Origin of the sequence: Pectobacterium polaris, from assembly GCF_002307355.1 — a bacterium.
GTDB lineage: Bacteria > Pseudomonadota > Gammaproteobacteria > Enterobacterales > Enterobacteriaceae > Pectobacterium > Pectobacterium polare.
The window spans coordinates 4,437,091-4,494,761 of record NZ_CP017481.1 but is presented as its reverse complement, the minus strand read 5'-3'; the positions used below and the strand labels follow the sequence as shown (position 1 = coordinate 4,494,761).

Below are 57,671 nucleotides of genomic sequence, written 5' to 3'. Positions count from 1 at the left end.
TTGCCGAAATTTTCCTGATCGACGACGAATCCGCCTCCGATGGAGTAATACGTTTTGCTATAGACCAACTCTTGTTGGTTATAGGCGCGAATGGTCATGCCGTTTTCATGCAGCGGCAGGTTTTCCGGCTGGAAACGCAGGGAGGATTCCAACGGGAAGCTGACCTCATACTGACCGTTAAGCATCGGCAGGCGCTGAGTGTCTTTCACCTGTTGAATAAACGCCGGAATACTATCGATATTTACGCTATCCGGCAGATTACCCGCGAGCCCCATAATGATAGCGATATCGGTGTGGTGCCCTTTCCCAGTCAGGGAAAGTGAGCCGTAAATATCAACGACAATACGTGTCACCGATGAGATAAGCACGTGGTTCACCAGATCGTCGGTGAACATTTTACCTGCTTTCATTGGGCCGACAGTATGAGAACTGGACGGGCCGATACCGATTTTGAAGATATCAAATACGCTGACCATAGCGATTTCCTTGAAAAAAAACGCCGGTCGTTAAACAACGTGCCGGCGTTAAATTAGAGTGGGGGGGCTTACAGCAGATCGCGCAGGCTGTAAACGATGGCGGAAATAGCGATCAGTCCCATCAGGGTGACAAAGACGTTGCTGATGTGGCCGCTGTATTTCTTCATCGCTGGGACTTTCTGAATGGCGTACATCGGCATCAGGAACAGCAGGCACGCGATAATCGGGCCGCCCAACGTTTCGATCATGCCCAGAATGCTTGGGTTCAGCGTCGCAACAATCCAGGTGGTGATCAGCATGAACAGCGCAGTGATGCGGTTCAATTTGGTGTTGGAAATGGTTTTGCCTCTGCTGCGCAGGGATTTCACGATCATGCCGTTAAAACCTTCGCCTGCACCCAGATAGTGACCCAGGAACGATTTAGAGATCGCGATGGTGGCAATAACTGGAGCCAGATAGCCGATTACTGGGTTGTTAAAGTGGTTCGCCAGATAGGACAGAATGGAAATGTTCTGTGTTTTCGCTTCCATCAGCTCAACTGGAGAAAGGCTCAGTACGCAGCTGAAAACGAAGAACATCACGGTCAGCACCATCATGATGTGGCTGTATGACAGAATGCGTGAGCATTTTTGTTCTGCGTCATCGCCGTATTCTTTACGTTTGGCAACGGCGAAAGAGGAGATGATTGGTGAGTGGTTGAAGGAGAAAACCATCACCGGAATAGCCAGCCATAGTGTTGCTAACAGACCGTTGCCCGTGACGCTGGAACTCAAAGAAATGTTTTCAAAAACAGAGGTGTTCCAGTTCGGAATTAAATAAAGCGCCAGCAACATCAGCACGGCAACAAACGGGTAAACCAGAATGCTCATTGCCTTAACGATCATCGCTTCACCGAAGCGGACAATAAACATTAATCCGAGAATCAATATTAATGACAGCAGGGCACGTGGCGGAGAAGGCAAATGCAATTGGTGAGTAATAAAGCTATCTACCGTATTGGTGATGGCGACGCTATAAACTAATAGGATCGGATAAATAGCGAAAAAATAAAGCAAAGTGATTAATTTACCTGCACCAACACCGAAATGTTCTTCAACGACTTCGGTAATATCTTCGCCACCTTTCTTGCCGGATAATACAAAGCGGCATAATGCACGGTGAGAATAATATGTCATCGGGAAGGCAATCAGCGCCATGATAATTAACGGAATTAATCCACCAATACCGGCATTGATAGGTAAGAATAACACGCCAGCGCCGATGGCCGTGCCATAGAGGCCCAGCATCCAGACGGTGTCGCTTTTACGCCATCCTGAAGCCTGTTCTAACACCTGGCTGCTATCTTGAATGGTGCTCATATACTGATCTCTCCTCGGTGAACATATTAATACCCTGTTACAAGAGTATTGCCACATGATGTGGATTATAAAAATTACAGTATCGGCAAGTTGCCGTTACGGAGTTTAAAAAACGAACGAGACATGTTGCTAATTATGTCAGTAGGTCAATACTGTTTTGTGGCGGCATTCTATATCGTGGTGGTCAGCGAATAATATTGAGGCGATCACATAAATGAATTGACGGGAAATATTTTAATAAATTTCCGCGCAAATTAAAATATCAATCTTGATACTTTATTTTAAATGTTTTTAACGGCTCGTTATTGATACTTTATTTAATTGCTGAGTGATGAAAAATGAACAATAAATAAAATAAAGGGCAGATGAAATAATAAACGCAATTTTGCTGATGTCACGCGTAATGATGGTTTTTCTCTTTTGGGGACATCTCGATGGTGCGGTTCCTGCTGTTGCATCACATCACATTGTGTCGTAAGCCGATGCGTTGTTATCTGATGCATTGTTATCAGATAAATCGTTATCCGGCAGATTGCAACCTGCCGGATAACGGTCACCGAGCTATCAGGCAGTGAGTTTTTCTTCTGCCCACGCCAGACCGCTGTGGTATTCCTCTGGTAATAGAGGCGCCAGCGATTGCAGCGTGCGTTGCAACTGTGCGGTGTCCGACGACGGTAGATTGAGGTGCCCAACTTTGCGGCCAGGACGAACCTCTTTCTCATACCAGTGCAGATGGACCAGCGGCAGCGCCAGCCAGTCGATATTCACATCAGTGCCGATCAGGTTGACCATCACCGACGGTGTTTCGACAACCGGTACCGGCAGCGGCAGATCCAGAATAGCGCGCAGATGCAGCTCAAACTGGCTGATTGACGCGCCATTTTGCGTCCAGTGTCCGCTATTGTGTACGCGTGGAGCCAGCTCGTTAATGAGCAGGTGGTCGCCGACAATAAAGCATTCCATCGCCATCACGCCCACATAACCCAGCGCATTCATGATTGCGGACAGCATCTGTTCGGCCTGCTGCTGCAACTGCGGATCGGGTTGAGGGAAAGCCACGCTGGTGCGCAGAATGCCATCCTGATGCAGGTTATGAGTGAGCGGGTAGAACACGCACTTGCCGTGCGTATTGCGGGCACCTACCAGCGAAACTTCGCCAGAGAAGTTAATGCCTTGCTCAACGATGCATTCGCCGTAGCAGTCAGCGGGCAGCGTTTGCTGTTCGCCATCGCGCAAGCGCCACTGTCCACGACCGTCGTAACCGCCGACGCGACGTTTAATGATCGCTAATTCACCCAATGAGGCGAAGACGTGTGGCCATTCATCGGCGCTAGCCAGCAGTTGCCACGGGGCGGTTGCCAGATTCAGCGAGTCCAGCAGTTGCTTTTGCGTCAGGCGATCGGCCAGACGCGGGAAAATATCGCGGTTTGCAAACGCTGTGTGCTCGGCCAACTCGCGGGTGAGGGCGGTTTCCGGCCAGCGTTCGATCTCGGCGGTAATGACACTGTTATGAAACGGAACCGACTCCGGCTCTGCATCCAGCCCCACTGGGTAAACCGCAATACCAAGCGGTTCTCCAGCCTGACGCAGCATTCTGCCCAGTTGACCATTGCCTAATACGCAGACCGGTTTCATGCCTCCTCCCGCGGATCGGGATGAGAGAGCACATCATCGGTTTGCGCCTGACGCCAGTCTGCCAGTCGGGTAGCAATGCTATTATCATGCAGGGCGAGAATTTGTGCGGCCAGCAGAGCCGCATTCGCTGCGCCCGCTTTGCCAATGGCCAACGTGCCGACCGGAATACCGCGAGGCATTTGGACGATGGAATACAGGCTGTCTACACCGCTCAGCGTTGAGCTTTGTACCGGCACGCCAAGCACGGGAACCAGCGTTTTTGCTGCCAGCATACCCGGCAGGTGTGCTGCGCCGCCTGCGCCCGCGATAATCACATCAAAACCGTTCTGTGCCGCTTGCTCAGCAAAGCTGAACAGCTTATCCGGCGTCCGGTGTGCGGAAACGACTTCGGTGTGAAAAGGAATGTTCAGCGTGGTGAGGATTTCCGCAGCAAACTGCATGGTGGCCCAGTCACTCTTTGAACCCATGACGATGGCAATTTTAGCCGGGGCAACGTTGGATGACATGCCTGTAATGCTCCTGTAGTTGTACCTGTAATTGTACGTGTTCGTGACGCGTTCGCGTCGGCCAGACAGGGAGGGTCTGGCGTTGAGGGCGTAGAGCATATCACGCCATTATGGCGAGGAAAACGGTTGCGTATGCGGAAATGCTGGGGGAGTAAGGCGAGAGACCGTTAAGTCAATGTCAGGAAACGCATTAAAATGGGAAGGAAATCAGTTCGATATTTTGTGGCGTGACCTTAATCATCGACCCTTCTTCATGCCAGGCACCCAGAACGGCGCGACGACCCGAAGATTCGCCGAGATCGACCTGATGAATGGCTGGGCGATGCGTGTGGCCGTGGATCATCGTCTCCACCTGATAATGCCGTAAGCGTTCAAGTACGGCGTCGTGATTGACATCCATAATCTGCTGCGACTTTTTCTGGTTTTCGTGCTGGCTGGTTGCCCGCATCTTCGCCGCAATTTTCATCCGTAATGACAACGGCAATAGCAGGAAGAGTCGCTGAATGAACGGGTTGTGTACCCGACGGCGGAATTGCTGGTAATGCTGATCGTCAGTGCACAGGGTATCGCCATGCAGAATGAGGATCTTCTGACCGTAGAGGTCGAGCACCGTTTCCGTCGGCAGCAGCGTCATTCCGCTTTGTTTGGCGAAACGCTTACCGATCAGAAAATCACGGTTACCGTGCACGAAATAGCAGGGAATGCCGCGCTGATGTAAGGCATACAGTTCCGCTGCGACAGTCGCATGCAGCGGCTGGGGATCGTCGTCACCAATCCAGGCGTCGAACAGGTCGCCAAGTATATATAGCGCATCGGCATCAATCGCATCATGGCGTAAAAAACGCAGAAAACCGGCGGTAATCGCCGGTTCATGAACACTTAAATGCAGATCGGCAATGAACAGCGTTGCCATGCAGGTCGGATTATTCGCTGACCGTTACGTGGGTAATTACCACGTCTTCTTTCGGTACGTCCTGGTGCATGCCGCTGCGGCCAGTTGCCACGCCTTTGATTTTATCAACAACGTCCATGCCTTCGGTGACTTCAGCGAATACGCAGTAGCCCCAACCATCGGCACGCTCTGAACGGAAGTTCAGGAAATCGTTATCAACGAGGTTGATAAAGAACTGGGCAGTCGCAGAGTGCGGATCGTTGGTACGCGCCATCGCCAGCGTGCCACGGGTATTTTTCAGACCGTTGTTGGCTTCATTTTTGATTGTCGCATTGGTTTCTTTCTGATCCATGCCGGGAGCGAAGCCGCCGCCCTGAATCATAAAACCATTAATCACGCGGTGAAAAATCGTGTTGTCATAAAAACCGCCGCGGCAGTAGTTCAGGAAATTTTCTACGGTAACCGGCGCCTTGTCTGCAAACGTATTAATAACGATATCGCCGTGGTTGGTATGAAGCGTAATCATAATAATGAACCCTAGATAGCCTTAGTGATAAGAGCGCTGTTATAGCATAACTGGTCGATTGAGTCAGTACTTCGCGCTTACCGCACCGCTGTTGGCGGTTGGATGGATGAGAAAATCGTATAAAAAGGTTTACTACTCTGATTTTGGTAGGCGTCACATAATATGTGTGCTTAATAATAGTGCGCAATAAGGTGTTAATCAGGCAATGAGGACTTTTAAAAACAAATAAATTGATCAAAATTTCAAATAACAGTTAATTAATTTGAATGAGATTTTTGTTGCCCCAGATCAATGTTTTGCGTAATCAACGTGTTCTTTTTTTACGGCTCAGATTAATCTGAGAGTAATTCTTATTCTTCATAAATAACTCTAAAGAGATAGGTGAACTATGCTGGGTATTCTGGATAGTGTTAATCGTTTATTAGACAAACCGGATTTTGGCAAACTGTTTTTGCGCGTATCTTTCAGCGTTCTGATGCTGTTTCATGGCTGGCACAAAGTGCACGGTGGCATCGGTGGTATTGAAGGCATGCTCGCGTCGGCTGGGCTCCCTGCTTTTATTGGCTACGGTGTCTATGTTGGGGAAGTCATCATACCAATCCTGATGATCCTCGGCATTTTTACACGTCCTTCCGCGTTGATTTTCTCCTTCACGATGGTTGTCGCGACGCTGCTGGTTCACCCAGAGGGTTTCTTCACGCTGGCCAAAACCGGTGCCTGGGGTGTTGAAGGTACGGCGGTATTCTTCTTCGCGGGCATCGCAATTGCCCTGCTCGGCAGCGGAAAATATTCTGTGATGTCGAATCCGCGCTGGCGCTAATGGTTTTTTGTTAGCTGAACGTTTTTTCGTCAGTAACGTCGATTGTATGAAATGGCCCGGAAATCCGGGCCATTTCATTTTTATCCTTTCTCGCTTATTCCCTCTTCTTAACCTTGCAATACAATAGGGTTCAGGTTTCAATACCCCGTTGGGGTGTAAACCCTGAATGCATTGATGTTACTGACGCTACCTGCGACGGTGATTGGCCTATCGTGTTAACGCAATGCTTTGTGAAAACCATTTTTTTGTGAAAACCATTTTTTATAAAAACACTGGAACGCCCTGATGCTAAAGATTTTTAATACGCTGAGTCGCCAAAAAGAGGAATTTAAACCTATCCACGCCGGTCAGGTGGGAATGTATGTGTGTGGCATCACCGTTTATGACCTGTGTCATATCGGTCACGGGCGTACTTTCGTGGCGTTTGATGTGGTGGCGCGGTATTTGCGGTATCTGGGATATTCACTGAAATATGTGCGTAATGTCACCGATATTGACGATAAAATTATTAAACGTGCGATCGAGAATGGGGAAACCAGCGACCAGCTGACGACCCGTATGATCGCAGAGATGCACGCCGATTTTGATGCGTTGAATATTCTGCGCCCGGATGCCGAACCGCGTGCGACGCACCATATTGCCGACATCATCGAAATGGTGGAAGCGCTGATTGCCCGTCGCCACGCCTATGTCGCGAGTAATGGCGATGTGATGTTCTCCGTTGATACCGCGCCGGGCTACGGTGTGCTGTCTCGTCAGGATCTGGATCAGTTGCAGGCTGGCGCGCGCGTTGAAATTACCGAAGTGAAGCGTAATCCGATGGATTTCGTGCTGTGGAAAATGTCCAAGCCGGGTGAACCGCACTGGTCTTCTCCGTGGGGAGAAGGGCGCCCAGGCTGGCACATTGAATGTTCTGCTATGAACTGCAAACAGCTGGGCACGCATTTTGATATTCACGGCGGTGGTTCAGATTTGATGTTCCCGCACCACGAAAACGAGATCGCGCAGTCCAGCTGTGCACATGACGGCTCGTATGTGAATTACTGGATGCACTCCGGCATGGTGATGGTTGACCGCGAAAAGATGTCAAAGTCGCTCAACAATTTCTTCACCGTGCGCGATGTGCTGGCGTATTACGATCCAGAAACCGTGCGTTACTTCCTGATGTCAGGCCACTACCGTAGCCAGTTGAACTACAGCGAAGACAACCTGAAACAGGCGCGATCGGCGTTGGAACGTTTGTATATCGCGTTGCGTGGAATGGATCTCAGCGTTGCGGCGCACGGCGGTGACGAGTTTGAAGCCCGTTTCCGCGAAGCGATGGACGACGATTTCAACACGCCGGAAGCCTACTCGGTACTGTTTGACATGGCGCGTGAAGTTAACCGCCTGAAAACGGAAGATGTACAAGCGGCGAACCAGCTGGCATCGGCATTGCGTAAACTGTCCGGCGTGCTTGGCCTGCTGGAACAAGATCCTGAGCAGTTCCTGCAAAATGGTGCGCAGGTGGATAACGATGAAGTGAAAGAAATCGAAGCGTTAATCCAACAGCGTAAAGATGCGCGTGCGGCGAAAGACTGGGCGCTGGCGGATCAGGCTCGCGATCGGTTGAATGAAATGGGGATCGTGCTGGAAGATAGCTCTCAGGGAACGATCTGGCGCCGTAAGTAACGCTTTCTTCCTGTAACACGCTTTCAGTAAATAAAAAGCCCGCAAGAATAACATTGCGGGCTTTTTTTTCGCCGTGATCGACGCCGTAAAGGTTACTCGGCGACTTTTACCGTCTCGCCGTTGAACTGAACGGTTTGCCCAGCAACGATTTTGCAGCGCTTGCGTGTTTCCGTCTGGCCGTCAACGGTCACGTCGCCTGCGGCGATAGACAGTTTGGCTGCTGCGCCACTTTCACTCCAGCCCAGCAGTTTCAAGAGATCGCACAGTTCAACGTGCGGATGCTTTTCAAGATTAAAGGTTGCCATAAATTCCTGCTTATTCGTGTTTGACCTAATGTATCCTAAATAATTCGAGTTGCGTGAAGGCGACAACCGCACGAGTCCCCAGGAGCTTACATAAGTAAGTGACTGGGGTGAGTAAGGGCAGTCAACGCACAAGCAACTTGAAGTATGACGGGTATCGCCAATTATTCGGCGTGGTCATGATACTCTTCGCACGCCTGTAGCGTGTTTTGAATCAGTGTGGCAACGGTCATTGGGCCGACGCCGCCCGGTACGGGGCTGATGTACGACGCTCTTTCCTGCGCCGTTTCAAATTCCACATCGCCGACCACTTTACCGCTTTCCAGACGGTTGATACCCACGTCCAGCACAATCGCGCCCGGTTTAATCCATTCGCCGGGAATGAAGCCCGGTTTACCCACCGCGACAACCAGCAGATCGGCGTTTTCAACATGGTGGCGCAGATTTTTGGTGAAACGATGCGTAACGGTTGTGGTGCAGCCTGCCAGCAGCAGTTCCAGACTCATTGGGCGGCCAACGATATTAGAAGCGCCGACGACAACGGCATTCAGCCCGAAGGTGTCGATATTATAACGCTCCAACAGCGTGATGATGCCGCGTGGCGTACAGGCGCGCAGCATGGGCGCACGCTGGCACAGACGACCCACGTTGTAAGGATGGAAGCCATCCACATCTTTACTTGGCGCGATGCGTTCAATCACCTTGGTGTTATCGATGCCTTCCGGCAGCGGAAGCTGAACCAGAATACCGTCAATCGTCTGGTCGGCGTTGAGCTGGTCGATAAGTGCCAACAACTCAGATTCCGTTGTGGTGATGGGCAAATCATAAGAGCGGGAAATAAAACCGACTTCTTCACACACCTTGCGCTTGCTGGCGACATAAATCTGTGACGCCGGATTCTCGCCGACCAGCACAACAGCTAGGCCTGGTGCGCGTTTTCCTTCTGCCAAACGCTGCGTGACTCGTGCGGCAACTTCGTCTTTGACCTGCTGCGCAATCGTTTTACCATCAATAATCTTTGCTGCCATCTGAGAAGAGACCCATCAATTTGAAATAGGGGGAGATGGCCGCTATTTTGTCAGAAGCTGCGCGTGCTGTCAGGTATTGCATCAACATTAATTGTTTCTGCATTGAGACTGAAAGCGCTATTCACTCACCTCGATACGGTTTTTACCGCCATTTTTGGCGCGATACAGCGCGGCATCGGCAATATCGATAACGGATGACGCCGCTGGTGGTGGGCTATCGGCGCAGAACACATAAACACCGGCGCTAATGGTGACGATTTTTTCTGGGAATAGCGTGGTTTCATGTGGGATCTTTTCTTCACGTACTAAATCCAGCGCACGCTGAGCCAGCGCGGCAGCACTTTGTTTATCGGTCTCGGTGATGATGATAGCGAACTCCTCACCGCCATAGCGAGCGACCAAATCCTCGTTACGCCGCAGCATATTGCTCAGGAGGTTACCAATCTTGCGCAGACACTCATCGCCTGCCACATGCCCATAGTGGTCGTTATATTTCTTGAAAGCGTCGACATCGATCATGATCAACGCGATACACTGCCGCTTCTCCGCAGCCTGCAATAGGATTTGTTGCAGGAAAATATCGAACTGGCGGCGGTTGGCTAAGCCTGTCAAGCCATCGAACAGCGCCAGCGTTTGCAGCGTGTGGTTAACCGACGTGAGTTCATCACGCACGATGGTTAAATCGATCTGATTTTTCAAATTCATACGAATCTGTCTCAGCACGATCAGGCCGAGTAGGGTAATGGTGAACAGCAGAATTAAGGTAATGGCACCGTAGACCAGACTGTCTGCTCTCCATTTTTCGAGCACTAGCCCAAGATCGTAGCCGGCTGCGATGACGATAGGGTAGCGCTTTAATTTGGTGTAACCATAAATACGTTCGATGTGATCGAGCGTGGAGACAAAGGTTGCCGTACCGCTTTCGGACTGTTTCAGATGTTCTGAAAAGAGCGGACCGCTGGATACATTGCGGTTAACGTATGAATCGTCGTAAGGTCGGCCGTACAGGATTCGCCCATCGGACAGGAGAATGGCGAGCACATCCATGTTCCCCAGCGAGTAGTAACCATAATACTGTTTGAAGTAGTTCAGCGAGAGGGTAGCGAGCAACACGCCGTCAAAACTGCCGTCTGGCTTATTGATACGCATAGAAACGGGGATGATCAGATCGCCCGTCGAGCGGCTTTGAATCACGCTGCCGATGTACATGGAATGGTTGACGTTGTTTTGGTGATACTTGAAATACTCTCGGTCGGCGTTATTGGCATTGACGGGTTTTATTATGCCGGAGTTCACCAGCCATTCGCCTTTGCTGTCGTAAATAAAGAGGCCATGCAACTGCGGCAGCGCTGTTTTACGGCTTTTTAGAATATCGCTCAGGCGGTTCAATTGTGTGGGTGATTGGCCATCCTGTTCGATTCGCTCTTGTAAATCCTGTAGCAATATATCGACTTGTAAAAACGTATCTTCGGCATGGCGGGCCAGCGACAGCGACAGGTTTTTGGCGTTTCGCTCTGTGGAATCGACAAGCTGTTGGTGAGAATTGAAGACAGCCCATCCGTTCAGCGCCACTACTGTGGTGATGATGAATAACATAAAAACAATCATCAATTTTTGGAGCGGCATTTGATACTGGTTGGCTCTGTCGTGCGTGCTGGCCTTCATTGTCCTTCCCATCCTTAGCCAGAGAGATGACTGATGATAAGTGTAGACGCTCTCGCCATTTGCGCTGTTATTGATGAGATTTTCTTATGTTTTTTGTCGGTTATTATCGAATAATAAGCCGCTTCGATAATAAAGTAACGTCTCTACACACTATCTCCATATAGCGTTGATAAAAACTTGAAAATGAACCTGTATCATCGTGTTTATTCGTAAAAATCATCTAAGATAAATGACGTTGTGTTACATAACGGGATGAAAATTTGTTTTCACGCTAATGGTTTAAAAAAGTCACAAGGTGTAAGAAGATCTTTATTTGTCATTAAATACGCTATGTTTAATTGGCGTTTAACTGGAATTGCTAATGATAAGGATATTGTGCTTCTGACGTTATCGACGGATAAGGGAAGGGCATATTTGTGAATGATAGAGAGGCATCGCGGGAGAGGAACAAGAAATAAATTGACATGTTACCCCTCTATTCAGATGAAAACAGAAGAAAGATACTGCGGCGAAATAGATTTTAGCCAGTAATGAAATAAAGAGCCCTTCATGAAAATAGCGATTAGCGGAACGGGATATGTCGGTTTATCGAATGGATTATTATTAGCGCAACAGCATCAGGTTGTGGCGTTGGATATTGTGGCTGAAAAAGTGGCGCTGTTGAATCAACGAAAATCGCCGATTAATGACGCCGAGATTGATCGTTTTTTACAACATGAAACGCTGAATTTTTCTGCGACGCTGGATAAGCATGAGGCGTATACCGATGCGCAGTTCGTGATCATCGCTACGCCGACGGATTACGATCCGCAAACCAACTATTTCAACACGTCATCGGTAGAGGCGGTCATTCGCGACGTGCTGGCGATTAATCCGCAGGCCATTATGGTGATTAAATCGACGGTGCCCGTCGGCTTCACCGAGAAAATCAGCCAGCAGTTGGATACGGATAACATCATTTTTTCGCCCGAGTTTTTGCGTGAGGGAAAGGCGCTACACGACAATCTTTACCCGTCGCGGATTGTAGTGGGCGAGCGGTCAGAAAGGGCACGGTTCTTCGCTAACCTATTGATGGAGTGCGCATTAAAAAAAGATATTCGCGTGCTGTTTACCGACCCAACCGAAGCTGAAGCGATAAAATTGTTTGCGAATACCTTTCTGGCGATGCGCGTGGCCTACTTTAACGAGTTGGACAGCTATGCCGAATCGCTGGGGCTGAATACCCGGCAGATTATTGAAGGCGTATGCCTCGATCCGCGTATTGGCGATTACTACAATAATCCGTCGTTTGGCTATGGCGGCTACTGTTTACCGAAGGATACCCGGCAGCTTTTGGCGAATTATCGTACCGTGCCGAATAACCTGATCAAGGCTATCGTGGACGCTAACCATACGCGAAAAGACTTCATTGCCGATACGATTATCCGCCGTCACCCGAAAACCGTCGGCGTCCACCGCCTTATCATGAAAGCGGGATCGGATAATTTTCGCTTTTCTTCCATTCAGGGGATTATGAAAAGGATAAAAGCGAAAGGAATCAAGGTGGTAATTTATGAGCCTGGGATTGATGATGATGATTTTTTAGATTTTCCTATCATTCATCAACTCGACAGTTTTAAACAGCAGTGTGACATTATTATTACCAATCGCTATGCTGATGAATTAAAAGATGTGATGGGCAAAGTCTATACGCGAGACTTATTTGGCGAAGATTGATTTCTTGCTGTAAATCAATAAAGCGACATTTTGTTATTCGGTTATTCGCGAAAAGTTCATTTTTGCATTGTAATTAATTATGTCTTATTTCCGTTTTGTCATGTCGTGCCGTTTATCTGTGGTTTTATGATTATCGCAATAAATTAAGGTTGGCTTAAGGCTTCGTTATTTAGACTGCGGAATGATGATTTCTCGCCATTATTTATTTTGGGAATACGTTATGACGGATTTTTTGCCTTTTTCCCGCCCGAACATGGGTGAAGAAGAAATTGCTGCCGTGGCGGAAGTATTACGATCCGGCTGGATAACTACGGGGCCGAAATGTCAGCAATTAGAGCAGGCGTTTTGCCAGCGAATCGGGTGCCGACAGGCGATTGCGGTCAGCTCGGCGACGGGCGGTATGCACGTCACGCTGATGGCGCTCGGTATTGGCCCCGGCGACGAAGTGATTACACCGTCTCAGACCTGGGTTTCAACCGTCAATGTCATCACGCTATTGGGCGCGGAACCGGTGATGGTCGACGTGGATCGGCATACGCTGATGGTGCGCCCACAGGATATTGAGGCGGCCATCACACCGAAGACCAAAGCGATTATTCCCGTGCACTATGCTGGCGCTCCGGCCGATTTGGCAGCGCTTCGCGCACTTAGCGAGCGCTACGGCATCCCGCTGATTGAGGATGCCGCGCATGCCGTCGGTACGCAATATCGTGATGAATGGATCGGCGCGCGTGGAACCGCCATTTTCTCGTTTCACGCGATTAAAAATATCACCTGTGCGGAAGGTGGCATGGTGGTGACGGACGACGACGCGCTTGCTGAACGCATACGCAGCCTGAAGTTTCACGGGCTGGGCGTGGATGCATTCGACAGGCAGTTGCAGGGGCGCAAGCCGCAGGCTGAAGTGGTTACGCCGGGATTTAAGTACAATCTGGCAGATATCAATGCGGCGATTGCGCTGGTTCAGTTGGATAAACTCCCGGCGATCAACGCCCGCCGTCAGCAGCTTGCCGCGCGCTATCTCACCCAACTGCGCTCATTGCCGCTCCAGCCGCTGGCCGTTCCTGATTATCCCCATCTGCATGCCTGGCATCTGTTTATGGTGCGCGTGGATGAAACGCAGTGCGGTATATCACGCGATAACCTGATGGCGGCGTTGCAGGCGCACGGTATTGGCACCGGGCTGCATTTCAGAGCGGTGCATACGCAAAAATATTACCGCGAGCGCTATCCCCACTTGCACCTGCCAGCAACGGAGTGGAATTCGGCGTCGCTGATGACGCTGCCGCTGTTCCCCGATATGCAGGACAGCGATGTTGATCGCGTCGTCGCGGCGCTAACCTCGATTCTGGAGTCTGTTCGTGATTGATGACATCAAAAATGTTTCCGTTGTGATCCCCGTTTATAACGAAGAAGAGAGTTTGCCGGTGCTGATCGAACGCACGCTGGCGGCCTGCCAGAAGATCGGTAAACCCTGGGAAATTATTCTGGTTGATGACGGCAGCAGCGATCGCTCGGCGGACTTGCTGACCGAAGCGGCTAGCGACCCGGAAAAGCACATTATTGCCGTGCTGTTGAACCGTAACTATGGTCAGCACTCGGCCATCATGGCCGGATTCCAGCAGGCGGTGGGCGATGTGATTATCACGCTGGATGCCGATTTGCAGAACCCGCCGGAAGAAATTCCGCGGCTGGTGGAGTACGCCGCGCAAGGGTATGACGTGGTCGGCACCGTGCGGGCAAACCGGAAGGATTCGCTGTTTCGCAAACTGGCCTCGAAAACCATCAACATGATGATCCGGCGCTCAACCGGGAAATCCATGGCGGATTACGGCTGCATGCTGCGCGCGTATCGTCGCCACATTGTCAGCGCGATGCTGCGCTGCCACGAACGCAGCACCTTTATTCCTATCCTTGCTAACACGTTCGCCCGGAAAACCATTGAGATCGATGTGCTGCACGCCGAGCGTGAATTCGGCACGTCCAAATACAGCTTTCTGAAGCTGATTAACCTGATGTACGACCTGCTGACCTGCCTGACGACGACGCCGCTGCGCATACTCAGCCTGATTGGCAGCGTCGTTGCGCTGTCGGGCTTCCTGCTGGCGCTGCTGTTGATCGGCCTGCGTCTTTTCTTCGGTGCGGAATGGGCGGCAGAGGGCGTGTTCACGCTGTTTGCCGTGCTGTTCATGTTTATCGGCGCGCAGTTCGTCGGGATGGGTCTATTGGGGGAATACATCGGCCGTATCTATACCGATGTCCGTGCCCGACCACGCTATTTTGTGCAAAAAACAGTGAGTGCGGCAACGCCACTGGCTACCACTTTACGGGATGAAGAAGAATGAAAGCGATCGTATTTGCTTACCATGATATCGGCTGCGTCGGCCTTGAGGCGTTAAAGCTCGCGGGCTATGAGATTCAGGCGGTGTTCACGCACAGCGATGCGCCGGGCGAGAACCATTTCTACGCGTCGGTGGCGAAAGCGGCAGCAGAGATGGACGTGCCGGTATTTGCCCCAGAGGACGTTAACCATCCGCTCTGGGTGAATCGCATTCGTGAACTGGCACCGGATGTTATTTTTTCCTTCTACTACCGCACGTTATTAAGCGATGACATTCTCCAGCTACCATCGTTTGGCGCTTTCAATCTGCACGGTTCCCTGCTGCCGCGCTACCGGGGACGTGCGCCGGTGAATTGGGTGCTGGTGAACGGCGAAACGCAGACGGGCGTGACGCTGCACAAGATGGTGTCTCGCGCCGATGCTGGCGATATTGTCGCGCAATCCGTGGTGGCGATTGACGAGGAAGATACCGCGCTGACGCTACATGGAAAATGCCGTACCGCCGCTGCCGCTCTGCTGGCGCAGCAACTGCCGCTGATTCGCTCGCGTGAAATTACGCTGACGCCGCAGGATGAAAGCCAAGCTAGCTATTTTGGACGTCGTACGGCAGCTGATGGGCTGATCGACTGGCAAAAAAGCGCCCGTGAGATTAACAACCTGATCCGTGCGGTGACAGAACCGTATCCGGGCGCGTTTACGTTCCTCGGTGAGCGTAAAGTGATTATCTGGCGCGCTCGTGTAGTGAAGGTTAATCGCGTTAAAAACAGTGATGTGAAAGCCAATGGTGTGAAGTATGAACCGGGTTCGATTCTCTCGACGTCGCCGCTGGTGGTGTCCTGCGGAGAGGATGCGCTTGAGATCGTCAGCGGACAGAGTGAGACCGGGCTGTATATGTCGGGTAACCGATTGGCGGCGGAAATGGGCATGGTGGCACAGGCGAAACTGGGCAACCTCGCCAGCCGTGTGCAACGACGCCGCACGCGCGTTCTGATCCTCGGCGTGAACGGTTTTATCGGTAACCACCTGACCGAACGCCTGCTGCGCGACGATCGCTATGAAATCTACGGGCTGGATATCAGCTCGGATGCCATCGCCCGTTTTCTTGGCGATCCACGTTTTCATTTTGTGGAAGGTGATATCAGCATTCATAACGAATGGATCGAATACCACATCAAGAAATGCGATGTCATTCTGCCGCTGGTGGCGATTGCCACGCCTATCGAATACACCCGTAACCCGCTGCGTGTGTTTGAGCTGGATTTTGAAGAAAACCTGAAAATCGTGCGCGACTGTGTGCGCTACAACAAACGCATCGTTTTCCCGTCCACCTCGGAAGTGTACGGCATGTGTGATGACAAAGAGTTTGATGAAGATACCTCACGCCTGATTGTCGGGCCGATCAACAAGCAGCGCTGGATCTACTCTGTGTCCAAGCAACTTCTTGATCGGGTGATTTGGGCGTACGGCGCGAAAAACGGCCTGCGCTTCACGCTGTTCCGTCCGTTTAACTGGATGGGGCCGCGTCTGGATACGCTGGATGCGGCACGCATCGGCAGCTCTCGGGCGATTACCCAACTGATCCTCAATCTGGTGGAAGGATCGCCGATCAAGCTGGTGGATGGCGGGGCGCAGAAGCGCTGTTTTACCGACATTCATGACGGCATTGAAGCGCTGTTCCGCATTATTGAAAACCGCAACGGCCAGTGTGATGGGCAGATCATCAATATTGGTAATCCGCATAATGAAGCCAGTATCCGCGAACTGGGTGAAATGCTGTTAACCAGCTTTAATGCGCACCCGCTGCGTGACCGCTTCCCGCCGTTCGCCGGGTTTATTGACGTAGAAAGCAGCAGCTATTACGGCAAAGGCTATCAGGATGTCGAGCACCGCACGCCGAGCATCCGCAACGCCAAACGCCTGCTGGCATGGGAACCGACGGTGAAGATGGATCAAACCGTCGCGGAAACGCTGGACTATTTTCTGCGTACCGTTGACCCCCAGCACACTGCTGACGCCAAGGATGCGCAGGGATGACGCGTGTTGGCCTGCGGATAGATGTCGATACCTGGCGCGGTACGCGGGACGGCGTGCCCGCGCTGCTGAATGCGCTGGCAGAGTTCGATATTCAGGCGAGCTTCTTTTTTAGCGTCGGGCCGGACAACATGGGGCGTCACCTGTGGCGTCTGCTGCGTCCACGCTTCTTATGGAAGATGCTGCGCTCCAACGCGGCCTCGCTCTACGGCTGGGATATCTTGCTGGCCGGTACGGCGTGGCCGGGGCGTCATATCGGTGCGCGGTTTGGTTCGTTAATCCGCCAGACGCACGACGCAGGCCATGAAGTCGGGCTACACGCCTGGGATCATCACGGCTGGCAGGCGAATGTCGCCCGCTGGTCGGATGCGCAATTAGCCGCGCAGTTCCGTGAAGGAATGGACGCACTGACGTCGATTCTGCCATCGCCAGTGCGTTGTTCCGCCGTGGCGGGTTGGCGAGCTGATTCGCGCGTTGTGGAGATGAAGCAGCGCTGGAATCTGGACTATAACAGCGACTGCCGCGGCACCCGACCTTTTCGACCGCGCCTGGAAAATGGTGAGCTGGGCACCGTGCAGATCCCGGTCACCTTGCCGACCTACGATGAAGTCATCGGCGAGCGCGTGAGCGACGGTGAATTTAACGACTTTATTCTTGAGGCGATCCAGCAGGATCGCGGCGTGCCGGTCTACACCATCCATGCGGAGGTTGAAGGTGGCGCGAAGCTGGCGCAGTTCAGTCAGCTGCTGCTTCGTGCCCGCCAGCAGCACATCGAATTTTGTCCGCTTTCCGCATTACTGCCTGATGACCCCGCCACGCTGCCCGTCGGGCGGATTGAACGCGCGCCGTTTCCCGGGCGGGAAGGCTGGCTTGGTGTGCAAACGGAAGAATAAATAAAGCAGGAGATAGTATGGAAAAAGGCATGATAAAGCTGAAAAGCACCGTGATACTGGTGCTATTTGCTTTGCTCTATCTGTTACCGCTTAACGGCCGCTGGCTGTGGTCGCCGGACGAAACGCGCTATGCCGAAATCAGCCGCGAGATGCTTCAGCGCGGCGATTGGATCGTGCCGCATTTGCTGGGTATTCGCTATTTTGAGAAACCCGTTGCGGGCTATTGGCTGAATAACATCAGCCAGTGGCTATTGGGTCATACCAATTTTGCCGTGCGCTTTGCCTCGGTATTTTCTACTGCGCTGAGCGCGCTGCTGGTGTTTTGGCTGGCGATGCTGCTGTGGAAAAACCAGCGTACCGCGCTGCTGGCGGCGACGATCTATCTGACGTCGCTGCTGGTGTATGGCATCGGCACCTACAGCGTGCTCGATCCGATGGTGACGCTCTGGATGACGGCGGCGCTGTTCAGCCACGTGCTGATTCAGCGAGCCACGCTGACGCGCGAACGGTTCATGGCCTGGGGACTGATGGGGCTGGCTTGCGGCATGGGATTCATGACCAAAGGCTTTCTGGCGCTGGCCTTGCCGGTCATCAGCGTGCTGCCGGTGGCGCTGGCGCAAAAGCGGATTAAGGAATTGCTGCTGTTCGGGCCGCTGGCGATTGTCGTCGCGGTATTGTTGAGTGCGCCGTGGGCGCTGGCAGTGCATGCGCGAGAAGCCGATTACTGGCACTACTTCTTTTGGATTGAGCATATCCAGCGTTTTGCAGAAGACGATGCGCAGCATAAAGCGCCGTTCTGGTATTACCTGCCGGTGCTGATTGTCGGCGCATTCCCTTGGCTGGCGCTGCTGCCGGGTGCGTTGCGCAGCGGTTGGACGGAACGAAAAGCGAACCCGGAACGGTTCCTCCTGCTGTGCTGGATGGTGATGCCGCTGCTGTTTTTCAGCATCGCTAAAGGCAAGCTGCTGACCTACATTCTGCCGTGCTTTGCGCCGCTGGCGCTGCTGATGGCGGCGTGGATTTCCGGACTGGTGCCTGCGGTACGCGAACGTGTATTGCGCATTAACAGCTGGCTCAACATCGCTTTCGGCAGCGTACTGGCGCTCGCGGTTGCCGCGCTGGGGCTCGGCATCATCGTGCCGCATTTCTATCAATCGGGAGAAGGGCTGACCATCGTCTCGGGTGTCGTCTGCTTTATCGGCTGGATTGCCTTTGCCGCTGTCAGCTTGAAGAAACCGCGAACGTGGGGCTATCTGGTGGCGGGCTGTCCGCTATTTCTGGCGCTGCTCTTCGGTGGAAGTATTCCGGCGAGCGTGGTCGATTCAAAGAACCCTCAAACCTTCATTCGTAGCCATCAGCCGTTGCTGGAGGAGAGCCGCTATGTGCTGAGCGATGAGGTTGGGTTGGCGGCCGGACTGGCGTGGGAGCTGAAGCGCAGCGATATCACCTTATTCAAGGCGCGGGGCGAGCTGAACTACGGGCTGGACTACGCCGATTCCACTGATCGCTTTGTGGATGAGGGCGCTTTCCCGGCCTGGCTTGCTGAGAAACGGCGTAGCGGAAATGTCGCACTGGTGCTGAAGGTCGATAGGGATACCGATGAAGAATACCGCAGTCTGCCTGCCCCCGATCAGTTGAAAAAATCGCACCGTTACGTGCTGCTGTTTTATAAGCAGATAGCGCCATGAGTTATCTCTTGGTGGCTATCGTCTGCCTGCTCACCAGTTTGGGACAGCTGTGCCAGAAACGGGCAGCGGAGTGCTGGCGGCGTTTACCCACGGATCGTCGTCAACGCGTGACGCTGGGGTGGCTGATGCTGGCGGCTCTGCTGCTCGGCATCGGGCTGCTGCTGTGGCTTGTGGTGTTGCAGCAGATCCCGCTCGGCGTGGCATACCCGCTGCTGAGCATCAATTTTGTGTTGGTCACGCTGCTGGCGCACTACGGGTTTGGCGAACGTGTGGACAAGCATCACTGGTGGGGCATTGCGCTGATTGTCACCGGTATCTATCTGATGCAGGGGGATGATGGCGAAAAAAGGCTATGTCTGGGCGCTTGGCAGCATTGTGCTCGCCAGCACCGCGCAGGTATTAATGAAAAGCGGGATGCTGGCGCTGCCGAGCATTTCCATCGCGCACTGGCCGTCGCTCAGCTCGTTGCTGTCCGGCTGGCCTGCGGTTGCGGTACTGTTCGGGATGCTTTGCTACGGGCTGTCGATGGTGTGCTGGTTCATGGTGCTGCGCTATCTACCGCTAAGCCGTGCCTATCCGCTGATTAGCCTGAGCTACGCGGTGGTTTATCTGGCGGCAGTTTTCCTGCCGTGGCTGAACGAACCGATGAGCCTGCGGAAAAACCTCGGCGTCCTGATTATTCTGCTGGGCGTCTGGCTGGTGAGCCGCAACGCGCAGACGGCGCGATAAGCCGCCTGCGCGTGCTACTCACGATGATCATTATTGACTGAAAACGTGTGCCGCACCGTTCACACTCAGGCTGACCTGTTGGCCGACGGCAAAAGCGGCGTGGCTGACGGTTTTCAGTTCAATGATATCGGCTGCGGCGTGATGGACGTGTAGCGTCAGCGTCGAGACGAAGCCGGAAAAATCAACTTTACGAATGGTCGCGCGAACTGTCGCCGCGCTATTCCCCTCAGCGCTATCAACCTCAACGCCCTGAATCGCGATCTGTTCTGGTCTGAGCATGATTCTTGCCTTCCCGCTTGCGGTTGGGCGATCCACCGCGATGCGTCCAAGCAGACAGTCAGCCTGACCGCCGTCGATCTGCGCATCAAGAATTAGTGTTTCGCCGAGGAAGGTTGCGATGTCTTCGCTGGCGGGCTGATGGTAAAGCGCCCACGGCGAGCCGGATTGCGACAGTTGGCCGTCGCGCATGACGACAACGTGGTCAGCAAAGGACAGCGCTTCCCCCTGATCGTGAGTCACCAGAATCGACGCCACGTTAGCCTGCTGCAATACGTCCATCACCGCTTTACGGGTGGCGGCACGCAGGCCGGTGTCCAGCGCGGAAAAAGGTTCATCCAGCAGCATCAACTTAGGGCGCTGTGCCAGCGCGCGAGCCAGTGCGACACGCTGCTGCTGACCGCCGGAAATCTCATGCGGCGAGTGCTTCCGCAAATGCGCTGGAAGAGAAACCAGCGCCATCAGCTCATCCACGCGCTTTTGTTTTTCTGCCTTCGATCCTTTGAGCCCAAATGCGATGTTGTCCGCGATACAAAGATGCGGGAACAGCGCGCCGTCCTGCGGCACATAGCCGATTCCGCGCTGATGGGCAGGAACGGAAAGCCCGTTATCACAGAGCGTCTGCCCGTTCAGCGTGATGATGCCGCTATCCGGTTTTTCAAACCCGGCAATCAGGCGCAGCAGCGTGGTTTTTCCTGAACCGGACGGGCCGACAATCGCCGTGCGGCGGCTGTTTTCTAACGTCAGATGAATGTCAGACAGCACGGTGCGCCCGTTAAAACTTTTACTGACGTGATGAAGTTCCAACATGATTACAGCCCCGCCATTTTTTGTGATTGCGTGTAGAGAAACCAGGTCCACGGCAGCGACAGTAGAACCAGAATAAGCGCGTAGGGTGCTGCCGCCGGATAGTCGATCTCACTGGTGAGCGCCCAAAAGCCAGTTGCCAGCGTGCGGGTGCCGTTGGGAGCGAGCAGCAGCGTGGCGGTCAGCTCGTTAATGATCGCCAGAAAGACGAGCGTTGCCCCAGTGGCGACGCCGGGCGCGGCCAGCCGAACGGTCACTGTCATTAATGTCTGCAACGGCGAACGCCCGAGACTCGCAGATACCTGTTCCAGCTCCACCGGAGCCTGTGCGATACCGGCGCGTAGATTAACCAGCGCCCGTGGCATAAACATCAGCAGGTAAGCCAGCAGCACGGTGAATTCGGTCTGGTAGAGCGGTCTGATAATGTGAATCGTGGTGGTCACCAGCGCCAGCGCGACGACGATACCCGGCAGAGAGCTGGTGATGTAATTGCACCCTTCCAGAAACCGATACAGGCGGCTGGGGTGGCGAATCGTCAGCCAGGCCATCGGGATCGCCGCCAGCGTCGTCAGTGCGGCACCGCTCAGCGCCAGCGTCATGGTCTGGCGAAAGGCATCAAGCAGTTCGCGGCGCTGCCACACCTCCCAGCCGCCAAACCACAGCCAGCGAGACAGCGTAATAAAAGGCACGCCGAGCGTCAGCAGCACCAGTGTCGCCAGTAACAGCAGAGCCAGTAACAGCGGAAGCCGCGACAGACGTACCTGCGTGACAACCTGCGGCGCGCCGGAACCGACATGGGCATAGCGCGTGACGCCGCGCACGCGGGCATCCACACACAGCAGAAACAGGCACAGCAGCGCCAACACACCGGCCAGCATGTTGGCCGCCGGACCGTTAAACGTTGACTGAAACTGATCGAAAATTGCAGTGGTAAAGGTATCGAAGCGGATCATAGCGAACAGGCCATACTCCGCCAGCAGATGCAGCGCAATCAACAGCAGCCCGCCGCCGATAGCCAGCTTTAGCTGCGGCAGCACCACGCGGAAAAATACGGTAATAGGAGGCACGCCCAGCGTAGCCGCGACATCTTCCAGCGCGGGATTAAGCCGTCGCAGCGTCGCGGCACACGGCAAATACAGAAACGGCAAATAGGCGACGACGGATAAAAACACGCCAGCCGGCAGGCCGTGCAGGCCGGGCGCGGTACTGATCCAGGCATAGCTTTGTACAAAGGCGGGTATTGCCAGCGGCGCGGTGAGCAGCAGTGACCACAGGCGTCGGGCGGGCAGGGTGGTACGTTCCGTCAGCCAGGCCAGCAGCACGCCGAGCACCGTGCAAATCGGCAGCGTCAGGGCAACCAGCAGCACCGTGTTGGTCAGCAGTTCGCCGACGCGCGGGCGCAAGAGCAGCGCGCGCGCCGTTTCCCAACCGGTATCAATGCTCACGCCGATCACAAAGCCCAGCGGAATAAACCCCAACAGGGATAACGTCAGGGCGACGATCGTCAGCAACGCGGCTGGCTTGCGTAATGGCGGAGAGGGGGCGGTGAACGGGGTGGTTTCGCTGTAGCTAACGTTTGTCATACGGCCTGTGGCTGCCTCGTTAGGTCGATATTTTGAGACGGTGAAGCCGCGCTGAGCGGACATTCGGGTGAGGATTCGTCAGGGCGCGGACGCCCTGACGAAAGGAGCTGTCGTTGTAATCTACGTATTGCAATCTATGCGTGACAACTCACGTATTACAACAGACCTGCCTGCGTCATCAGATCCACGACTTTTTTGCTGTTGAGCTTGGCGGCATCGACTTTCGGCGCATCCAGATCTTTCAGCGGAACCAGTTTGTCATTTGAGGCCGCGTTGACGCCAACGGCATATTCAAACGCATCGTTGGTGCGCAAGAGCTCCTGACCGGATTTGCCCGTAATCCACTTAATGAAGGCCTGTGCGTCTTTCGCATGTTTGCTGGATGCCAGTACGCCGCCGCCGGAAATGCTGACGAACGCACCCGGATCTTTATGCTTGAAGTAGTACAGCTTCGTGTTGTTACTGTTTTCGCCGGTTTTAGCCTGATCGACAAAACGGTAATAGTGATAGATCACGCCGCTATCAATCTGTCCTGCGTTCACGGCTTTCATCACCGTGCTGTTGCCTTTGTAAGCGGTGAAGTTCTCTTTCATGCCTTTCAGCCACGCTTGTGTGGCTTGCTCGCCCTTCAGCTCCAGATAGGCGCTGACGATGGCCTGAAAATCTGCCCCGGACGGGGAGGCGGCCCAGCGGCCTTTCCATTCTGGCTTCGCCAGATCGGCTAAGGATTTCGGCAGTTGAGCATCGGTAAATTTGGTCGGATTGTAGACAAAGACGGTGGAGCGTGCGGCAATCCCGATCCAGCGGCCGTGGGATGGACGATAGTCAGACGGCACCTGAGCAAGGGTCGCATTATCCAGCGGAGCAAAGAGATTGGCGTTATCGACCAGCACCATCGACGGTGAATTCTCAGTCAGGAACACATCGGCAGGGGAGGATTTCCCTTCCTGCACCAGCTGGTTACCCAATTCGGTGTCGCTGCCATTGCGCAACGTCACCTTGATGCCGGTTTCTTTGGTAAAACCGTCAACCCAGGATTTCACGAGGTTTTCATGTTGGGCATTGTAAATCACAATCCCTTCATCGTTTTCTGCTGCGGTTGCCGACGCGCTGAGAGCCAAACCGGAAGCGAATAAAACGGCAGAACTCAGCAATTCAAAACTAAGCTTCATATTATTTACCCTTATCAATACCTGTCGTGTTTGCGTATGGCTGGCTTACATGGGAAGCCCTGCGTCACTCACGATAGCTACGCTATTTTAGCGACACAGGCCGATAGGTAGCGGCAGTCGACGATGGATTCTACATATTGATAATAATAATGATAGTTATTATTATTTCGCTTTCTTAAGGTTAAATTAAGGTTCCGGTGAGTGTGATCTTTCGGTCATCACTTTATTTCAAGGCGTGTCGCGGTATGAATTTGTATAAATCTATCGTCTAAAAAACAGGCTGACGTATCTGTGAAATTAATTTCATCGGAAATGAGACATAACGTCATGATTTACAGAAACAAATCCTGACTTATCATCTATATTTACTTTGCAGGCTGTGAGTAGCGATACAAAAAATGCACCGTACTTGCTTCGGTGTCACGTGCGCTTGTCTGCAATTTGGGGTTAATTGACCGACAAAAAAGTGACACAGCAACTGATATTCGGGGGATGGAAGAATGGATGTAGAAACGCGGATGATTGAGCTTATCGTTAAATCTGGCGAAACACGTTCCTGCGCAATGGAAGCACTGAGATCCGCTCGCCGAGGGGAGTGGGATCACGTCGATGAATTATTAAAAATGGCGGCGGTGGCGCTGAACCGGGCGCAGTTGATCCAGACTGGATTTATTGGCAACCAGAGTAAGGAAAAAGCCAATATCGAACTTATCGTGGTGCACGCGCAGGATCACCTAATGAATGCGATGCTGTGTCGTGAGCTGGCTGAAGAGATTATTGAACTCAGAAAAGAGGTCTCTGGCGTCAATCTCCACATGCGCTAGCCGCATCGCGGAGCAAAGGAAAAAGCCATTCAGTTTCACGCTGAGTGGCTTTGCTGTTTCTACCCGTCGCTACTTTTTCTTATCGCGACGCTTTCCTTAGGTTATTTCCCGTTTCCGTACTGCTCGTCGCTGACTTTCTCCAGCCATTCGACCGGGCTGCCGTTAAGCGATTCGGCAATGGCAATGTGCGTCATCGCAGTTTGTGCCGTCGCGCCGTGCCAGTGTTTTACGCCTTCGGGTATCCAGACAATATCACCTTGATTGATTTCCTGAATCTCGCCACCCCATTCCTGAAGCCAGCCCCGACCCTGCGTGACGATTAGCGTTTGACCGAGCGGATGGGTATGCCATGCCGTGCGGGCACCGGGTTCAAAGGTGACCGTCGCGCCGCCAACCCGAGCCGGGGCGGTGCCCTGAAAGGGCGCATCAATACGTACATTGCCGGAAAAATAGCTTTCCGGGCCAGGTTGGGACGGGTGTGAACCACTGCGGGTAATTTTCAATTTTTCCTCCGTTCCGGCAATCGCAGCCGGGGCTAACATGGATAACATCACGGCAGAGGCGGCAAGTCATCTCATGGAAAGCGTAGCTGTTATTGAAAAATTTGTAGTTGTTGAAAGATTCGCTGTGATTGAACTATTCAGGGTTGGTGAAAGATGAAAGACAGCGGCTGTGAAAAACGTTACTGCGATTTATGGAGAAGCACCAGAGGACAAAACCCGCAAGCGGCTATGAATTATATTCATTAATTACGCCGCGTAATGCAGGACACTCTGATGTTAAAAGAAAATTTTAATGACCTCATTTCGTTCCTTGTGGTGGCAAGAGAACGTAGTTTTACCAAAGCGGCGGCGAAGCTCGGGCTTTCCCAGTCGGCACTAAGCCATTCGATTCGCGGCCTTGAAGAGCGACTTGGCGTGCGTTTGCTGACCCGAACCACGCGCAGCGTCGCGCCGACGGAAGCGGGAGAGAAGCTGGCGCATAGCCTCGGCCCGCACTTCGCGGATATTGAAAGCGAGCTGGTGGCGCTGGGCGACATGCGCGAACGGCCTGCGGGGAATATTCGTATCACGGCAGGGGAGCATGCGGTTGATTCAATATTATGGCCGGTGTTAAAGCCATTTTTGGCGAATTATCCCGATATTAACGTCGAAATTACGGTGGATAACGCCTTAGCCGATATTGTTCTCGGCCGCTTTGATGCGGGTATTCGCCTGGGTGAACAGGTGGAAAAAGACATGATTGCCGTGCGTGTCGCACCGGAAATGAGCATGGCGGTGGTCGGCTCCCCGAACTATTTTGCCCGCAATCCTGCCCCTGCGACGCCACAGGATTTGCAGCATCACCGCTGTATTAACATGCGCCTGCCGACGATGGGCGGCATTTACGCGTGGGAATTTGAAAAAAACGGTCGGGAAATCAAGGTCCGCGTTGAAGGACAGCTGACCATGAATAGCCTGCGTCAACGGATCGACGCGGCACTCATCGGGCTCGGTCTGGCCTATGTACCAGAAGACTCGGTACGAGATGACATCGCCAGTGGGCGCCTGAATCGGGTGCTAACGGAATGGTGCCCACCGTTCCCCGGCTACTACCTGTATTATCCCAGCCGCAAACAGCATACCACCGCCTTCTCACTGTTTGTGGAAGCGCTGCGCTACCCGCGTTAGCGGTTGGGCTGTGAGTCAGGTGATTAAAAAGCGTTTGAGATAATCGGTTCCACCGACAAATGTTGAATATTCAAGGAAATGAAATGTGTTCTGATAATAATAACGCGCTTTTAGCGGTTTTCTCCGGTGAGTTTAGCGTTAGCGACGATGCCTGGACGTTGGATGCCGTGCGGTGGGGTTTTGTTGAGAAGAAAAAGATTATCGCCAGCTTGAAAGGGAAAATGGGGAGCGGCCCGTTTAATGCAGAGATCGAGCTATTATGGCGAGAAGAATTCGGTGACTATTTCGGCAGAGGTGAAATTACCTATGATAATTATCGCTCAGAATATAAAACCAATAGTTTCGCAATAAAAATCATGGCGTCAGATATTTATATAGAAGATGGTATTTGCGTTATTGACGATGCTGAATGGCTGGAAAATGGCTATCCCTATTCATTTTATGGCGATTTAGAACGAGTGGCGAACTGAAGTAAATAGCGGTTGTTTTCAAAAAATGACCGCTATTTTCTCATCCTGCCAGTCTACATTTTTCTGAATCAAATAGACTGTACAAGAAGCAGGCAAACACTGAGCTAGACGGTACTGATCTTTATTCACATAACGCCTAAAGCGCTTGAGCCCACCATCCCTGCAATCGCCAGCAAACTGAGCCTCACAGCGTTGCTGCTACCGAACTTTACCACCTCATATTCTGGTCGCGTAAGCAAGGACGGATGCAGGAGAACCCTTCTCCTGTCTCGATCTTGTGGGGCTAGTCAGCCTTATTCTGTGACGGACATAAACACTGTACATACCGTTACACAGCAACGCTCATCATCCAGGATAAGCCTGGTATATAATCCAAAAATACAGGGATCGATTTACTGTGAAGATAAAAATTCACAAATTTCAAACAATAAATATTATGTAGTCTTACTTTATAATGAAAATCAAAAATACTCTCTGCCTACATATCCTGATGGCAACCCTTGCCGTCCTGTTTCTTAGCGTTCCCCCGCTGGTGAAGAGCATTGATCCGGCGCTAACGTTCCAGCCACTGATTAACACAATGGAAGGCACGACAAAGGAACAAAAGGAAAAGATAGCCACCATTTCCCATGCGTTACAGGGGAATGCGATTTTCTTTCTCGGAGCTTCTGAGGTCTCGACCTCTGAGGACGAACATTACGCGGTATATAATTACTTTAATAACCAGTTACATCGTCCGGTCGTGGCCTATGGCGATAGCTATGTTGATAGCGTCACACATTTCTTACTGCTCTCACGTTTTAAAAACGAGCTTAATGCGAACAGTAAGGTCGTTTTGCTGCTGGCACCCGATAGCTTTTATTCAGACGGGATTCCCCCGGCTATTTTCGCCAACAATTTCCCAGCGTCTATTTTTGATCTTTTGATGAAAGATGACCAGACGCGTCCCTTTCTGGTCAATTACTTACAACATATCGATAAAGAAGATATAAGCCATTTAACGTTCGGCCAAATGAAAGTCTATGGCTGGCACCCGCAAATTATCTGGCAGGAAGTGAGTTATCAATTTGCTAATTTCTGCGAGCTGATAAAAAACGACTGGCTGGCGATGTTAGGTATTGTCCCTCAGCCTGCGCAACCGTGGCCTCAGCAACCAACAGCCAACATAACTCCCGATTGGAATCACGAGTTGGCGCAGGCTCATGTGTTGAATCAGTCTCGTCAGCAAAGTGCAGACACATTGTGGATGGATAAGTCGGTGTTTGCCGATGATAAAACGCCGGAAGAGTGGGACGACGCACCGATTGTTCCGGCGCAGATGGAGGCGTTACGGGCAACGATCAAACTGCTGAAAGCGCGCAACGTCCAGTTTGTGGTGATTGTCGATCCGATTAATCCGTGGGCAATTAATAACTCCCAGAAATTCCAGCCCGTCGACAGCCAAATCCGATCGATGCTGGAGGAAAATCAGGTGCGTTATTTTGATATGTATGCGCAGCCTTATCAGAACGGTTGGAATTGGGACCGCCTGCATCCAACCGAACCCGCATGGGTCGCCATGGATCAATTTATTGCTGAGAGTTTTAAATGATGAAATCCGCCATTCGCCTTTTTTTCCTTTATCTCTTTCTGGCAGTCACCATCGTCGCGTGGACCTCTGTTGATGAAAGCATGAGTTTAAAAGTGCATTTTGAATATCAAAAATTCTGAAGGATGAATGATGTACAGCTCCGGAATGTTTTTTTTCCTTCTGTTTTCATCAGCATTATTGTTTGCGCTGGTTAATCGCGTATTCAGTTATCGGCTGACGTATTTATCTGCCTTCTCCGTATTGGCGGTATTCGGCTGGGGATATATTTTCCAGGGGGATTACGTTATTCCCGTGGCGGTGTTCCTGAGCTTTTATATTCTCGTCACCTTAAAAGAGAAGGGGTGGTTAAAAACCTGGCAGGCGGTCAGCCTGACGTTGCTCCCGCTGTTTTTGGTGAAATTACACCTTAACAACCACTGGGGCATGATCGGCCTGTCCTTTATGACCTTCCGCGCCATTGATGTCCTGCTTTATCGCAGCAAAAAAGATGGTCGGAATTTCCTGCACTATTTCTGCTACCTCTTTATGCCTTTTATTATTCTGGCCGGCCCGATGTATCGCTGGCGGACATGGCTTAATGACATTAATAAACCCGTCTTCACGATGACCCGTGAACAGTTTTTAGTGGCGATGGAGCAGATTTTTACCGGCATTATTCAGAAATTTTTATTCGCTATGCTGATCAATAATCTGGTGATTGAGTCGTGGAGCCATCGCCCGTTTACGTTAAGCGTGGGTGTCGTAATGTCGCTGGCTTACAGCGCCTACCTTTACTTTGATTTTGCTGGCTACAGCAATATGGCTATCGGGGCTGGGCGTTTATTTGGTCTGAATATCCCGGCGAACTTCAATCTGCCTATTCTGGCGAAAAACCCGCAGGACTTCTGGCGTCGCTTCCACATCAGCCTGTCTGAATGGCTGAGGGACGTGGTCTTTATGCCGATTTATATGAATCTGATGAAGCTCGACTTTTTCCGACAGAACAAAACGTTGGCACAGAATATTGGCATCTTCTGCACCCTGTTTTGTATGGGGGCATGGAACGGGCTTGAACGACACTATGTTATCAGCGGCGCGCTGTTTGGCGCCATTTCCGTTGCTCACAACATGCTGCAATGGTCAGCCAAACGCAGTCCGGCACTGAGCAATTGTCTACACCATCCGGTTATTGTGTTCATCGGTCGAATTCTGACGCTGGCAAGCGCCGCGGCCTCCCTCTACATATTTAGCGGAATGTCCCCACTATGAAACTTCACTCAGAGCTTCAGGAACTACAAGATTTCCTCCGGGCGGCATTACTCGACCCCGCGAACCCACAGCAGTTGGCGATTAGTGGCAGCGATGACGCGATGACCTGGCAACAGCTATCCGCCGCCGTGACAGACTGGTCGCGTCGTTATCAGCACTGCCAGCAGCTCGATGGCGCACCGGTCGTGTTATACGGCCATCAGCAGGCGGAATTCGCCGTGGCTATCTATAGCTGTCTGCTGCATAACATCCCGTATATTCCGGTGGATTGCATCTATCCTCAGGAGCGGCTTAACGAGATTTGCCACCTGGCGAATGCCCCTTATTATTACGATGTGGCTACCAGACAGTTCATTGCTACCGGTGAGGCAGGGCAGGCGTTAGTCGAGCAAGATCTTGCCTATATCATGTTCACCTCCGGCAGCACTGGAAAGCCTAAAGGCGTGCAGATCGGGCGTGAAAGCCTGTGGCACTTCATGAAGTGGGTGCGCCAGGACTTTTCGCTGCCAGACGTGCCGGTGCTGATGAACCATGCAGTGTTCAGCTTCGATCTCTCTCTAATTCCGCTGCTGGCGAATCTGGCTACTGGGGGGCACATCGTTCTGAATGCAAAAGAGGATATCGCGGCAGAAAACTGGCTCGATCGCCTGAAAGACAACGGTGTTTCGGTCTGGGTTTCAACGCCTTCTTTCGCCTACCAGAGGCTGCTCTCACCCCAGTTCAACAGTGAGTATTTACCTGAACTCAACGTCTTCGTGTTCATTGGCGAAGTGCTCAACAAAGCGCTGGTAAAACAGTTACGCCGTCGCTTCCCACACGCCAAAATTCTCAACTCCTATGGCCCAACGGAAGCGACTATCGCGACCACCGTCATCGAAATCACCGATGAAATCCTGCACAGTGAAAACGATCTGCTGCCGGTCGGCGCGATGATGCCGGACTCCAGAATGGAAATTACGTCTGAGGGTGAGCTGATCATTTGGGGCAAAAACGTCATGCGTGGCTACCTCGGGCTGGCGAAAGAGAATGCGGAGAAATTGCTGAATCGGGAGAGCGAAGCGTTCCGGGGCTACAGAACTGGCGACCTGGGCTACGAGGACGGGCTGCTGTACTGTCAGGGCCGCAATGACAGCCAGATCAAACTGAATGGTTACCGCATTGAAATCAACGAGATTGAAAATCGCCTGCTGGCGATCTCCGACATCAGCGAAGCGGTTGTTCTGCCGCTGATGAAATCGGGCGGTGGCGTTTTACGTATTGCAGCGTTCTGCGTGACGAACTTAGCGCCAGAAGCGATCAAAACATCGCTCTCGAAGGTGATTCCGCCTTACATGGTACCTTCCCAAATTATTATCAAAGATGCGTTGCCGCTTAATCCTAACGGCAAAATCGACCGTAAGCTGCTGGATACCCATGCCCGCACGATCTAATGACTCAGGAAAAATGATGGAACAAGAAATACTCGCGCTGTTTGAAAAGATCTTATCCCGTAAAGTGGGCTTTAACGATGAGCTAATTGAGTCCGATATTCTCGACTCTATTCTGGCGGTCGACTTGGTGCTGGAAGTGCAGGACGTTTACGGCTGCGTGATCCCACCAACCGAAGTCGCCACCGTTCTGAAGACCCCTGCGGACTTGGCTCGCTACATCGAAGAGAACCGCGGCTAAGCCTGAAACGGCGACGGTTTTTGCGGCTGTTTAAAGACCTCGGATAGGTTTATCTGGGGTTTTTTTATGGGTTTTTATTAAGGTCGATTACATCATCAGATATTGGTGAAGAATAGGAGGGCAGTGATTCTATATTCAAATCACCCTAATTATTATAATTGTATCCGTGGTGTTGAATATTTGTTGCCGATATTATCTGAAAAGATCTTTCAACAATGGATAATACACGGAGACGTAAAATGGACGCATTCACTTTAGAAGATCGATTTGATTATCAGCCTCTAACCAATTCTCAAGGTGAAACCTGTCATTTTGGTGTACGTATTGAGCCTAAACAGTTAGGCGTACACATTGGCGAGTTATCACCTACCTGGCTGCGTACATTGGTAGAAAACCAACAGTTAGTGATACTACGGGGCTTTGATAGCTTTACGAGTGCAGAAAATTTAACAACATACTGCGAAGCCATTGGCGACATTATGCAATGGCCGTTTGGCGCCGTGTTGGAGTTGGTTGAACAACCCGATGCTACCGACCATATCTTTGCTAACAACTATGTCCCCTTGCATTGGGACGGCATGTACCTTAAAACGGTGCCGGAATTACAAGTCTTTCAATGCGTATCAGCTATTGGCGAAGGTCAGGGAGGGCGAACCACGTTTTCGAGTACCACCACGGCGTTACGTCTGGCGTCACCCGAAACCAAAGCACTGTGGCAGCGTGCAACAGGTCAGTATCAGCGTGCAGTCGAGTTATACAGCAGTACCGCGCAGGCTCCTATTATCGAACAACACCCTTACCGTACTCATCCCGTCATTCGTTTTTGTGAACCGCCTATTGCTGGCGATAAAGAATTTTTGAACCCATCGACTTATCATTTCTCAGGTATTGAACCTGAAGAACAAGAGCAATTACTCAGTAGTTTGCAACATGCCTTATATGACCCACGGGTTCAGTATGCTCATCAGTGGCAAAGCGGCGATATTGCGATTGCAGATAACTACTCGTTACTACATGGCCGTGAATCTTATGCTAGCCAGAGTGGCCGTCATCTACGCCGCGTGCATATCCATGCTAAACAGCCACTGAATAATCCACATTTGGTGCAACCGTCATGAAACCACAAGATGTTGATCTCATGATTATCGGTGCGGGGCCTGTCGGCTTGGCCTGTGCCTATCTTGCTCAGCTGTCGGGTTTAAGCACCGTCATTATCGATAAATCACAAGGGCCACTGACGGTAGGCCGTGCTGATGCGTTAAACGCTCGTAGCTTGCAGTTGTTTGAAATTATCGGTTTATTCGACGAGCTTTATCCCTTGGGCAAAGCCTGTAATACCAGCTCAGTCTGGTCAAAAGGTAAATTTATTTCACGCCAATCTACCTGGTGGGATGCTTTAGAAGGCTGTTTTCACAAGCATTTTTTAATGATTGGTCAGGCTTATGTGGAACAAGCGCTCGATAATAAGCTCACCGAACTAAAGAGCGCCGTGCGCCGCAATACCTCTGTGGAAGATATTGTGCTGGAGGAAGACGGATGCCTCACCACGCTCACCAGCGGTGAGACCGTCCGTTCCCGGTATTTGATTGGTGCAGATGGTTCACGATCGTTTGTGCGCCAACACTTTGCTATCCCGTTTGAGATCACTCGGCCGCAAATTACCTGGGCAGTGATTGATGGCGAAATAGAAACTGATTTCCCCAAAGTACCGGAAATTATTGTTTTTCAGGCAGAAACAGCCGATGTCGCCTGGATACCACGTGAAGGTAAGATTGATCGTTTCTATATCCAGATGGACAGTGAAGACTTCACGCAACAGCAGGCGATAGATAAAATTAATCATGCTCTGCAACCACACCGTCTGCGTTTCAAGTCGATTGAGTGGTACTCGCAATTCTCGGTTAAAGAGTCTGTAGCAGAACGCTATAGCCTTGAAGATAAACTATTTATCGCTGGTGATGCTAGCCATATTCACTCAGTGAATGGTGGGCAAGGGTTAAATACGGGGTTGGCCGATGCATTTAACCTCATCTGGAAAATAGCGATGATTACCCATCATCATGCGCCCCAAACGCTGCTACAGACTTACGAAACAGAGCGAAAAGCGATCGCGTTGGAAGTCGTAAAAACCTCAGCGGAACTCGTGCGTTCAACCAAAACCTCAGAGACAGGCACCCACGCCGATGATTACGTCAAGATTGTCGAAAAACGTGCGGGTTACATCACGGGTATGGGCGTTCGCTACGGAACAGACGGGCGTGTTGGCGAAAGGCTGCATGATTTTATGTGGCGTGATTCTCACTCTAGTCAGCCAGACAGAATTTACTCACATTTAAATTATCGTAATTACAGTCTGCTCATCGTTGGTACGGCGACGGTGCCTGCATCACTGCCTAATATCGTCACTGTCCTGCATGTTGAAACGGGAAGTAGCCCCTATTCTGATCAATACCTGCTAGTTCGGCCAGATGGCTATATAGCCGCCACCGCTCCTCTCGACCAACCTTCCGCGATCGGTCATTACTTTAGCGACTGGCGAGTTCAATAGCATAAACGTTGCCGGCTCAGTGAGATTGCACTGAGCCGATTTTCTTCTGTCGGGCAGAGTGAAAAATGCAGACATTGAATAGATATTTAATCTGTCATGAACAGTTGCGTTTGGTACATTGCTGTTGGAGTGTTTTTTAGTGCTGTTCTGTGCCAGAAGCTGATATTTGAAACGTCACTGCGACCAGTTTCATTAAAGAAAAACTCTGATCTGCCGTTGTTTTATTAGGTATTTTTAAAAAAAACACCAACTCAAACTGTTACAAGATACAGATGGAGGCTTCTGCGTATAGGGCAAATTATTTTAACAAACGCCCTGAAATGCTCCCCGAACATATCACCGGACTTGATGTTCAGTGAATATGGGTTTGCTCATCATCATTACATATAGAATATGTTGTGCTTTGAAAGGATGCTTTATGTTAGTTGACGTTGAAACGCCACATTCGCTTTATCAAAGGGTATCTCAGGAGGTTGGGAGAATTATCAGCAATCTCACTCAGGATACTACCGATGAGACGCTGAAAAAAACGAATGAAGATGCCCGTAAGAAACTGGAGGCCTTTTGTAAGGCCTTAAATGATAATATTGATAGTCTTCGACGAAATGCTGAGTGGGACAGATTCACCATCGCCTTTTATGGTGAAACTAATGCAGGGAAATCGACGGTCATTGAAACGCTGCGTATTTTGTTGAAAGAAGAGAGTAAACAACAGCGCCAGAAAGCCTTCCGTGAATTTCAGCAACGGTATCATCTTACTGACAGCGATATCGAAAAATTACAGTGGTCGTTGGACGACAATCAAAAAATAGCCAACGAACTGTCCCAGACGATAGAAGTCATCAACTCACAGTACATTGACCGAGAAACGGCGCTACATCAGCAAATCAATGCTATCAGTGCGCTTATTCTCGCGCAGCAACAGCTTGGCTCTTTATGGCAGAAGTTACTCAATTTATGGCGAAAAACACCGGAACAAAAAGAGCATGCTCACTTACTTGTGAAGCAACGCGCACTAAATATTGAAAAAGCCGCTGAGCTCAAAGATCTAGAAAGGCAGCAGATTGATTGCGATGCGAAAACCGCAGAGCTACGGCAGTTGCAAAGTATACAACTGGCAAAATTTGCCGAACTGGCACATCTGGCAGATGGTGAAATCATTGGTACGGGGGTGTCCGATTTCACCATGGACACTACACTCTATCCCTTTGAAGCTAATCAACAGCGTTTTGCCTTGTTGGATGTACCCGGCATCGAAGGTAAAGAGAGTACAGTGCTGGCGCAAATCCAGCAGGCGGTAGAAAAAGCACATGCTGTGTTCTACGTCACCAGCAAAGCAGCAGCGCCGCAAAAAGGTGATGAAAATAATCCAGGTACGCTGGAAAAGATCAAAGCACACCTTAATGCTCAGACAGAAGTCTGGACGTTGTTTAACAAGCGGATTACCAATCCGATGCAGCTAAATCGTCCAGTGTTGCTAAGTCCTGACGAAGAGCAAAGCTTGGTCGATCTGAATACAAAAATGCATGAGCAGCTTGGTGATAATTACCGCGATAGTTGCACACTCAGTGCAATGCCTGCATTTCTGAGTGTGGCAGAACACTTTGTTCCAGGGTCGGAAAATCTTAAAAAACGTAGCAAATTGCTAGAAAACTTTGAAAAAGATGAGGTGCTCGATAAGACAGGACTGAGCAGTTTTTTGAACTTGCTGACACAGAAACTAGTGACTAACAGCAAAGAAAAAATCACTCGTTCTAACGTCAGTAAAGCGCGTAAAACCGTGGAAGAAGCCACCAAGGAAATTACCTATCTGCAAAAAGAAACTTACGGAAAACTGTCAAAGCAACTGGACGAGGAAATGCAGAATGCCCACCAGTTGCTGGATATGTCGCTTGCATCGCTGAAATCGCGTCTGGCAGACCAAGGCGAAGAAGCGGTAGAAAAATTCAAAAACCGCGCCCGTCAGCGCGTCTATGCCGAGATTAATAACGACATCAGCAACGATCGTTTCAAAACTGAACTAGAAGATTGCCTCACACTGCAGCATGCTGAGCTGGAAAAAGAACTGCCGGGTATTCTTAAGTGTGAATTGGATATTTTTAAAGATGAAACCGAAGAGGTCATTCGTCGCTTTCAGCAATATGCCAAAGAGATACTTGCAACCTATTCCAAGCTGCAACAGCATAAATTTGAGGGGCAGTTTGATGTGAGAATCGACATTGATAGCGGCATCAAACTCACCAGTTTACTGGCAACGCTTGCCGGAGGCGCACTACTGTTCTGGAATCCCGCAGGATGGATCGTACTGGCTCCTGCGCTAGCCGGGCTAGTATTCGCATTTTATAAAGCGGTGCGCAGCTTCTTCAGCTCCAGCTACAAAATGTCTCAGCAACGTCAGTCCGCAGATGAAAACCTGAGTAACGTTGCACGCAAAATTAAAGCTTCCATCAGTGATGGGTTGGAAAGCGCCTTCCCCGAGCTTGATGAGAAGGTCGAACAGTTAAAAGCCATGCTGCAGGAGCCCGTGCGCCAAGCTTCCCATACCAACAATATTTTAAAAGACGCCAGCCAAAAACTACGCCAACTGTCCGTCAGCATTGAAACATCAGGAGCAAAATAATGAAAAAGACACTTGATGTGTTTAAAACTCAACAAACACAGAATATTGCATTGCTAAACAGTCTTAGTGATTTCCTGCAACAGGGGGAATCCGTTGGCGTGCAGATGGACCCCAAATTATTTCATAAGCTGCAGGCAGCTAAAGAGAGTGCAGCCAATGGCAAGCTGCACATTGCATTAATTGGCGGCTTTTCCGAAGGAAAAACCTCTATTGCAGCCGCTTGGATGGAGAAGCTAGATAAAGCCAGCATGAAAATCAGCCATCAGGAATCCTCCAACGAAGTCAAAATTTACGATGTGGGTTCCGATTTTGTGCTGATTGATACTCCAGGGCTATTTGGCTTTAAAGAACAGTTCAATGAAGATGTCCAGTCCGTTGAAAAATATAAAGATATGACTAAGAAGTACGTTAGTGAAGCACATCTGGTGCTGTATGTGATGAACTCCACTAACCCGATCAAAGAGAGCCATAAACAGGATCTGGAGTGGTTGTTCCGTACGCTGAATTTACTAGATCGCACTGTCTTTGTGCTCAGCCGCTTTGACGAAGTCGCCGACGTTGAAGATGAGGCTGATTATCACTCAAACGCGAATGTTAAGCGCGAGAACGTGGCTTCTCGTTTACAGGATTTGATTGCTTTGACCCCGCAGGAGCGTGATGCGTTAAGCATTGTTGCTGTGGCAGCGAACCCGTTTGATATGGGAACCGAATACTGGCTGGGTAATCCCGATAAGTTTCGCGCCTTATCACACATTAGTACGTTGCAGCAGGCCACCAGCGAAAAAATTGAGCGTAGCGGCGGTGTACTTGCGCTGGGGAAGAGACAAAAAGAAGCGTAATTCGCGACATGCTGACTCGCCAACTACCAGTGGCGATTGAGAATGACGAGCGCATTACACAGGAAGTCTCCGACCTTAACACGATCCATCAACGCATGAGTAAAGAGATGGGGACAATGCAGGTTAACATTTCAGAAACCCGAATTAAACTGAGAGAGTTCGTCGTCAATTACTTCAGCGATCTGATCCTGCAGGCCAAAGGATTGAGCCTGGAAACTTACACCGAATTTTTTGAACGTGAGGTGGGCGACAAAGGTGTTGTTATCTCTACCCGTTTAGATAATGAGTTTGAACGCCGATTGCGCACTGTTGCTCAGGCGCTGCAACGCATGGAAATAGGTTATCAGGCTGATATCAGCCACTACAACGGCAACCTGACTGCTATGGGTAAGCAGGGGCTGGATTACGTTGTCAAAAGCAAGGTCATCAATAACACTACGGTTATCGCCGCACGCGATGGTGTTGTCTCACTGGCAAAAATGGTGGGGGTTGATCTGGGAAAAATTCTGAAATTTAACCCGTGGGGGGCGGTAAATCTGGCTAAAGGGTTGAATGGTGCATTGTCCGTACTTGGGCTGGCAATGGAAGCCTGGGACACATGGGAACAACATAAGCGTGAAAAAATGTTTGCTGAAGCAGTGATTAAAATGGTGAATAATTTTACTGACCAACGAGAGAAAACTCTTGAAACTCTGGATGCAGATGACTTTATTCCGACATTTTTTGCTGGCTATATCAAGCTGCATGATGAACTGAACCTACTTGAAAAGTCGCTTGATGAGAGCAAAAAGCGCCAGAAACGTTTTGCCGAATGGCGGTTGCAAGCTGAAGCCATTGATGCTGAATTCACCCGTATTACAACCATAGGAAATGTGCCTTATCAGACGGTATAGCCTGCTCATGCTGATGAATGCAATCTGGATTTAGTCCTACTTTCATAGTGGCCGAATTTTTAACCCACTATGGGCTATGAGTCCACTTTCGCATGGCAGCCTTACTTCTCTTTTATGGGCTGGCCAGTGCTGTGAGTTCAGCCGACAGATTTAGCCTCACTTTTTCGTAGATCAGTGTCCTGCTGAGTAGCGGCTAATTCATCTGATATCTCAGCGTTATCTTCTGATATGAGCTTGGATATTCCTACTCAACGGGATCTCTCTAGAGCGATCCCGTTGAAATCATTGAACTACATGCCATTGTGTAAAAGCCGGAACAACTCCGGCTAATTATCTTCCTGCCTACTTTCGTTTCCCCATCACCACAACCTTCTCTTCACATCCTCATGCTCCAGCCCATCAACATAATCCCCATACCACTGCAACATGCCGCGCCGCTGCTCCAAATACTGCGCATGGTTATACGTTCCACGAATCGTGTTCTTATCCACATGGGCAAGCTGTAATTCAATCCAGGCGGTGTTATAGCCTTGTTCGTGCAGTATGGTGCTCATGGTGTGGCGAAAGCCGTGGCCTGTCGCTTTGCCGTGATAACCAATCCGTTTCAGTACCTGATTAATACTGGCTTCACTCATCGGTTTGGTGATGTCGTTACGTCCAGGGAAAACCAGATTATAGCGTCCAGTAACGGCATAGAGCTGTTGTAGAGCATCGATCACTTGATCGGAAAGGGGCACGAGGTGAGGGCGACGCATTTTCATGCGTTCTTTCGGTACTTCCCAGAGCCCTTTTTCAAAATCAAACTCCTTCCATTCTGCTTGCCGTAATTCGATAGTGCGAACGCCGGTAAGCATCAGGATACGTGTAGCAAGTTGTGTGACCTTACTACCCGAGTAAGTTGATAATGCGCGTAGAAAATCCGGCAGTTCATCTGGCAGCAGGTGAGGGTAGTGCGTGGCTTTTGGTGGGGGAAGGGCGCTTGCCAGTTCTGATGCTGGGTTGTTTTCCGCCCGGCCAGTGACAATCGCATAGCTGAACACCTGATTACAGGCTTGGCGAATCTTACGCAACTTGTCGAGTACGCCACGTTTTTCAAGTTTGCGCAGTGAGGTTAGCATTTCCAGCGGCTTAATCTCAGCAATAGGGCGTTTGCCGATATCAGGGAAGATGTCATTCTCAAACGCTTCCATCAGGTCTTCAGCGTAACCCTTCGACCAGTTAGGGCGCTTATATTCATGCCATTCCAATGCGATAGCTTTAAAGGTGTTATCAACGAGCGTTTGGCGTAGTTGTTTATCCACCTTCTTATGTTCGCTGGGATCAGTCCCGGTAGCAATCTGGCGTTTGGCTTCATCACGGCGTTGCCGGGCTTCAGACAGGGTAATTTCAGGGTATACCCCAAGCGCCAGCGTTTTCTGTTTGCCGTCGAAGCGGTATTGCAGACGCCAGTACTTTGAGCCATTAGGATGGACCATCAGATGCATCCCTTCACCATCGGTAAGTTTATAAGCCTTGTCTTCTGGTTGGCTCTTCTGACTTTTGCATCGATGAGTGGGATAGCTGATATCCATATTGAGGTGTCGGCATACGCTGGCTGTCGGTATAAGAATTCATTGAACGGGCTTGTACCATCACTTATACCAACAAATCCTACTTGATGTACGGAGATGTCGGTAGAGTCTGGTTGACTGAAATCAGCGAATTTATAGCTAATTCACTGAATTTGAGGCATAAAAAAACCCTACAGGAGTGAAACGTAAGATTTAATGACTTGATTTATATTGTTTTATTTTTGTTGTGTTTTTATATATACCCCCAATGATACCCCCATATTGTTTTGCGTGCGGTGTTTTTGGGCAATTTCATCTGAAAGGGTAGGGGATTGGATGACCATAATTTTCCTCACACTACTGATCGGCTCGATAATCCACCCCTCTGAAAACGCATATATAAGCAAAAGTATGTTAGTTCAGTCGGTTCAGTTGGTTCAATGTGTAAAGATGATTGTTTTCATTAATTATTTTCTCAAAAACTGAACCAACACCATGCCATTTTGAACCAACACGAACCCCTACTTGAACCAACATCATGCTAATTTCTTTCTTCTCTTTGGGGAAGGGAGATCCAAACCAGCAAAGTTAGGCTCTATGTTTGGCTCTGGTTCTGGCTGCTTGTTACGGGTGCTAAAGGGATGGTTGAAATTGTACCAGGTGGTGCGCAGTCGTCCATCCCTGCGCCTGACGAAAGGTATCCCATTTTCCCTTAGTATCTGGCATTGCACGCTTGGGTAGTGAGCCCCGGTAATTTCTATCATGTCCTCATCGGTAATTAACGTCATGCTTGGATCGCGTTCTTCCACTTCATCCTCCTGTGCTGATACTTCTTGGTTAATACCCAAAGCGGGATAATGCTGGGACATATCTATTGACCATTTTCTTATGTCGCTTGGGTATTGAAACAGTCAAAGGCAATTGAAATCTGATTAAGCCAAATCAATTGACTGGGAGATACACAATGGATCGCTTAAAAGCTGAAGTTGAAAATTGGGCGGTGAAAGATGGGCAGGAACAGGTAGCGATCGAGATAACGAAGCAATTCTTCTTGTTAGGCGGTAATGATTCTATTCGCCTGAGACGGATAGAAAACAACGGTGTTGCTGATTGTAAGGCTATCTACAACAATCGGCAGCAGATCTTTCGCTGGCTTCGCTCTGACTCCCGTGCGTCACAAGCTAAATCAGAAGCTCTGAGGCCTGCTATCATCGCAGCCTTACCAATTGAAAGAAGGGTGCGTATAGAAGGTGATGAAGAGAGCTATCTGATATCAATATTATTGCGTGAAATATCGGCGGCACTTATTGCTATTGTTCTGAAGGATCGGGAAGTGGCACTACGCGTCAGGGCTGCGCAGAAATCGTTTGATGTGATACTGCGCTATATAGAAAAAACATAGATCATCTAGCCTTTAATATACGGGAAAAAGGCTTCTCCGATCGTCAGTAACGCTCACAACGTTACTATTTGTTCCTGTCATCAAAGATAGGTACGCCTGCAATTCGGCTTAAACGTCTATATTTGTCGCTATGGTGATAGGTCAATACCTTACTATTTCTTACTATTTTTCTGCATATAACCTGTATCAGCCTGTAGGAAAAGGGTGTGGTGATGATCGATTTTTTGTTTTACACCTCATGAGCAAAAATTGCCGTTAAAGCCAGCGGTGGCGCGGGCATGGCTTAAAATCCATGCTCAATTATGTAAAAGTAAATAAAACTATTTCGGCTTTTTGGGGACGGGTATTTGTAGCGGTTGGCCTACATCGCTTGCCAGATAAGGCATTACCCGCTTTTCGTTATCTCAATCCGTCTAACCCTGTCTAATTTATTGGTGAAATAGCCCGGACAGGGCGGAGAAAAATTTAAGACGGGATTTTTGAGCAATCACGCTGTAAGCCTATCTGTATAAGGCCTTGCTGTGAATTGGTGTAGGCAATCCGTATTAAACAGTATTAAATTTACGCCAACTTCAATAAGCGCGTTCCGCACGCTCTGTCGACGTTAACGTGAGTTTCTCCATGTTCCCGGCGTCATGATAGCGTCGTTTATGGCTTCGCCCTGTACTGATTTGAGAAACGCCTGAACACCAACATTTGTAAACATTCTGGAGGCTGCGGCACGCAGAGCGTATCCGCCGTGCTTTAACGCATGCTGATTGCCGGGCTGGAATGGATTAACGGGTGGTGCGGTACGCGATCCGCGAATCGGTTTCGTTTCTGGAGGATTTTCGGCCTTCGGTGATTCGTGCTTCTCTTTTGCAGCCTTCTTCGCCTTGACGGGTGGCGCTCCTGACTTCTGCGAATTCGCACCGTAATTCGTAACTTTGATATGGAGCTTGGCGCTGGCGTAATTCAGTCCTTTCGCCACACACCAGTCTTTGGCTGAGATACCGGTCTTGGCGTGCTCGGCGAGGAACTTGTCTTGCAGCGCCCCCCAGTCCGGTCTTGCCATTTTGATTCCCCTGATAAAACTATTACGCTATTCACTCGCTCAGGAATGAATGGTGTGATGGCAATAAAAAACCGCCCGGAGGCGGCTATAACTATTTTTTATGAGTTATCACCGTATAGGTGGTTACACCAGGAGCATCATGAGACATTAAAAGTTTGCCCTCAACACCAATTTCTTCACCTGCCTCAATACTATCAGCCAGGGCGCGAAGAATTTTTACATAATGTGGAGCGAAGTTAATTTCAAAATCATCATGCTCTCTCATCATTCTACTCAAATCATCAAAGTTCATCTTTAGCTCCTTTATTAATGAGATAAAGATTATCGGCAACAGAAAGAAAAATTTTAATGGTCATCATGCCTACTCGCAAATGCGCCTTGTGATGGTCACCGCCTCACTTCCCACAATTGCCGAGCAACTGCCACGCGCGGGGATGTTTTTAATCAGAACGAAACCAACTGCGCGGAGTGACGCCCCTGCTTCATCAGCCTGTGTATACGTCAGTCGGCAGCCGGTGGCCGCGGCAACATCATCAGACACGCACTCACAACTAATTGGGGCTTATCTGGATGTGTCCAGAAGATATAAACCCGTATCCGTTTCGTTTTTGAGAATTGTGTAAACCTTCAGGTTTCGTTTTTGGCCGAACGTAAGGATTAGTTATGTTCGCGCTTTACACCTTCACCAGAAAAGCCGATACATTCCGATACATCGAGCGGATAACCTTAGCAAATCTTAGCATCAGGCTGCGCGTACTTTACAGGCCAATGATCTGGAGTCTGACGCTCATCAATGATGTGGAGAGCACCCGATAACAGGCTGATTAAGTTAGATTCATCCTGCTGATAACCTATATAAATCTATATATTGAGCGCTTTACACATTGAGGGGGAACTTGACGCTATCACGGCAAATCTGACACTTTTGTGCATCCCGGCTTTACACCCAGATAAAAAGCGTCAAGCCCTGTCAAGATTGCTGCCCTTCTCCTGGCTGGTGGTTTATATTTTCTTGCCTTGCCGTAAGCACAACGCTGATAATCCCTGAGGACTCCAATCAGCCTCATCATCAACACGGAATGCGACATAGAAAAGTTCTGCCCGCAAAAAAGTGATCGCCGCATCCACGCATCCTTCATCGTAGAATTCGTGTCGTACACTGCCGTCCATGTATAGAGCAATTACGGATTCCTGTTCGTCGTATTCGCTGCCATCAACGCCATAGCCCAACTCATCCGCAGCAGCCGCCAGACGAGTTAATCGATCGTCATGATTATCCTCATCAGGCTTTTCTCCATCGTGTTGGCTCACCCATTCAGCGGCCTGTTTCCACGTCATTTCCATTGTGCGATGTGGCCACGGCGAATCACTGGCATGATTTCCACCAGCACGTTTCTGTTCGGTCGCTGTGACATCGATCTTCACGCCAGAAAGAATGACCTCACCCTTTTTCACCCAGTCGTACACTGTCTGACGGCTTACACCGCAATGCCGTGCATATTCGGCCTTTTGTTCACCTCGATTAACGGTGCTGGAATCCTTTGGGTATTTAACCTTTCTCGGCGGCAATGCCTGGTACTGCGTTTCTACAAGAATCGTTTCCTTGAATCGCAACACGATAGGGATCATGTCGGCGTTCGTAGGGTCTTCTTCGTGCGGCATGGCCGACATTGCCATGCTGGGATAAACACCGGATCGGGTGTTTATTGAAAATAGCTCAGTGCTGGTGAACGCCTGCCGGATTTCGGTATAGAGGCTGTTAGATTGCGCCACAGGGATCAGCGCCGCTATCTCAATCTCAATAGGCAGAATAATGCGATGGTCGGTTATGGTGCTGCCGTCCTCCAGTGGGTGCTCCATCATTTTGGCGTCGCGGGTAATCGACGCTTTCAGTACCGTGATACCGTCAAATCGATGATTAAAGCCAGCGTCATAAACGCCGTACAGTTCAGTATTTTCTTTCATTGCCATAAATCCACGTCATAGTGAGAAATCACCGTCATGACATTCAGGCCATTAATATCACCAGCGAATCAATGGCTTCAGCCATGTGCTACTTCGCTTTCCTTTAACGCCTTATCCATCAGGCTACGCGCAATCACATGGATGGTTGGCGCAACGCCCAGCGGTGACTTGCTGCGTTCCTGCTCCTGAATACGACGAATTGCGCCTACCTGTTCTTTGCTGAGTAATATCGGTACCACTTTCCCGCGTGCGGTCATATAACACCCATACATGATATTTATACAGTGGTTATTGTTGCATAAATTAAAATTATATCAACAAGTGTTGCAAATATAGGGATGTTAATGGGTGTGATTTTTATCCAGTGGCATGTCACTTAACGTTCGATGGCGCTATTATCGATTTATCTTTAATTTGTTGGATGCGGAGTGGTTAAATAAAGTGAAAATTCAATCATTTATGAATTACTATGGCAGCATTGGTATAGCTCTGCCTATGATTAAGATTGCGAACAGCGAGGATGATTTGGGCGTTGTTTTACGGATTCATTTGCTTTGCGAGAAGTTTCTGGAGGCATGGATTTGTGGCATAACAGGACATGACAACCTCTTTAGTGAAGCCCCTCAGTCTGGTGATTTTCAAATGGAATTTTTCCAGAAACTTAAAATGTGTCAGCTCACAGGGTTGCCAGAAAGTGCTTATAAGTCGATTAAAAAAATCAATGATATAAGAAATTCATTTGCACATAGACTCTCAGTGACAGCCATTAAAGATAGTGAAATTGATACTGTTCATCATCATGTTAGAGGCCTAGCTGAAACTTATTTGTCCTTTCCGCTGAGTGAATTTCAAATAGAGACTTATGATGAAGACGGAAAGACTAAATACAGATATGCACTTGAATCAAGGGATACGCCAAACAGGGCAAAGCTGATTTGCCTATATAGCGCATTAATCATGTGTTTATTTTCTTATCTTGAAATCCCCCCTAACTCGACTCAGCCCAAATAATTCTGTGCTACCGAGGCAATCAATTCCTGTTTTTTAAGGCGGATAATCTCCGCCTTCTGCTCTGCTGTCAGGCGCATTTTGCATCCTCTGTGCGCAGGGCGGTTTTCTGCTTGCGCTGCGCTCTGGCACGCTCCTGCTGTTCGGTGGTGACTTCCCCCAGAGGCTTGCCGTTCAGGTCGTAGCGTTGCCCACCAGCGGCCAGCGCTTTGATGTAGGCAGAGCGGTGGACATACAACCCCAGCGAAAAACGCAGCGAGCCCGCCCCGGATAATTGGCGACGTTCAATATCTGCCGCCAGCGCCTTATCGATCCCGATAGCCAACGGGCGGGGATTTTCCAGATTGAACGCATCCGGCCAGAGTAAAACCAGCCGTTCGAGTTTTTTCCGGTTCTTGCGGTGCTGCTTATTACCTGTTTTGTCTGTTGCCTGTGAAGATTTGGCTGTGACATGTCCCGGCGTTGTTACCTTGTTCACGGTGGCACGCTTAAGACGCAATACGATACGTGTGTTCTCTGTCATCATGGTATTCCTCAAAATGGCGCGTCATCGCTGAAATCAGGTGTAAGGTGGCTATTACCCTGTACGCTTTGTTCGTGTGCGCGGCGTAGCGCGTCAGTGGGTTGGCCTGCGGCACCTTTACGGCCTCCGGGTCGCACCGTTCGGGCGCTTACCACGCTGTCGGCAATCACCTGGTAGCCGGTTTGTGCGTTACCGTGGCCGTCTGTCCACTGGGTGATCTGCATGTTGCCCGATACGCTCATCATGTCGCCTTTCTGGTGTTTCGCCAGCGCATCCGCCTGTTTGCCAAAGACTGTCACCGCCAGCCAGAAAGTGGCCTCGCCGTTCTCTGCCTTCTGACAGGGCAGCGGTACCGCCATGCGGGTGAAACTCATCGTGTTACCGTTGCTGGTGGTGCGGCTCTGCACGTCCACCACCAGGCGACCATAAGCGGAAATTTGTGCTGTCATGGTTGTTTTCCTCCCCTCAGCCATTTATCGCTGTTGGTTCAAAATGCCCCTTTGTTGGTTCAGTGTTGGTTCAACATGGAAAATATTTTCCTTACATAACAACCGTCTTTACACATTGAACCAACTGAACTAACTGAACCAACATACTTTCTACGTGTGTGAAGCAATCCTATTCTGGCTGGTCGTCTTCCGGGCGATACTGAAGGACGTAGACGTTTATCTGTCGCCCATCAATGCGCGGAGACTTACGCTGATAGCCGCGCCCGCTGGTGGGCGGGGTCAACATGCCCGCACCGCGCAGTATTTCGGCAAACTGCTTGGCGTTAAACCCTTTGGCTATCTCTCCCTCAAACGCGGCGGGGAAGGTGTAGAACACCATCGGTGAATCGTCGTGCTTGCCCCGTTCACGGTATCCGGCCAAATCCCGTATAGGCAGGCTGGTACGGTCGTAAGGCAGCGGCGCGAACCGGCTTAACCCACACGCATTCAGGAACGCTTCGCACTGTTCGATAATCTGCTGGTGCTCTTTGTTGCCGGTACCGAATTCACGCACCCAGGCATTGAAGCTGTGCTGTATCGCGTCGCGGCTCGTCTGCTCATCCCAGCCAGTAATCACCTTGCCCAGCGATAGCGCCGCTTCCATCACGGCAAAGCGAGCGGCCACGCGGTGAACCTGTTCGCCATAATCAGATGGAATTAACCCGCGCCAGCGCATTTCGGCGGCTCTCACGGCCTCGATAGCCTGTTGCGGGTGGTCGGCAAGGTACTTAATCCATTCGCGCCCGGCTGCGCCGTAGTGCCGCTGGTAGGCATCTTTCAGCGCATCGGCGTGCTGTTTGCCGTTGTTGTGCTCATGAAAGCGCATCGCTTTGCTTAACGGGATATTCAGCAGGCGTACCAGTTGGCCGGCTTTGGTCTTTCTGCCTACGCTGGCGATGAAGGTTTCCAAATCCATTTCGCCAGTGCTGATCGCCACCGTGCGCCAGCGCTTTAAATCCCGGTTGCCGCCTTCTTTGGCACCCTGTAGTTTGCCCACGCCGTTAAACAGGGCATAGGCGGCTTGCGCCACGCTCACCGGGTCAGCGCCTTGCCCGACTTCATCCAGTGGCATCAGGCCGTCATTGTGGGCGGCGGCTTCGTTCGCCAGCCCCAGCGCGGTGCCGTACCATGTCAGGCGCAGTAAATCGGGGTTGCCGTACAGACTGGCAGAGACATTCGCCGCCGTGGTTTTACCGGCACTGGATTGCTCATAGAAATGGATACCGAATCCGTCCGAACCAGATAGCCCAATAAGCGGAGCGGATAACGCCGCCGCTATGCCGGTCATCATGGAATAGTTGCCGTCCACCAGCCGTGCAATGTTGGTGCGCCAGCTTTCGGCGGTGCCTTTGACGGTGTAGCCCGCCGCCGCAGAGCTGCGACCGTTGAACAGTACCGGCCTGTCGGGTTGTCCGATAATTTCACCGTCCGGCATGATGTAGGCACCACACTGCCAGCCTGTGGCGTGGGCGATATGCCAAATCTCATGCACGGCGCTGCGCTGGAGCCAGTCGGCCAGTATCGCCCTCAGGCTGTTTTTGGTGGTGACGTTCACGCCGCCGTTTTTCAGCGTTCGCCAGCCTTCGCGTTCACCGATATCAGCCAACGGGATAGCATGCGTGGTATCCGCGTTTGCGCCGATTGCCCGCCAGCGCAGTATCAGGTATTGGTCTTTTTCATCCCGACCAATGCCCACCACGTTCAGCGCGGAGCATAGCCAGCTTTCGTTGTTGATCACCTCGCCACTGTCTTTATCCACTTTGGGGGTAAGCCAGAAAACTCCATCGCTACGGCTCTCGACACGCGGCCTTAACGGGTCGTCACGCGCCGGTTTATCACCGCTAGACACTGGATAGAGCGAATCGGCAAACGCCTGTGCCGCGGCGGTCAGTCCGTATTGCTGGCGGTAATCATCCCAGTCGGCTTTTTCGCTGGTGGGCGGTAGGGATACCCAGCCGTTCACCTCGCGGGCGGCTTTCTCTGCCCAGTCCTTCCCCGCGTTTGGCTTACCTGCCACGATGTCGTTATCCGCGGCAAGGATGATTTGCGCATTGGGATACAGAGCACGCATCGTCTTTGCGACCGGCACCATGTTGCCTGCATCGATAGCGGCGATGGTCAGCGCATCAGGGCGCATCAGGTGAACGCTTAACGCGGTCGCCAGTCCCTCACCAATAATCACCGTATCGGGCTGTTCTGAGGCATTAACAACGTGATACGCCCCGCGCTTAGCGGAATCGGTCACCAGTCGCTTGCTGCCATCGGGTTTTATCGTCTGTGCGGCGGTGGTGGTACCGTTCGCGTCCTGTAACGTCAGCAATAGGGTGCCATCAGACAGCAGCGGATACGAAAAGCCGGTTAACCCCTTTCCGGCCAGATATGCAGACTCTCCCGGATGTGCCTGCGTGGTCAGCTTCTCCAGACGCGGGGCAAAGCGCTGGGCTTTTTCTTCAACGGCAGGGGAACGCCCGTTATTTTCCATTGGCAGGTGTCGGGTGTCGCTCTGGCGGGTGGCCTGTTCCAGTGTCCGGGTATCAATACCCAATACCTCTGCCACCCTCTGCGCGGCATCCATCGCGGCACATTGGCGAACGTTCATCACCAGCGCCAGCCCGTCACCGGCTTCCGGTTCACAGTGGCGGCAATGCCATGTCCCGCGTCCTTCCAGATTATCGAACTGAAAGCGATCGGTACCGCCGCAGGCTGGGCAAGGGGTGAGCGTTGTCGGGTGACGGGGAACCTCAATCCCCAATTGAGAAAGCACATCAGGCCAGCGACCCGCAGCAGCAGCGGATACCTTGCGGATAAAATCGATATTACGCACTATCGCGCCTCTCCTGTTTTGTTGCTGCCCATAGCTTCCGCCTTATTCAGACAGGAAATGGCTTCGATAACCTGATCCATCACGATAGCGACGCGGATAGATTCACCCTCGCGGGCTTCATCGTTTGGGATGAGGTTCAGCCACATATCAAGGATCTCTTTCGATTTTTTGACGTGGTGTAACGCTTCCTCAACCTGGCAACAAATCTCATAAACCTGCTTGCTCATGCTGCCGCTCCTGTGTCCGGTGAAATCACCTGATAGCCTGCACGGGTTGCCAGCTCCAGAAAGGTATCGAGTCCGGCCACCAGCTCATCATCGAATAGTCGGCGGTCGCTGGTGGCTCTGCCGTTCTTCACGTACACCAGCACGCGCCCTGTGAAATCAGGGGTAACTTGCAGCGTGGCGGTAATGGTTGGCGTCTGGTTAGGCATGGGGCACCTCCGTTTTTTCAGGGGCATCACCTTCACGGCATCGGCTTTGCTTTTGTTGCTCATCCAGCAGCCATAAAGCAGGGTTGGCCGATAGATCACGGGCAAGCCCTAACGCCGTAGCCATATCGACTTCACTTAATTGTTCGTGAGTCTGTTCAAGTAACAGCAGCAGAACGCACAACTGATCGGCCTGCTGTGCTGCCTGAGACAGCGTAGAGTCACGCAACATGGGACACCTCCGCTTGTGCTGGTTCTGCCTGACTGGTGCGGTAAAGGTGATCGATACGTTCTTGCAGGACAAACAGCAGGATTTCACGTGCTTGTGGCGCATCGGTATTAACAGCGGCGTAGGCCAGTGCGCGGCATTGGTCGATAATTTCTTCCAGCTCTAACGGGGTGTTATCGAACATAGCGCACCTCCTGAACGGGCAGGCGACCAGCGAAAACAATGACACAGCCAGACGGGGATTTTTCCCGTGCTTCGTGCTCGGTAGTAGCGACAATGCGAATAATGCGGCGAGACGACATGCCCAGCGCCAGAAAGCGCCATATAAATTTGGGGTGAGTTTGGGTAGACTGTGAATCAGCCATAGCGTTACTCCTAATAACGGTGTGGTGAGAAGCCCAGTAAGTGTTCCCGCACTGCTGGGCTTCGTTAGTTGTGTAACACCTGTGGATAAGGTGTTGAACACCAGCCTATTGCAAGGTGTTGAACACGTCAAGCGTTTACAATCACTTTTTCCATGCCATACTGTTGAACACCTAAAACGGAGAAACGCTGATATGGCAACGAAAGCAGTCAATGGCCGGTCGCAAACTATTGCCGCCCGTGTCCCACATGAAGTGGTTAAAGAGGTTGAGGCACTAAAAGAAGAAGGTGAAACAACTGGGCAATTCGTTGTTTCTGCTTTACAGCGTGAAGTGAAATACCGGCAACGCAAGAAATCAAAAGAGTAGCCAGCAAGCAAACGCACAATTGCGTTGGCTAAACGGTGCGGGCGCATTTCGTATACAGTATGCGCAGTGCTGGTGAGATACAGGCGATTAATCATGATCGCTATCTCCCGCCAGTGGTAAGGCTGGTTGATACTCACGCCATAGCTGTTCTTCCTCCGTATTTAAGCGTTGCTTCTGCTGTTTGCAGGCTTGCAGATCGCGGCCTTTCTTACTGGCCTGCTTGAGGTAGGATTGTTTACGTTGCGTGAAGTCATGCAGGAATGCCCACGGCACACCGTAAGAGCCTGTTTTACGAATGGATGGGATAACCTCACCAAATACCCATTCACTAAAGCGATAGGCTGCAGTTCCTTCAACGGAAGCCTTACGGCTTCGAGCAATGAGTTTGTAGAAGCCTGGTTCTGAAACAATTGCCATCTTCTGGATACCGCCAAGGGTGGGTACTGAGTACCCCACCTTTTCATGCTCACCAAGCCGACGCAGTGGCACTTTGTGATCGGTTATCTCCAATGCTTGGCAAACATCTTTAGCCACAAACCACGGCTCACTAGAAATATTCACTACCCGCACTTTTGTGCCTTCAAATTTGATAACAGAAATATCCTGTTCACCTTTTCTGAAAATATCGCTCCGGCTGTTTTCAGGGGGAGCGAATCCCTGACCGTTAAGGTCATTATTTTTTGATTTCATAAAATCAGGCTCCGTTAGCTGGCGGCGTAATCCGGGTACAGGATCAGAATGTGGTTAATTTCTTGCTGGGTAAGCGGCTGGTGGCCGTTAATATCGGCATTGTTGTTTACCAGCCTAATGACGCGGGAAATATCATCGCGCTTTGCAAACCGATAACGATAGTGACTGCCGATCCCGTCTGTGTTCGGTTCGTTAATACGCTCTAATTGAATATCAAGCCGGCGTTCTAATTCGGTGGCGTAATTCCGGCCAGAAGAAAGGCGGCAATGGCGAAGAATGTCATTCTCAGTAAACCCACCAGCACCGGAACGTAGCATGAAAACCCGTGCGCGATGCTTCTTAGGGACTGGCCTTATCCGCTCTGGCTGGCTATTATGTCCACCAGTAATATTAGTTTGCGCAGCAGGTTTTATTTGTTCAAGTTGACGCTCGGTAGCACGGGCGTTTTTTATTTGCATTATGCAACCTCCCCGCGAGACTCTGCTATGCGTTGATCAATCCATTCATCAACTTCACTTTCAACGAAAGCAATCGAACGAGAACCAATCTTAATAGCTGCGGGGAAGCGCTGTTCTTTCATAAGGCGATATAACCATGCCTTACTGTAACCGGTACGGCGTTGGACTTCAGGGAGACGAATCAAATTATTGGACATGTTTACCTCGTAACGTCTATTGCGGTTTACGAGATATTTTCACTTGCTGAGAATTAAAAATAGATGGGAGGTAATAATTATCGCACCCATCCATAATGCTTATCTATGGGTACCTATTTTCAACAAAGAACTGTTAAATACACCCTGATTTACTAAATGATGGTAACTTCCCGTGCCATCAATACCCACCCATTAGCAATAAGGGTGGGTATGCATTAAATTTATGATTTATTTGATTTTCTTCTGCCGATTTTTCTAACTGCGAACGGCCTAAGAACTAAGTCTACAGCTTCGGCAAGATTAGTTGATGCCCCTTTCCCTTTAAGATATTCAATTATTTCTGGTTTTGTTGGGGCGGTAGTCGGATCATCCGCATCATATGTTGACCAGAATTGTTTTATGGCTTCTTCAACAAAATCTAGCCCTTCACATTTGTGTTCATAGCTTGGCAGCAATAATGTTTTTTCATTATTATCTGTTTCCATATCAATGACGATATGTGATGATTTTGCGTTCCAATGAGGAATAGAATCACGAGGTCTTACTGGTATAGATTTACGGACAAAATCCACTCGCTCATTTTCAACCCACACAAATAATGAGTCGCGAGTGATTATTGTTTTATCTTTGGATATATCATGCTTACGATCAGTGGGTCTAATCTCATAATGCTCCTCGTGATTATTCCACTCATCCCCAACCCATCGAGTAGCAAGGCATTGAACCGGAGTTAACACCCCACGGCGAATAGCACTTATTATACCCTCAGATATTCCCCAAGCCATTTTCCAGCGTTCATGATGGGTGTTTTTTACACCATCAAGGCCATTTACATAATCATAAGGATCTATTCCCGATAGTAATAACGCGGCCTGAGTAATACTGAATTCCTGTACTGTTTTCCAATGGGTTAGATCAGGAAGGTTTTCTACAATAGGCATACGCCACCTCACGCCCTCTGATTTTGGCGGCTATGCCAGCCCGCAGAGGTGTGCGGGTTTTCGGGGATCAACCTAGATATAGCCTATTCTTTGTACGTCCACAGCAGTCTATCGCGGTATACTACAACTGTCTATCTATCCAGTTACGCACGTTTCCCAAACGAGCCATGAACCACATTTCCGCCGTTCTCCAATGTTTCCATGTAATCTGCATACCACTGAAGCATTTCCCTGCGTCCGTCCAGATATTGCGCGTGGTTATAGGTGCCGCGAATAGAATTCTTATCAACGTGCGCAAGCTGGGTTTCAATCCATGCAGTGTTGTAACCCTGTTCGTGCAGAATGGTGCTCATGGTGTGCCTGAAGCCGTGGCCTGTAGCTCTGCCGTGATAACCAATTCGCTTTATTACTTGATTGATACTGGCTTCACTCATTGGTTTAGTGCTGTCATTTCTGCCTGGAAATACGAGCTTAAAGCGACCGGTCATTTCCTGTAATTGACGAAGCAGTATCAAAACTTGTTCGGAAAGTGGAACGAGATGAGGGCGGCGCATTTTCATTCTTTCTTTAGGGACTTCCCATAACCCATTATCTAAATCAAATTCTATCCATTCGGCGGCGCGTAACTCAATGGTACGCACACCTGTTAGCATGAGTAATCGCGTTGCTATTTGGGTTATTCGGCTGCCTGAGTATTGACTGAGGCATTGCAGAAATTCAGGGAATTCGGAAGCAACTAAATGTGGGTAGTGCTTATGCTTCTGTATAGCGAGCGCACCAGCTAACTCACTGGCGGGGTTATTCTCTGCCCGACCGGTCACAATGGCATAACGGAAAGTCTGGCTACAGGCCTGACGGATTTTGCGCATTTTGTCCAATACGCCTCGCTTTTCCAGTTTGCGCAGGGCTTCCAGAATGTCGAGTGGCTTAATATCGGTAATCGGTCGCTTGCCAATGTAGGGGAAAATATCTTTCTCGAAAGATTCCATCAGGTCTTCAGAATATCCCTTTGACCAGTTCGGATGTTTGTATGCGTGCCATTCTCTGGCCAGAGCCTCGAAAGTATTATCTACACTTAGCTTCTTGGCTTGTTTCTCAGATTTCTTATCGTCACTTGGATCTCTGCCACCAGCTAAAAGACGCCTTGCTTCATCACGCTTCGCCCTGGCATCGGCAAGTGAAACGTCTGGATATACCCCCACAGCCAATAATTTTTCTTTACCGGCGGTGCGATATTTTAAACGCCAGTATTTTGCACCGTTCGGATTTACTAACAGGTATAACCCGCCACCATCAGCCAGCTTGTAGGGTTTCTCTTTAGCTTTGGCAGTACCGACCTGACGGGCATTTAGCTTCACTTGGGGGTATCTCATTTCATTGAACCTGCGAATACCCCCAAATATACCCCCACATGATTGTAGATTTCAATAGACGGCTGTAGACGTAGGAATACTGAGATATGGCTATGTTGTTTGATTTATTTGGGTTTTGTAGACTTGAGTGGACGTTTCGAGAACTTGAAATGGTACGCCCTACAGGGCTCGAACCTGTGACCTACGGCTTAGAAGGCCGTTGCTCTATCCAACTGAGCTAAGGGCGCATTTCAAAAAAGAAATGGCTGTTGCTTGTTACAACAGTGGGCTGGATTATACCCACACGTCCCAGTGAGTCAACGGGTTGGCGCTGGATTTACGCTATACGGTGAATCCCTGTACAACTTTGGGTGAATGTCGCTTTCTCTGGTGTGATTTTTTTGCACAATTGCGAGCCTCGTCCATATGAACTACACATAGCAATGAAAATTTCAGTTTTATCTGCTAGATGCGTTCAGTAATTCTTTTCAAGTTATGAACGGACGTATTCTGCACCCTGTGCTGTTGGTACACTATGCCTGCATTCGTGGGTTTTGGATGAGTGTGGGCTGCTTTCACGTGCCAGGCTTGTCGCTTGGTCATTTGTGGAACCGCTATTTTGTCGAACTTTGGAACCTTTTGATTTATGAACATTCTTTCATCCGCATTCTTGCGTGTTTGTCTGCTGGCAATGTTGATGCTGCCTGTTGGCTATGCATCGGCGGCGAGTGCGGATTCTGATCCTGACCCACAGCCCGCGCAGACCGATGCGCCAGTAAAAATTAATGTTGATGCCGAGTTGATCAAGCTGCAAAAACAGTTAGATAACATCAAGCAGCAGGTTTCAGGCACAAATAGCGACAGTAAATTTGGTGCGTTGAATGACACAACGCAGGAGCTGGTGAATAGCGCCAATGAGCTTGCTAATGCAGTAACACCGCAACGCGCTCAAATTCAGGCTCAGTTGGATGTCTTAGGGCCAGCGCCAGAGTCTGGCTCCAGTATTAATGAAACCAGTGAAGTGACGCGTAAGCGAAACAGTCTGAATGCGCAAAAAGCAAAAATGGATGCGCAGGTCGAGCAGATTCAGGCTTTACGCACCGGAGCGGCCAATCTGTCCGCGCAAATAGTGACTCTGCGCCGTAATGCGCTGAAAACGCAGCTGGCCTTGAATTCCGGTAGCATTCTGGGCGGACGCTTCTGGGCACCGATTGTGGCTCCGCAGGCTGAGGATGTACGCCGCCTGAGCACCTTTCAGGATCAATTAAGTGACGCCTTTACAGTGGCCTGGGATCCAGACTGGCGTTACGGTTCCGCACTTCTGATTTTGATCGCCATGGCCATGAGTTCGGTGGGACGTCGGTATATGGAGAAATGTCTGGCCTGGGCGGGAATTAACTGGCTGCCGGAAGGGCGTCTGCGGCGGAGTTTTTTAGCCACGGCGTCGGTTATTTCAACGGTGGTCACGATCGGTATTGCGGTAAATCTGATCGACTTTACGTTTACGCGCCACGGTGAGGCTTCAGAACGTGTCGTGTCGTTCCTTGATGCGTTGGTGAGACAGGCAATTTTCTGTTCGATGATCGCTGGATTGGGGCGTGCGTTCCTTTCGAATCAGCGCCCTTCATGGCGTTTACCTGCGATTGCTAACCCCGTCGCAAAAGCCATGAAGCCGTTTCCTGTGGTTGCCGCAGGCATTATTCTGATCTTCGGTTTTATTGAACAAGTGACGGCGACGGTGGGAACATCGGTCGCGGCAACCATTATGGTGAACGGCTTATCTGCTCTGTTCCTGGCCTTTACTGCGGGGACGATCACGCTGAAAAGTGATCAGATTCGTCGGCAGATGGTACATTCAGGGGAACAGCCGGAAGCGCGTTCGACATTATCCGGCATTATTCATCTTGCTGTATTGGCGACATCGTTCGCTATTCTGGTGTCGCTGGTCATCGGTTATATCTCACTGGCTCGTTTCCTTGCGTTCGAGCTGGTGTGGATTGGTATGGTGTTCTCCTGCCTGTATTTGTTCTCAACGTTTATTACCGATATCTGCGAAAGCCTCTTTTCTCCCAATAACGCCAGCGGCAAGCGAATGAAAAATTCGCTCAATCTGGACGATCGGCATTTGGCTCAGGCCACCTTGCTTCTGTCGGCTGGCGGTAAAGTCTTCTTAATTTTGATGGCAGCCGTCGCCTTACTGAACGGGACGTTTGGCACCACTACGCCGCTGGAGTTGGTGCAAAAAGCCGTTGAAATCTGGGGCGGGAAAGGGCTGGAAACCTTGAGCATCGTGCCTGCTCATCTGGTCAATGCCGTGCTCTTTCTGGTGGTGGGGGTTTATGTTTTACGCTCCTCAAAACGCTGGCTGGAAGATGAATTCCTGCCTAAAACGACGTTAGAACGCGGAATCCGGGCGTCGCTGGTGACGCTGTTCAGCAACATCGGCTACATCCTGATTATCCTGCTGACGTTGGCGACATTAGGGATTGAATGGAACAAGCTGGCATGGATTGTCAGTGCGCTGTCGGTGGGGATTGGTTTTGGTTTACAGGAGATCGTGAAGAACTTTATCTCTGGCCTGATTTTGTTGACGGAGCGCCCGGTGAAAGTCGGTGACTCGGTCAGTATCAGCGGGGTTGAAGGGGATATCCGGCGGATTAATGTGCGTGCAACGGAAATTCAGCTGGGCGATCGTTCGACGGTGATCGTGCCGAACTCCCAATTTATTTCGCAGAATGTGCGCAATATTACGATGGGAAACCCGTTTGGGGTTGCCACGTTGGCGCTGACGTTCCCGCTGGATATCGACCCTGAAGAAGTCCGGACACTGTTACTGGACGCTTACATCGGCCATGATGCGATTCTGGAAACACCCGCACCGTCAGTGAAGTTCAGTCAGTTGAACCCAACGGGCATGGTGCTGAGCGTCACGGGCTATGTCAGTAGCCCGAGAATGGTATCGGAAGCGAAGAGCGATCTGCTGTTTGAGATTATCAAGCGGCTACGGGCATCAAACATTCCGCTGGCCGTACCGCAGAAGATGGTGTTGGAAAACTCAGGGCTTGCGCTGCCTGATAGTATTTCGGGTGAGGATAAATAATGTACTCAGCCATCCGTTATCCGGCAGTGAACGGGTAACGGATGAACATCGAAGCCGTGCTTACAGAGCGTGAGGTGCGGCTATTCTCCCTGCTGTTTAATCATATCGAGATAAATTTCACGCAACCGCTGAGTCACTTTTCCAGGCTTGCCGTCGCCGATTGTTTTTCCATCCAGCATCACGACGGGGAGAACCAGCATGGTGGCTGAACTGACAAAAATCTCTTTGGCGTGATACGCCTCT

54 protein-coding genes, 1 tRNA gene and 4 pseudogenes (2 of these 59 only partly in view) are annotated in these 57,671 nt (G+C 50.6%); 25 read left to right on the top strand and 34 right to left on the bottom strand.

The genetic code is table 11. The annotated features are described in order from the left end of the window. From BJJ97_RS20305 to ppiB, 6 genes are all read right to left on the bottom strand, one after another. A protein-coding gene (locus BJJ97_RS20305; protein WP_095995127.1) for an L-serine ammonia-lyase crosses the window boundary here: on the bottom strand, positions 1–476 show its 5' portion. Its footprint begins 892 nt before the window's first position; only the first 476 of its 1,368 coding nucleotides appear in the window; it begins with the start codon at positions 474–476; the stop codon falls past the left edge of the window. Positions 477–544: 68 nt separating this feature from the next. Further along, positions 545–1,834, bottom strand: a complete 1,290-nt coding sequence (locus BJJ97_RS20300; RefSeq protein ID WP_095700166.1) for an HAAAP family serine/threonine permease — start codon at positions 1,832–1,834, stop codon at positions 545–547. 564 nt (positions 1,835–2,398) lie between these two features. Then, positions 2,399–3,469, bottom strand: coding sequence for a 5-(carboxyamino)imidazole ribonucleotide synthase (gene purK / locus BJJ97_RS20295; RefSeq protein WP_095995126.1), 1,071 nt, complete (start codon positions 3,467–3,469; stop codon positions 2,399–2,401). Next, on the bottom strand, positions 3,466–3,975 hold the full coding sequence (purE, locus tag BJJ97_RS20290) for a 5-(carboxyamino)imidazole ribonucleotide mutase (protein WP_039273565.1): 510 nt from the start codon (positions 3,973–3,975) through the stop codon (positions 3,466–3,468). The genes purK and purE overlap by 4 nt, the downstream gene beginning before the upstream one ends. Positions 3,976–4,165: 190 nt before the next feature. Beyond that, a complete protein-coding gene (gene lpxH / locus BJJ97_RS20285; protein WP_095995125.1) occupies positions 4,166–4,888 on the bottom strand; it encodes a UDP-2,3-diacylglucosamine diphosphatase in 723 nt (240 codons plus the stop codon). A gap of 10 nt (positions 4,889–4,898) precedes the next feature. After that, entirely contained in the window at positions 4,899–5,393 is a 495-nt protein-coding gene (gene ppiB / locus BJJ97_RS20280; protein WP_095700163.1) for a peptidylprolyl isomerase B, read from the bottom strand. Between the two features lie 388 nt (positions 5,394–5,781). Between ppiB and BJJ97_RS20275 the strand changes: the two genes are divergently transcribed. After that, complete coding sequence (locus BJJ97_RS20275) at positions 5,782–6,213, top strand: DoxX family protein (protein ID WP_095995124.1); 432 nt, start codon at positions 5,782–5,784, stop codon at positions 6,211–6,213. A 285-nt stretch (positions 6,214–6,498) separates the two neighbouring features. Beyond that, a complete protein-coding gene (gene cysS, locus BJJ97_RS20270) occupies positions 6,499–7,884 on the top strand; it encodes a cysteine--tRNA ligase (RefSeq protein ID WP_095700161.1) in 1,386 nt (461 codons plus the stop codon). A gap of 92 nt (positions 7,885–7,976) precedes the next feature. On the opposite strand, the gene ybcJ is transcribed toward cysS, so the two are convergent. From ybcJ to BJJ97_RS20255, 3 genes are all read right to left on the bottom strand, one after another. Then, positions 7,977–8,189, bottom strand: coding sequence for a ribosome-associated protein YbcJ (ybcJ, locus tag BJJ97_RS20265; RefSeq protein ID WP_039486392.1), 213 nt, complete (start codon positions 8,187–8,189; stop codon positions 7,977–7,979). A 161-nt stretch (positions 8,190–8,350) separates the two neighbouring features. After that, the gene (gene folD, locus BJJ97_RS20260; RefSeq protein WP_039316385.1) at positions 8,351–9,214 is read right to left on the bottom strand and encodes a bifunctional methylenetetrahydrofolate dehydrogenase/methenyltetrahydrofolate cyclohydrolase FolD; all 864 of its coding nucleotides are present in this window, start codon (positions 9,212–9,214) and stop codon (positions 8,351–8,353) included. 117 nt (positions 9,215–9,331) lie between these two features. Then, entirely contained in the window at positions 9,332–10,879 is a 1,548-nt protein-coding gene (locus tag BJJ97_RS20255; protein WP_095995123.1) for a sensor domain-containing diguanylate cyclase, read from the bottom strand. A 549-nt stretch (positions 10,880–11,428) separates the two neighbouring features. Between BJJ97_RS20255 and BJJ97_RS20250 the strand changes: the two genes are divergently transcribed. The 8 genes and pseudogenes from BJJ97_RS20250 (at position 11,429) to arnF (ending at position 20,277) form a co-directional block, all read left to right on the top strand. Next, entirely contained in the window at positions 11,429–12,595 is a 1,167-nt protein-coding gene (locus BJJ97_RS20250; protein ID WP_095995122.1) for a nucleotide sugar dehydrogenase, read from the top strand. A 220-nt stretch (positions 12,596–12,815) separates the two neighbouring features. Further along, positions 12,816–13,964: a UDP-4-amino-4-deoxy-L-arabinose aminotransferase gene (gene arnB / locus BJJ97_RS20245; protein ID WP_095995121.1), complete on the top strand. Its 1,149-nt coding sequence runs from the start codon at positions 12,816–12,818 to the stop codon at positions 13,962–13,964. Then, complete coding sequence (gene arnC, locus BJJ97_RS20240) at positions 13,957–14,940, top strand: undecaprenyl-phosphate 4-deoxy-4-formamido-L-arabinose transferase (RefSeq protein WP_039503106.1); 984 nt, start codon at positions 13,957–13,959, stop codon at positions 14,938–14,940. The genes arnB and arnC overlap by 8 nt, the downstream gene beginning before the upstream one ends. Further along, positions 14,937–16,970 (top strand): bifunctional UDP-4-amino-4-deoxy-L-arabinose formyltransferase/UDP-glucuronic acid oxidase ArnA, encoded by a 2,034-nt coding sequence (arnA, locus tag BJJ97_RS20235; protein WP_095995119.1) that lies wholly within the window; start codon positions 14,937–14,939, stop codon positions 16,968–16,970. Before arnC ends, arnA begins: the two co-directional genes overlap by 4 nt. Next, positions 16,967–17,860, top strand: coding sequence for a 4-deoxy-4-formamido-L-arabinose-phosphoundecaprenol deformylase (arnD, locus tag BJJ97_RS20230; RefSeq protein ID WP_095995118.1), 894 nt, complete (start codon positions 16,967–16,969; stop codon positions 17,858–17,860). The genes arnA and arnD overlap by 4 nt, the downstream gene beginning before the upstream one ends. Before the next feature lie 17 nt (positions 17,861–17,877). Beyond that, positions 17,878–19,548 (top strand): lipid IV(A) 4-amino-4-deoxy-L-arabinosyltransferase, encoded by a 1,671-nt coding sequence (arnT, locus tag BJJ97_RS20225; RefSeq protein WP_095995117.1) that lies wholly within the window; start codon positions 17,878–17,880, stop codon positions 19,546–19,548. After that, positions 19,545–19,874: pseudogene (gene arnE, locus BJJ97_RS20220) on the top strand (4-amino-4-deoxy-L-arabinose-phosphoundecaprenol flippase subunit ArnE); the annotation flags it as partial. The gene arnT and the pseudogene arnE, both read left to right, overlap by 4 nt. 10 nt (positions 19,875–19,884) lie before the next feature. Continuing rightward, complete coding sequence (gene arnF / locus BJJ97_RS20215; RefSeq protein ID WP_095995116.1) at positions 19,885–20,277, top strand: 4-amino-4-deoxy-L-arabinose-phosphoundecaprenol flippase subunit ArnF; 393 nt, start codon at positions 19,885–19,887, stop codon at positions 20,275–20,277. A gap of 30 nt (positions 20,278–20,307) precedes the next feature. On the opposite strand, the gene BJJ97_RS20210 is transcribed toward arnF, so the two are convergent. From BJJ97_RS20210 to BJJ97_RS20200, 3 genes are all read right to left on the bottom strand, one after another. Then, the gene (locus BJJ97_RS20210; RefSeq protein ID WP_095995115.1) at positions 20,308–21,363 is read right to left on the bottom strand and encodes an ABC transporter ATP-binding protein; all 1,056 of its coding nucleotides are present in this window, start codon (positions 21,361–21,363) and stop codon (positions 20,308–20,310) included. Positions 21,364–21,365: 2 nt separating this feature from the next. Continuing rightward, positions 21,366–22,943: an ABC transporter permease gene (locus BJJ97_RS20205; RefSeq protein WP_095995417.1), complete on the bottom strand. Its 1,578-nt coding sequence runs from the start codon at positions 22,941–22,943 to the stop codon at positions 21,366–21,368. A 155-nt stretch (positions 22,944–23,098) separates the two neighbouring features. Further along, positions 23,099–24,115, bottom strand: coding sequence for an iron ABC transporter substrate-binding protein (locus BJJ97_RS20200; RefSeq protein WP_095995114.1), 1,017 nt, complete (start codon positions 24,113–24,115; stop codon positions 23,099–23,101). 500 nt (positions 24,116–24,615) lie between these two features. On the opposite strand from BJJ97_RS20200, the gene BJJ97_RS20195 reads away from it, so the two are divergent. Next, positions 24,616–24,939, top strand: coding sequence for a PTS lactose/cellobiose transporter subunit IIA (locus BJJ97_RS20195; RefSeq protein ID WP_010280285.1), 324 nt, complete (start codon positions 24,616–24,618; stop codon positions 24,937–24,939). A 101-nt stretch (positions 24,940–25,040) separates the two neighbouring features. Here the strand turns inward: BJJ97_RS20195 and BJJ97_RS20190 are convergent, their stop codons facing one another. Next, positions 25,041–25,481, bottom strand: a complete 441-nt coding sequence (locus BJJ97_RS20190) for a (R)-mandelonitrile lyase (protein WP_072036241.1) — start codon at positions 25,479–25,481, stop codon at positions 25,041–25,043. A gap of 234 nt (positions 25,482–25,715) precedes the next feature. Between BJJ97_RS20190 and BJJ97_RS20185 the strand changes: the two genes are divergently transcribed. From BJJ97_RS20185 to BJJ97_RS22490, 10 genes and pseudogenes are all read left to right on the top strand, one after another. After that, positions 25,716–26,609, top strand: a complete 894-nt coding sequence (locus tag BJJ97_RS20185) for a LysR family transcriptional regulator (RefSeq protein ID WP_095995113.1) — start codon at positions 25,716–25,718, stop codon at positions 26,607–26,609. A gap of 59 nt (positions 26,610–26,668) precedes the next feature. Beyond that, positions 26,669–27,079 (top strand): hypothetical protein, encoded by a 411-nt coding sequence (locus BJJ97_RS20180; protein ID WP_227003549.1) that lies wholly within the window; start codon positions 26,669–26,671, stop codon positions 27,077–27,079. Between the two features lie 454 nt (positions 27,080–27,533). Next, the gene (locus tag BJJ97_RS20175) at positions 27,534–28,670 is read left to right on the top strand and encodes a D-alanyl-lipoteichoic acid biosynthesis protein DltD (protein WP_095995111.1); all 1,137 of its coding nucleotides are present in this window, start codon (positions 27,534–27,536) and stop codon (positions 28,668–28,670) included. Positions 28,671–28,799: 129 nt separating this feature from the next. Then, complete coding sequence (locus BJJ97_RS20170; protein ID WP_095995110.1) at positions 28,800–29,918, top strand: membrane-bound O-acyltransferase family protein; 1,119 nt, start codon at positions 28,800–28,802, stop codon at positions 29,916–29,918. Then, the gene (locus BJJ97_RS20165) at positions 29,915–31,348 is read left to right on the top strand and encodes an AMP-binding protein (RefSeq protein WP_095995109.1); all 1,434 of its coding nucleotides are present in this window, start codon (positions 29,915–29,917) and stop codon (positions 31,346–31,348) included. The genes BJJ97_RS20170 and BJJ97_RS20165 overlap by 4 nt, the downstream gene beginning before the upstream one ends. Positions 31,349–31,364: 16 nt before the next feature. Then, on the top strand, positions 31,365–31,586 hold the full coding sequence (locus BJJ97_RS20160) for an acyl carrier protein (protein WP_010300175.1): 222 nt from the start codon (positions 31,365–31,367) through the stop codon (positions 31,584–31,586). Between the two features lie 239 nt (positions 31,587–31,825). Then, positions 31,826–32,704 (top strand): TauD/TfdA family dioxygenase, encoded by an 879-nt coding sequence (locus tag BJJ97_RS20155; RefSeq protein WP_095995108.1) that lies wholly within the window; start codon positions 31,826–31,828, stop codon positions 32,702–32,704. Continuing rightward, entirely contained in the window at positions 32,701–34,134 is a 1,434-nt protein-coding gene (locus BJJ97_RS20150) for an FAD-binding protein (RefSeq protein WP_095995107.1), read from the top strand. Before BJJ97_RS20155 ends, BJJ97_RS20150 begins: the two co-directional genes overlap by 4 nt. A 418-nt stretch (positions 34,135–34,552) precedes the next feature. Then, positions 34,553–36,754: an AAA family ATPase gene (locus tag BJJ97_RS20145; protein ID WP_095995106.1), complete on the top strand. Its 2,202-nt coding sequence runs from the start codon at positions 34,553–34,555 to the stop codon at positions 36,752–36,754. Then, positions 36,754–38,486 (top strand): annotated as a pseudogene (locus BJJ97_RS22490) (LeoA/HP0731 family dynamin-like GTPase). The gene BJJ97_RS20145 and the pseudogene BJJ97_RS22490 overlap by 1 nt, the downstream one beginning before the upstream one ends. A gap of 342 nt (positions 38,487–38,828) precedes the next feature. Here the strand turns inward: BJJ97_RS22490 and BJJ97_RS20135 are convergent. Beyond that, positions 38,829–40,044, bottom strand: a pseudogene (locus tag BJJ97_RS20135) (tyrosine-type recombinase/integrase). 528 nt (positions 40,045–40,572) lie between these two features. Then, positions 40,573–40,905, bottom strand: a complete 333-nt coding sequence (locus tag BJJ97_RS20130; protein WP_227003548.1) for a DUF4224 domain-containing protein — start codon at positions 40,903–40,905, stop codon at positions 40,573–40,575. Between the two features lie 95 nt (positions 40,906–41,000). On the opposite strand from BJJ97_RS20130, the gene BJJ97_RS20125 reads away from it, so the two are divergent. Further along, complete coding sequence (locus tag BJJ97_RS20125) at positions 41,001–41,438, top strand: toxin YdaT family protein (RefSeq protein ID WP_095995104.1); 438 nt, start codon at positions 41,001–41,003, stop codon at positions 41,436–41,438. 721 nt (positions 41,439–42,159) lie between these two features. Here BJJ97_RS20125 and BJJ97_RS20120 read toward each other — a convergent pair. From BJJ97_RS20120 to BJJ97_RS20100, 4 genes and pseudogenes are all read right to left on the bottom strand, one after another. Beyond that, positions 42,160–42,492: pseudogene (locus BJJ97_RS20120) on the bottom strand (hypothetical protein); the annotation flags it as partial. Between the two features lie 91 nt (positions 42,493–42,583). Then, positions 42,584–42,784 (bottom strand): hypothetical protein, encoded by a 201-nt coding sequence (locus tag BJJ97_RS20115; RefSeq protein ID WP_095995103.1) that lies wholly within the window; start codon positions 42,782–42,784, stop codon positions 42,584–42,586. 710 nt (positions 42,785–43,494) lie between these two features. Beyond that, positions 43,495–44,457 (bottom strand): phage baseplate protein, encoded by a 963-nt coding sequence (locus BJJ97_RS22350; protein WP_227003547.1) that lies wholly within the window; start codon positions 44,455–44,457, stop codon positions 43,495–43,497. Between the two features lie 77 nt (positions 44,458–44,534). Further along, the gene (locus tag BJJ97_RS20100) at positions 44,535–44,714 is read right to left on the bottom strand and encodes a hypothetical protein (RefSeq protein ID WP_095995101.1); all 180 of its coding nucleotides are present in this window, start codon (positions 44,712–44,714) and stop codon (positions 44,535–44,537) included. Positions 44,715–44,898: 184 nt separating this feature from the next. Here BJJ97_RS20100 and BJJ97_RS20095 point away from each other — a divergent pair, with 184 nt between their 5' ends. Then, positions 44,899–45,468, top strand: coding sequence for a hypothetical protein (locus BJJ97_RS20095; protein WP_125460912.1), 570 nt, complete (start codon positions 44,899–44,901; stop codon positions 45,466–45,468). A gap of 67 nt (positions 45,469–45,535) precedes the next feature. Here the strand turns inward: BJJ97_RS20095 and BJJ97_RS20090 are convergent, their stop codons facing one another. The 8 genes from BJJ97_RS20090 to BJJ97_RS20055 form a co-directional block, all read right to left on the bottom strand. Then, a complete protein-coding gene (locus BJJ97_RS20090) occupies positions 45,536–45,991 on the bottom strand; it encodes a ProQ/FINO family protein (RefSeq protein ID WP_227003546.1) in 456 nt (151 codons plus the stop codon). 8 nt (positions 45,992–45,999) lie between these two features. Beyond that, positions 46,000–46,437: a single-stranded DNA-binding protein gene (locus BJJ97_RS20085; protein ID WP_095995098.1), complete on the bottom strand. Its 438-nt coding sequence runs from the start codon at positions 46,435–46,437 to the stop codon at positions 46,000–46,002. Between the two features lie 169 nt (positions 46,438–46,606). Then, positions 46,607–49,300 carry a TOPRIM and DUF927 domain-containing protein gene (locus tag BJJ97_RS20080; protein ID WP_095995097.1) on the bottom strand — a complete coding sequence of 898 codons (2,694 nt, stop codon included), beginning with the start codon at positions 49,298–49,300 and terminating at the stop codon, positions 46,607–46,609. Next, positions 49,300–49,527, bottom strand: coding sequence for a hypothetical protein (locus BJJ97_RS20075; protein WP_094432821.1), 228 nt, complete (start codon positions 49,525–49,527; stop codon positions 49,300–49,302). Before BJJ97_RS20075 ends, BJJ97_RS20080 begins: the two co-directional genes overlap by 1 nt. Further along, entirely contained in the window at positions 49,524–49,733 is a 210-nt protein-coding gene (locus BJJ97_RS20070; protein WP_052201314.1) for a hypothetical protein, read from the bottom strand. The genes BJJ97_RS20075 and BJJ97_RS20070 overlap by 4 nt, the downstream gene beginning before the upstream one ends. Further along, complete coding sequence (locus BJJ97_RS20065; protein WP_095995096.1) at positions 49,726–49,962, bottom strand: hypothetical protein; 237 nt, start codon at positions 49,960–49,962, stop codon at positions 49,726–49,728. The genes BJJ97_RS20070 and BJJ97_RS20065 overlap by 8 nt, the downstream gene beginning before the upstream one ends. Beyond that, entirely contained in the window at positions 49,952–50,143 is a 192-nt protein-coding gene (locus BJJ97_RS20060; protein WP_095995095.1) for a hypothetical protein, read from the bottom strand. Before BJJ97_RS20060 ends, BJJ97_RS20065 begins: the two co-directional genes overlap by 11 nt. Continuing rightward, positions 50,133–50,324 (bottom strand): host cell division inhibitor Icd-like protein, encoded by a 192-nt coding sequence (locus BJJ97_RS20055; RefSeq protein WP_095995094.1) that lies wholly within the window; start codon positions 50,322–50,324, stop codon positions 50,133–50,135. Before BJJ97_RS20055 ends, BJJ97_RS20060 begins: the two co-directional genes overlap by 11 nt. Before the next feature lie 192 nt (positions 50,325–50,516). On the opposite strand from BJJ97_RS20055, the gene BJJ97_RS22180 reads away from it, so the two are divergent. Next, a complete protein-coding gene (locus BJJ97_RS22180) occupies positions 50,517–50,690 on the top strand; it encodes a YlcI/YnfO family protein (RefSeq protein ID WP_005971433.1) in 174 nt (57 codons plus the stop codon). 87 nt (positions 50,691–50,777) lie between these two features. Here the strand turns inward: BJJ97_RS22180 and BJJ97_RS20045 are convergent, their stop codons facing one another. The 6 genes from BJJ97_RS20045 to BJJ97_RS20020 all read right to left on the bottom strand — a co-directional run bounded on the left by BJJ97_RS20045 (position 50,778) and on the right by BJJ97_RS20020 (position 54,576). After that, positions 50,778–51,380 carry a BRO-N domain-containing protein gene (locus tag BJJ97_RS20045; RefSeq protein WP_095995093.1) on the bottom strand — a complete coding sequence of 201 codons (603 nt, stop codon included), beginning with the start codon at positions 51,378–51,380 and terminating at the stop codon, positions 50,778–50,780. A gap of 14 nt (positions 51,381–51,394) precedes the next feature. Then, positions 51,395–51,841, bottom strand: a complete 447-nt coding sequence (locus BJJ97_RS20040) for a hypothetical protein (protein ID WP_095995092.1) — start codon at positions 51,839–51,841, stop codon at positions 51,395–51,397. Next, positions 51,838–52,035 (bottom strand): helix-turn-helix transcriptional regulator, encoded by a 198-nt coding sequence (locus BJJ97_RS20035; RefSeq protein ID WP_094432810.1) that lies wholly within the window; start codon positions 52,033–52,035, stop codon positions 51,838–51,840. The genes BJJ97_RS20040 and BJJ97_RS20035 overlap by 4 nt, the downstream gene beginning before the upstream one ends. A 221-nt stretch (positions 52,036–52,256) precedes the next feature. Next, complete coding sequence (locus BJJ97_RS20030; RefSeq protein WP_095995091.1) at positions 52,257–52,976, bottom strand: hypothetical protein; 720 nt, start codon at positions 52,974–52,976, stop codon at positions 52,257–52,259. A gap of 143 nt (positions 52,977–53,119) precedes the next feature. Then, positions 53,120–54,334, bottom strand: coding sequence for a tyrosine-type recombinase/integrase (locus tag BJJ97_RS20025; RefSeq protein ID WP_095995414.1), 1,215 nt, complete (start codon positions 54,332–54,334; stop codon positions 53,120–53,122). A 165-nt stretch (positions 54,335–54,499) separates the two neighbouring features. Further along, positions 54,500–54,576: transfer RNA gene (locus BJJ97_RS20020), tRNA-Arg, on the bottom strand. A gap of 398 nt (positions 54,577–54,974) precedes the next feature. Between BJJ97_RS20020 and BJJ97_RS20015 the strand changes: the two genes are divergently transcribed. Next, the gene (locus BJJ97_RS20015; RefSeq protein ID WP_095995090.1) at positions 54,975–57,428 is read left to right on the top strand and encodes a DUF3772 domain-containing protein; all 2,454 of its coding nucleotides are present in this window, start codon (positions 54,975–54,977) and stop codon (positions 57,426–57,428) included. Positions 57,429–57,508: 80 nt separating this feature from the next. On the opposite strand, the gene BJJ97_RS20010 is transcribed toward BJJ97_RS20015, so the two are convergent. Beyond that, on the bottom strand, positions 57,509–57,671 hold the 3' portion of the coding sequence (locus BJJ97_RS20010; RefSeq protein ID WP_095995089.1) for a D-amino-acid transaminase. 698 nt of this gene lie beyond the right edge of the window; 163 of the gene's 861 nt are visible here — the last part of the coding sequence; its start codon lies beyond the right edge, outside the window; the stop codon is at positions 57,509–57,511.

Coding starts and splice junctions, on each gene's coding strand:
- BJJ97_RS20300 (WP_095700166.1), bottom strand. CDS start 1,834: ATGAGCACCATTCAAGATAGCAGCCAGGTGTTAGAACAGGCTTCAGGA.
- purK (WP_095995126.1), bottom strand. CDS start 3,469: ATGAAACCGGTCTGCGTATTAGGCAATGGTCAACTGGGCAGAATGCTG.
- purE (WP_039273565.1), bottom strand. CDS start 3,975: ATGTCATCCAACGTTGCCCCGGCTAAAATTGCCATCGTCATGGGTTCA.
- lpxH (WP_095995125.1), bottom strand. CDS start 4,888: ATGGCAACGCTGTTCATTGCCGATCTGCATTTAAGTGTTCATGAACCG.
- ppiB (WP_095700163.1), bottom strand. CDS start 5,393: ATGATTACGCTTCATACCAACCACGGCGATATCGTTATTAATACGTTT.
- BJJ97_RS20275 (WP_095995124.1), top strand. CDS start 5,782: ATGCTGGGTATTCTGGATAGTGTTAATCGTTTATTAGACAAACCGGAT.
- cysS (WP_095700161.1), top strand. CDS start 6,499: ATGCTAAAGATTTTTAATACGCTGAGTCGCCAAAAAGAGGAATTTAAA.
- ybcJ (WP_039486392.1), bottom strand. CDS start 8,189: ATGGCAACCTTTAATCTTGAAAAGCATCCGCACGTTGAACTGTGCGAT.
- folD (WP_039316385.1), bottom strand. CDS start 9,214: ATGGCAGCAAAGATTATTGATGGTAAAACGATTGCGCAGCAGGTCAAA.
- BJJ97_RS20255 (WP_095995123.1), bottom strand. CDS start 10,879: ATGAAGGCCAGCACGCACGACAGAGCCAACCAGTATCAAATGCCGCTC.
- BJJ97_RS20250 (WP_095995122.1), top strand. CDS start 11,429: ATGAAAATAGCGATTAGCGGAACGGGATATGTCGGTTTATCGAATGGA.
- arnB (WP_095995121.1), top strand. CDS start 12,816: ATGACGGATTTTTTGCCTTTTTCCCGCCCGAACATGGGTGAAGAAGAA.
- arnA (WP_095995119.1), top strand. CDS start 14,937: ATGAAAGCGATCGTATTTGCTTACCATGATATCGGCTGCGTCGGCCTT.
- arnD (WP_095995118.1), top strand. CDS start 16,967: ATGACGCGTGTTGGCCTGCGGATAGATGTCGATACCTGGCGCGGTACG.
- arnT (WP_095995117.1), top strand. CDS start 17,878: ATGGAAAAAGGCATGATAAAGCTGAAAAGCACCGTGATACTGGTGCTA.
- arnF (WP_095995116.1), top strand. CDS start 19,885: ATGGCGAAAAAAGGCTATGTCTGGGCGCTTGGCAGCATTGTGCTCGCC.
- BJJ97_RS20210 (WP_095995115.1), bottom strand. CDS start 21,363: ATGTTGGAACTTCATCACGTCAGTAAAAGTTTTAACGGGCGCACCGTG.
- BJJ97_RS20205 (WP_095995417.1), bottom strand. CDS start 22,943: ATGACAAACGTTAGCTACAGCGAAACCACCCCGTTCACCGCCCCCTCT.
- BJJ97_RS20200 (WP_095995114.1), bottom strand. CDS start 24,115: ATGAAGCTTAGTTTTGAATTGCTGAGTTCTGCCGTTTTATTCGCTTCC.
- BJJ97_RS20195 (WP_010280285.1), top strand. CDS start 24,616: ATGGATGTAGAAACGCGGATGATTGAGCTTATCGTTAAATCTGGCGAA.
- BJJ97_RS20190 (WP_072036241.1), bottom strand. CDS start 25,481: ATGTTAGCCCCGGCTGCGATTGCCGGAACGGAGGAAAAATTGAAAATT.
- BJJ97_RS20185 (WP_095995113.1), top strand. CDS start 25,716: ATGTTAAAAGAAAATTTTAATGACCTCATTTCGTTCCTTGTGGTGGCA.
- BJJ97_RS20180 (WP_227003549.1), top strand. CDS start 26,669: ATGTTGAATATTCAAGGAAATGAAATGTGTTCTGATAATAATAACGCG.
- BJJ97_RS20175 (WP_095995111.1), top strand. CDS start 27,534: ATGAAAATCAAAAATACTCTCTGCCTACATATCCTGATGGCAACCCTT.
- BJJ97_RS20170 (WP_095995110.1), top strand. CDS start 28,800: ATGTACAGCTCCGGAATGTTTTTTTTCCTTCTGTTTTCATCAGCATTA.
- BJJ97_RS20165 (WP_095995109.1), top strand. CDS start 29,915: ATGAAACTTCACTCAGAGCTTCAGGAACTACAAGATTTCCTCCGGGCG.
- BJJ97_RS20160 (WP_010300175.1), top strand. CDS start 31,365: ATGGAACAAGAAATACTCGCGCTGTTTGAAAAGATCTTATCCCGTAAA.
- BJJ97_RS20155 (WP_095995108.1), top strand. CDS start 31,826: ATGGACGCATTCACTTTAGAAGATCGATTTGATTATCAGCCTCTAACC.
- BJJ97_RS20150 (WP_095995107.1), top strand. CDS start 32,701: ATGAAACCACAAGATGTTGATCTCATGATTATCGGTGCGGGGCCTGTC.
- BJJ97_RS20145 (WP_095995106.1), top strand. CDS start 34,553: ATGTTAGTTGACGTTGAAACGCCACATTCGCTTTATCAAAGGGTATCT.
- BJJ97_RS20130 (WP_227003548.1), bottom strand. CDS start 40,905: ATGTCCCAGCATTATCCCGCTTTGGGTATTAACCAAGAAGTATCAGCA.
- BJJ97_RS20125 (WP_095995104.1), top strand. CDS start 41,001: ATGGATCGCTTAAAAGCTGAAGTTGAAAATTGGGCGGTGAAAGATGGG.
- BJJ97_RS20115 (WP_095995103.1), bottom strand. CDS start 42,784: ATGAACTTTGATGATTTGAGTAGAATGATGAGAGAGCATGATGATTTT.
- BJJ97_RS22350 (WP_227003547.1), bottom strand. CDS start 44,457: ATGAAAGAAAATACTGAACTGTACGGCGTTTATGACGCTGGCTTTAAT.
- BJJ97_RS20100 (WP_095995101.1), bottom strand. CDS start 44,714: ATGACCGCACGCGGGAAAGTGGTACCGATATTACTCAGCAAAGAACAG.
- BJJ97_RS20090 (WP_227003546.1), bottom strand. CDS start 45,991: ATGATGACAGAGAACACACGTATCGTATTGCGTCTTAAGCGTGCCACC.
- BJJ97_RS20085 (WP_095995098.1), bottom strand. CDS start 46,437: ATGACAGCACAAATTTCCGCTTATGGTCGCCTGGTGGTGGACGTGCAG.
- BJJ97_RS20075 (WP_094432821.1), bottom strand. CDS start 49,527: ATGAGCAAGCAGGTTTATGAGATTTGTTGCCAGGTTGAGGAAGCGTTA.
- BJJ97_RS20070 (WP_052201314.1), bottom strand. CDS start 49,733: ATGCCTAACCAGACGCCAACCATTACCGCCACGCTGCAAGTTACCCCT.
- BJJ97_RS20065 (WP_095995096.1), bottom strand. CDS start 49,962: ATGTTGCGTGACTCTACGCTGTCTCAGGCAGCACAGCAGGCCGATCAG.
- BJJ97_RS20060 (WP_095995095.1), bottom strand. CDS start 50,143: ATGTTCGATAACACCCCGTTAGAGCTGGAAGAAATTATCGACCAATGC.
- BJJ97_RS20055 (WP_095995094.1), bottom strand. CDS start 50,324: ATGGCTGATTCACAGTCTACCCAAACTCACCCCAAATTTATATGGCGC.
- BJJ97_RS22180 (WP_005971433.1), top strand. CDS start 50,517: ATGGCAACGAAAGCAGTCAATGGCCGGTCGCAAACTATTGCCGCCCGT.
- BJJ97_RS20045 (WP_095995093.1), bottom strand. CDS start 51,380: ATGAAATCAAAAAATAATGACCTTAACGGTCAGGGATTCGCTCCCCCT.
- BJJ97_RS20035 (WP_094432810.1), bottom strand. CDS start 52,035: ATGTCCAATAATTTGATTCGTCTCCCTGAAGTCCAACGCCGTACCGGT.
- BJJ97_RS20030 (WP_095995091.1), bottom strand. CDS start 52,976: ATGCCTATTGTAGAAAACCTTCCTGATCTAACCCATTGGAAAACAGTA.
- BJJ97_RS20015 (WP_095995090.1), top strand. CDS start 54,975: ATGAACATTCTTTCATCCGCATTCTTGCGTGTTTGTCTGCTGGCAATG.